Raw genomic sequence first — 57671 nt, 5'->3', positions numbered from 1 at the left:
GAGATGGTTGTCCGCGACGTTCACCGCCGACGAGGGACCGGTCGCCGTGGAGTACGCGAACCGCCCGTAGTGCGGGTCCGCCTCCGCCGCCGACTCACCCTCGTGCGGCCTGACGTGGTCGCTGCCGTGATTGTGCAGCCGGACGATGCCGTCCGCCCGGGTCGACTGCAGCAGCAGCCCCGGCGCCCGCACCGACAACACCCGGTCCGGGCCGTCGCTCGGCGCCTCCTCCTCCCGCGCCGTCCACAGCGGGTGGTCCGCCGGGGCGAGCAGCGAGACGAACGCCTTCGACGCCCAGTACGGCGACGCCGGACCCGAGTACCTCTGCAACGTCGCCTCGTGCGGGCCGTGCCACCCGAGGCTCAGCAGCCCGTCCTCGCCGGTCGCGCCCCGCTCCAGGAAGTACCGCAGCGAACCGCTGACCAGCCGCCGGGACGCGCCGGGGGAGAGCGGGGTGTGTCCGGAGACCGCGCCCATGCCGACCACCGCGCCCGCCGCGAACCGGTAAGCGAGGGAGCGCCCGAAGTGCAGGGGCGCGCCGTCCGCGCCGAACATCAGGGAGAAGCTCTCCAGGTGCTCGCGCAGCCGCCCGCCGTAGTGGGCGAGGAGCTCCCGGTCGCCCGAGAGGTGGGCGTCCAGCACCGGATAGAGGTGCAGCGCCCAGCCGTTGTAGTGGTCGAAGGCACGCCCGTCCCCGTCCGCGTACCAGCCGTCGCCCCGGTACCACCCCTCCAGCAGGTCGAGCGCGCGGGTCCGCGCCCGGGTGGTCTCCGCGTCGCCCCGGCCCACGGACTCCAGGAACCCGGCGACGGTGAAGGGGAAGAGGTACCAGTTGTTGGGTGCGGGGGTGTGCCGCAACGATCCGCGCAGCCACTCCTCGGCGCGGTCCTGGGTCCGGCCGTCGAGCCGGTCCCAGAGCCACGGGCGGGTGAGCCGCAGGCCGAGGGCGACCGACGCCGACTCCACCATCGGCTGGCCGAAGACGGTGTGGTCGCGGATGAGCGGCCAGGACTCGGCATCGTCGCGCCCCGGCGTCCGCGTACCGGCGGCGAGGCCGTCCGCGTACCGGTCCAGCCAGCCGTGCGGGTCCTTGCCCCCGGCGCCCGCGACCCGGAACGCGGCGGCGAGGAAGGTACGCGCGTACCCCTCCAGCCCGTCGGAACGGACCCCGGACCCCGAGGGGCGGCCGGGCAGGTCGAGGAGGGCGCGGCCGGGGGTCGCCCACTGCCAGGCCGCGTGCAGCAGACCGTCCGCGGCCGCCTCCCAGTGCGCCCGGGTGTAACCGGTGAGAGGGCTGAGCACGCGGTTGTCGGCGGGGAGCGGGAGAGGAAGGGGGATGGGGGAGAGGGGGGCGGTGGTCATGCGAGGAAGTCCAGCCTTTCCGGTCGGACGGGATGGGCGAAACCGACGCCCGCGGCCCAGCGCGCGACCTCACCGGTCGCCAGATCGGCCAGCCGCCGCCACTCATTGCCCTGGGACCCGGCGAGATGCGGGGTGATCAGCGCGTTCTCGCACTCCCACAGGGGATGGCCGACGGGCAGCGGGTCCGGGTCGGTGACGTCGACGACGGCTCTGATCCGCTGTCGCCGGAGTACGTCGGTGAGCGCGTCCTGGTCGACGACCGCGCCGCGCGAGGTGTTGATCAGCGTGGCGTCCGGCCGCATCGAGGTGAGCAGTTCGCGGCTGACGAGCCCGCGCGTACTGGGGAGCAGCGGGGTGTGGACGCTCACCACGTCGCTGCGGACGAAGAGTTCGGCGAGCGAGGTCCCTTCGACGCCGAGCGACGCCGCCTCCTCCGCCGACACGTACGGATCGTGCAGCAGCACCCGCAGATCGTAGGGGCGCAGCAGCTCGATCACCCGTCGGCCTATCATCGAGGCGGACAGGATGCCCACCGTACGGCGGTAGTTGCCGACTTCGTCGGGGACCCGCAGCCAGTCGCCACGGTCGCGTGCGAGGCGGAACTCCCGGGCGCGTTCCAGCACCCGCTTCCCGGAGAGCAGGACCATGGCGAGGGTGTACTCCGCCACCGGCAGCGCGTTGGCCGCCGCGGCGGAGGACACCGCGATCCCGCGCTCCCAGCAGGCGTCGGTGACATGGCCGCGCACCGAGCCGGCCGTGTGGACGACGGCCCGCAGCCGCGGGGCCGCGGCGAGCACCCGCTCGTCGATCGGCGGGCAGCCCCAGCCGGTGACGAGGATCTCCGCGTCGGCCAGGGCCGCGCGGGCCCGGTCGGTGGTGAAGTCGTCCAGGGCGGGCGGTGGCGCGAGGTCGCAGACCTCGCCGAGGGCGGTGAGCGCCTCCGGCGGAAGCACCGCCGCCGCGGCGTCCGGTTTCATGGCGAGCACGGTGCGCGGTCGGCGGGGCGTGCGGGGGGCAGCGGACGTGTGCATGTCTCTCCTGGTACGGGCGGTCGGCGCGGCCGTCCCCGGGGCGGTGGTCCTCGGGGACGGCCGCGCAGACCGCGCTACTTCACGGCGCCCGCGGTGAGCCCCGACCGCCAGAAGCGCTGGAGCAGGGCGAACGCGAGGATGAGCGGGACGATGGCGAGCAACGAGCCCATGATGACGACGGGGTAGTACTCGGGGGAGACCGACGCCGAGCTGTTCCAGGTGTACAGGCCGAGGCTGACCGGATACAGGTCCTGGTTCGAGAGCATCACCATGGGCAGGAAGAAGTTGTTCCAGATGGCGGTGAGCTGGAAGAGGAAGACGGTGACCAGCCCGGGCCCCAGCATCCGCATCGCCACCTTGAAGTAGGTGGCCAGCTCGCCCGCTCCGTCCACCCGGGCGGCCTCCAGCACCTCGTTCGGTACGTACCCCTGGCTGAAGATGCGGCCCAGGTACACGCCGAACGGGTTGAAGAGCACCGGGATGAAGACGGCCCAGAAGGTGTTCACGAGCCCCGCCTTGGACGCCATCAGGTAGAGCGGCAGCGCCAGGACGGTCTGCGGCACCATGACGGCCGCGAGCACCAGCCCGAACATCTTCTCCTTGTGGCGGAAGCGGTACTTGTCGAAGGCGTAGCCGCAGGCGACGCTGATCAGCGCGCCGACGGCCGCGCCCAGAACGGCGTAGAGCAGGCTGTTGGCGTACCAGCGCCCGTACAGGCCCGCGTCCATGGAGAACACGTCCTTCAGGTTCTGGACGAAGGAGAACCCCTTCAGCGAGAGGACGTTGCTCTTGAAGAGCGCGTCGCGGTCCTTGGCGGAGGCCAGCACCAGCCACAGGACCGGCAGCAGGGTGTACAGCACCGAGATGCCCACCACGAGGTTGACGACGGCCCGTCCGGTCAGCCCCGGCCGCCGGGCGGCGGAGGCGGAGCGGTGGGTGGTGCGGGGTAGGGCCGGTGCGCTCATCGGGCGTCCTCCTCGGCGGCGTTGGCGCGGTTCGTCCACCGGGTGACGCCGTAGGAGAGCGCGACCGTGAAGGCCAGCAGGATCACCGAAGCGGCAGCTGCCAGACCGTAGTTGTTGCGGGTGAACGCGGCGTCGTAGATGTACATGCTGGGGGAGAAACGGGAGTTGATCATCGGGGTGGACTGGCCGAGCAGCATGGGCTCGGTGAAGAGCTGGAGCGCGAAGATCAGCGTGAACATCGCCACCATCACGATGGACGAACGCACCAGCGGCGCCTTGACCTGGAGCGCGGTACGGACCGGCCCCGCCCCGTCGACGACGGACGCCTCGATCACCTCGCGCGGCACGGCCTGCAACGCGGCGTAGAAGACGACCATGTTGTAGCCGAGATTGCTCCACAGCGCGATGTTCACGATCGAGGGCACCACGGTGTGCACCCCGAGGAAGTCGACCGTGATGTCGGCCTTGCCGAGGAGGTCGATCACCGGGCTGAGCCCGGGGGTGTACAGATACAGCCAGATGATCGCGGCGATGATGCCCGGCACCGCGTGCGGCAGGAAGAGCGCGAGCTGCGCGGTGGCACGCAGCCGCACCACCCCCGAGTCCAGCAGCAGGGCCAGCGCGAGCGCACCGACCACGATCAGCGGAATGTAGATCAGGCAGTACAGCGCGACGATACCGAGTCCGCCCAGGAAGGTCGGGTCGGTGAGGACGGCCACGTAGCTGCGCACTCCGACGAAGACGGTCCTCTCCGGACCGAAGCCGAGGCCGGGTTGGTCGTCGCTGAAGAAGCTCAGCCAGACCGCTGTGCCGACCGGGATGAGGAAGACGGTCACCAGGAGGACGAAGAACGGCGTCATCAGGACGCCGGCGGCGCCGACTTCACGCCGGCGCGCGGTCACGCGGCCGGTTCTCGCCCGAGCGGTCGGGTGGGGACGCACGGTCCGTCCGGCACCGCTCACGGGGGCGACGGGCCGGGTGGTACTGGTCTCGGCCATGGGGGTCACCTGCCTCTCTGCTGCGAAGGGACACCGGTGCGGCGGCGCGTGGGGAAACCGGCACGGCAGCGGCATGGCGAGGGCACGCGGGGGCGGCTCACGTGGAGCGCTCGCTGGTGGCGAGGCCGAGCGCCCGCAGATCGGGCATGGTGCCCCTCTGGGCTGCCTCGATCGAGCTGAGCAGCGAGCCCTTGCCGCCGCTCGCCCGGGCGAACCCGTCCTGCATGACCTTGCCGGTGGCGGTCATCCGGGGACCCCAGATCCAGCCGTCCCGGATGATGCGCGCCTGCTCCTCGAAGACGCGGTAGATGTCCTGCCCCGCGTAGTAGGAGCGGTCGAACGCCTGGCTGCCCACGGAGACGAGGCCGGGCGCGGCCGGGTACTGGCTGCTCGCCCCGCTGGAGAGCCGGGCCCGCAGAGCGTCGGGGTGCGAGACCTGCCACTCGATGAATTCCATCGCCGCCTCCGGATGCGGGCAGTCCTTCGTCACCGCGAACGTGGACCCGCCGTGTGTCCCGTTGGACGGGTTCGCCGTGTCCCACTGCGGGAACGGCGCGATGGCCCACTGCCCCTTCTGGCCCGGACGGGCCTTCATCTGGGCCCCCGCGTCCCAGGCGCCGCTGAGGCGGACGAGGACCAGGCCGTTGCCGATCTGCGCGTCGCTCTGCCGGCTCTCCACGGCGTTCATGAACACCTGGTCCCGGTCGATGAGCCGTTGCCAGTACGCGGCGACGCGTCGGGTCGGGGCGTCGGCGAGCGAGACGTTCCAGGTGCCGCCGGTGGTGGAGAACCACTGGGCGCCCGCCTGCCAGGCGTACGCGGCCATCTGCGTGGCACCGTCGGTGGGGAAGAGGACGAGCCGCCGCTCACCGCCCTTGCGCCGCACGGTCACCGCCGCCTCCTCGAACTCGTCCCAGGTGCGCGGCACACGCAGGCCGTACTCCTCGAAGAGATCGGTGCGGTAATGCATCACCATCGGCTCGATGTCGAGCGGGACGGAGAAGATCCTGCCGTCGAACGTGGTGAGCCCCAGCGCCTGCGGCAGCAGCCGGGCGCGGAGCGTGTCACTGACCAGGCCGGTCAGGTCCCGGGCGACCCCGTCGATGGCGAAGCCGGGCACCTGCGGGTACTCCAGGGTGGCCACGTCCGGGGCATTGCCGGCCCGGGCGGCGTTGCTGAGTTTCGCGTAGCCGCCCTGCCCGCCCGAAGGGACCTGCTGGAAATCGACCTCGATGGTGCGATGACCGCGGTTGAAGGCGTCCACCACCTCCTGACTGCCCCGCAGGGCGGACCAGAAGGTGATGCGGACCTTGCCACCCCTACTGCTGGTGCTGGTATTGGTGATGTCTGTACTGCTGGTGCTGCGCCCCGACGTCCCGCCACCGGAGCAGGCGCTGAGCGCACCTGCCACCGGCAGCGAGGCGATCGTGGCCAGCACGGACCGACGACTCTGTCGATCAGGCATGCGCGCCTCCCGCGGCTCCTGTTCGGGACAACGGGAATCCTGATCGCCTGATCGGATGTGGTCAATAGATCGATCAGAAGGAATGTAAAGCGGTCAAACGATCGTTCCTTGCGGAGGGACGGCCACCACCCGCGCCGAACCGCGCACCGTCAGCTCCGGCAGCAACTCCATACGGCGCACCGCCCCTTGCGCCCCCGAGGAGCCACCCAGCCGGTACAGCATCAACTCGGCCGCGGCGCGCCCGATCTCGGCCTTCGGCGGAGACACCGCGGTCAGCGGGGTGGTGCCCAGCGCCGCCACGACGTCGTCGTACGCCACCACCGAACAGTCGTCGGGCACCCGCACCCCACTCTCGGCGAGTTGCTGGACCAGCATCAACGCATCGACATCGCCGTGCAGCACGGCCCCGGTGGCCCGTCGCTCCCGCAGCACCGCCGCCAGGTCCACCGCCGCAACGGCATCCCCCCGACCCCCGGCTCCCTCCTCGCTCCCCCCGCCGTGCCGGCCGTCCGAGGCGACCGCGTCCGGTGAACTGAGCACCACCCGCCAGTCCTCCACCTCCGGCCGCGCCGCGGCGATCTCCGCGAACGCCGCCCGGATGCTCCGGGCGGTCGGGCTGTCGTTCCGGGCGGCCAGCACGATGCGGCGGTGCCCCAGGGACACCAGGTGGTCGACGGCGAGGTGGACCCCGTACCAGTGGTCGGAACAGACCGAGTCCAGGGCGTGCAGCGCACTCCCCGGGCGCGGCCTGCGCTCCATCAGCACGGTGGGCACCCCCACCTCGGCGAGCCACTCGTAGTCGGACTCCTCCCACGCGGCGCTGCGCCAGCGCGGCGCGATCAGCAGCCCGCGAGCGCCACCCGCGAGCGCCTGCTCCACCAGGGGCCGCTCGGTCCCGGGTGCCTGTGGGGCGATGTGCAGCGAGACCCGGACACCGTGTTCGTCCAGCACCGAACGGGCGCCGTGCAGCGTCTCGTAGAGGTACGAATGCCGCTCCGGCACGACGAGCGCGACCGGGCCGCCCTCGGCCGCGGCGTCGACCCGCTCCGGCGCCGGAGCGGGGGCCGGGTCCTGTGCCAGGGAGGTGGACCGCGCGACACCGTGTCCGCGCTTCAGCCGTCCCGCGCGGGCCAGTTCCTCCACGTCCCTGCGCACGGTGACCACGGAGACGTCGAGTTCCTCGGCGAGCGCGGTCACCTTCACCGCCCCTCGCGACCGCACCACCGCGAGGATTCGCTGCCGCCTGAGTTCCACCGGCTCCCGCATGCTGTTGGCCCCTTACCCCGTACTGCCGCATGGTGGTCGTTTGAGCGGTTCTTCGATCGCTCGCGGGCGCAGCATAGGCAGATCGTCCCCGCCGGGCGCCAGGGGGTGGACGGGGAGGCCGTCGCCGAGGCGGCTGGCGGGGGTGCTTGGCGGGGCGGTCGCGGAAGGGTGCGTGGTGGGCGGTGCACCGCGTCGGCATTGATGTGTTTAGCATTCGAGCCGCCATGGATACCCTCACGCTTGCCCAGCTGGCCGTGCTCGCCGCGGCATCCGCCCTCGTCGGTTTCTCGAAGACCTCGATCAACGGCGCCAACACGATCAGTCTCGCGGTATTCGCGGCCGTGCTCCCGGCCCGCGAGTCCACCGGGGTGCTGCTCCCCCTCCTGATCGCCGGCGACGTCCTCGCCGTCTTCGTCTACCGACGGCACGCGCACTGGCCGACCCTGCTGCGGCTCTTCCCCGCGGTCGCGGTCGGTCTGGTCGCCGGAACGCTCTTCCTGGAGTACGCGGGCGACGGCGCGGTGCGGACATCGATCGGGGCCATCCTGCTGGTCATGGTCGGCGTCACGCTCTGGCGGCGACGCCGGACCGGGCCGGCGTCCGGCGGGGAACGGGCGGAAGCCGCGAGCGCCGGGGAGGCCGGGCAGAGCGGGGAGTCCGGAGCCGGCGCGGAGAACGCGGAGAACGCGGAGAACGGGGAACGGACGGCGCCGGCGTCCGGCGCGGTGCCGGGGCTTTCCGGCCGACGGGCTCGCAACGCCGCACGCGCTCGGGCGGGAACCTACGGGGTGCTCGGCGGCTTCACCACCATGGTGGCCAACGCGGCCGGCCCCGTCATGTCGCTCTACCTGCTCTCCTCCGGGATGCGCAAACTCGGCTTCCTCGGCACCTCCGCCTGGTTCTTCCTGATCGTCAACGTGACCAAGGTGCCGTTCAGCGTGGGGCTCGGCCTGATCGACGGGCCCTCGCTGCTGCTCGACGCGGTTCTGGTCCTCTTCGTCCTGCCCGGCGCCTGGCTGGGCCGCCGGTGCGTGGACCGGATCAACCAGCGGCTCTTCGAGCGGATCGTGCTCGTGGCGACGGTGGTGGGCGGGCTCCAACTGCTGCTGCTCTGAAAGCCCGTCCGTCACCGGTCGGACCTGCGGACGCCGCCGGGCGCGACGGCGGGGACGCTCGCTCCTCGCCGCTCAGGGCAGCAACAGCCAGTCCGTCCCCACGGCCGCCAGCAGGCCGACGCCGAGCAGCCAACTCGCGAGCCTGGTCCGCCCGTTGCGGCTGAGCTCCATCACGATGCCGCACAGGATCAGGGCGAGGCCGTAGACGCCGACGACCAGGACCGACGAACGGCTGGCGATGCGCATCCACAGGACCACCGCCATCACCGCCATGCCCAGCGAGGACAGCGCGATGCGCAGCCGTCGCGCTTGACGTGGCGTCAAGCGATTCCCGTCCGGGCCCGGTTCGCCCTCGGCCGCTTTGTGTCCGGCCGATGCGCCCCCGGCCGGACCGGCCGCCCCCGTCTCGTCCGCGCCCGTCTCGGCCGCACCCGTGACCCCTCCGGCTGTGGCGGTTCCGGCAGCCGGTGCTGCGGTACCCGGACCCTGTGCGGCCGTTTCGCCCGCGGCCCCTTCCGGGCTCGGCGGGTCCACGGACCGCCCGGCGGCGGGGATGGCGTCCGAACCCCGGCCGCCGGCCCCGGCCTCCGGGGCCTGTGCCCGGACCTGTTCCTGGTCAGCAGTGCTCATGGAGCCGGATCGTAACGGCTGACTGCCGCCGGGGGTACGGCGAGGCCGGGCGGACGCGGCCCGTACCTCCCCGGACACCACCTACGCGCGGCGCGGACGGAGCCGAGGTGCCTTGGCGGCGGCGTCCACGCCGGCGTCGGCCGCGCGCTCCCGGCCCGTCGGCCGAGCCGTGTCCCGGGCCGCGTTCGCCGCCTCCGGGAGCTCGACCCGCTCCGCCAGTTCCCGGGCCCAGTCGATCAGCTCGCCGACGCCGATTCCGTACGGTTCGCGGGTGCGATACGCGCCGAGAACGCTCGCTCCCCGGCGCAGCAACCGGCCCCCCCCGACCGCGTTGCCGCGTGCCGTATGCGTGAGGCCCACCGCCAACTGGGCCATGGCACGCCAGAGTTCGCGATCCTCCTCCGGGCCGGACTTCCAGGCGTCTTCGAAGACCTCGTGGGCGTGGAACGGCATGCCGGCGTCCAGCAGCCGCTGCGCCTCCCGCAGTGTCTCCCCGGGGGAGCGCACCACGCCTTCGGGCTGGCGCTCCACCCCCTCGGCCCCGTGGGGCAGCGGGCGCCCCAGCCCGTCCCGGGGGCGCGCGTTGCGCGCTCGGCCTTCGGCGTCGCGGTCCCTGTGCGTCTCGTCCACGGCTCGATTGTGCCCCGTGGGGCAAGCCGGCCCCACCCGGACGGGAGGCCCCACCTGCGGCGAACTGTTCCAACCGTGGCCCGCGCCGCCCCGCGCACGACTACGCTCGGTCTGTCCGTATCACCTTGGGGAAGGGTGGGCATGAAGCCGTCCCGGCCGTTGTACGAGCGCGATCCCGAACTCGCCGCAGCTGCAGACGCGGTGGCCGCGCTCTGCGGCGCGCAGGCCGTCGGTGGCCTGCTGGTCTGCAGCGGGGAGGCGGGACTCGGCAAGACCGCGCTGCTGGCGGAGGTCCAGGCCATGGCCGCCGACCGCTGCACCGTGTGGTCGGCCCGTGGCGGCGAGACCGTCACGTCGGTGCCCTTCCACGTCGTACGCCAACTGCTCCAGCCCGCCCTCGTCCAGATCGCGCCCGACCAGCTCCGTGAGCTGTTCGGCGACTGGTACGAGACGACCGCGCCCGCCCTCGGCCTCGCGCAGCCCAGCGGACCGCAGCCGGACCCCCAGGGTGTCCGGGACGGCCTCGATCACGTCGTCCGCCAACTCGCGATCCGCCACAGCCACCGGCCGCTGCTGCTCATCGTCGACGACGCGCACTGGGCGGACGGCGAATCCCTCGACTGGCTCTCCTCGTTCACCGAGAACCTCGGCGATCTGCCTTTACTCGCCGTCCCGGCCTACCGTCCGCGGGAAATGGCCGAGCGGGGCAGGGTGGGGGCCTTCGACCCGGCCGCGGCGAGCGACCCCGCCACACTCGTGCGCATCCCGCTGCGCGCGCTCACCCCGGACGCGACCGCCCATCTGGTCCGGGAGACCCTCGGGGAGCACGCGGACGACCCGTTCTGCCGCGAGGTCTGGGCGGTCACCGGAGGTAACCCGTACGAGGTGGTCGAACTGGTCGCCAAGGTGCAGGACGAGGAGATGCCGCCGGTGGAGGACTCCGCCGGCCAGCTGCGTGAACTCGGTGCCTCGGCCCGGGGCCGCGGGCTCGTCGCCCGTCTCGAGCGGCTGGGGACCAACGCCAACCGGTTCGCCTGGGCCGCCGCCGTGCTCGGCACGGAGATCTCGCGGGACATCGCGGCGAACCTGGCCGGGATGAGCGCGGCGGAGGCCGCCGACTGCACCGCCAAGCTCCGCGAAGCCCGCATCATCACCGGTTTCGACCCGTTGGAGTTCGTCCACCCGGTCATCGCCACGACCATCTACGACTCGATCCCGGGGGCCACCCGTACGGCCATGCACGGACGGGCGGCCTGGGCCCTCACCGATGCCGGTCACGGCGTCGCGGCGGCCTCGCGCCATCTGCTCGAAGTCCACCCGGACGACGACCAGGGAGTGGTGCAGCAGCTCCGCGAGGCGGCCAGGCACCATCTCGCGGTCGGTGCCCCGGAAGCCGCCCGGCGCTGTCTGGAACGCGCCGTCGAAGAGCCGCCCCGGCCCGAGGACCACGCGCTGATCCTCTACGAACTGGGGTGCGCGACGCTCCTCAGCTCGCCCGCCACCACGGTGCGCCATCTTCGGAACGCTCTCGACACACCGGGGCTGGACGAGCGTCAGCGGGTCGACGCGGTCTTCCGGCTCGCTGCCGCGCTCGCCCACAACAACGAGCTCAAGGAGGCGGCCGACACCCTGGCGGCGGAGTCGGCGCGTACCGCTCCGGGCGCCGGCCTGATGCGTCTGCAGGCCGCGCACTTCCAGTGGGAGGGGATGCAGCGGGAGGAGTACGACGGTGCCGCCCGCTCGCGCAGGCTCGCCGGCAACGCGGACCACCTGACGGGCCGGGACAACCCCGAGCGCGCTCTGCTCACCTTGCGCGCCTTCGACGCGATGATGCGGGGCGAGAACGCCGAACTCGTCGTCGAGCTCTGCGAACGCGCGCTCGTCGACGGCAGCCCGGCCCGGGGGCTCGGCTGGACCGACTCGGAATGGGGCTTCGAGTTCCCCACCATGGTCGGCATCACCTATGCCTTCACCGACCAGTACGAGCGGGCCCAGAGTCTCTTCGGCGAAGCGGTGCGCGCCTTCGAAATCTCTGGATGGAGCGGCGCGCACCTCGCCTTCGCCCACACCCTGCTCGGCCTGGTCGCCCGTCGTCGCGGACGGCTCGCGGAAGCCGAGGGCTTCCTGCGCGAGGGGCTCCGGCTCGCCAACCGCGTCGGCAGGGGCCTTCCCGTCCACTGGGACGCCGCGTGCCTCCTCATCGACACCCTGCTCGCACGAGGTCGTACGGCCGAGGCCCGCTCGGTCGCGGACCAGTACGAGTTCGGTGCCCCGTACCCCAGCGCCATGGTCCTTCCGGACGCTCCGTGCATCAGCGGCCGTCTGCTGCTCGCCGAGGGGCGGACCGAGGAAGCCGTCGCCGAGCTCGAAGCGGCGGGGCTCGCGCTGGAGGCGCGCGAGCGCCACAACGGTGTCTGGGCGCCCTGGGCGTTCGACCTGGCCCGCGCGGTGCGGAAAACCGACCCCGACAAGGGCGCCGAGATCGCGGCCCGGGCCAGGAAGCACGCGGAACGCTTCGGAACGGACACCGCGATCGGTGAGGCTCTGCGCTGCCTCGCCGTGTTCGCCCCCGCCGATGAGGCCGAGAAGCTGCTGGCCGACGCGGTACGCCATCTGGAGGCGTCCTCCTCCGAGTACGAGCACGCCCTCGCCCGGTACGAGTACGGCATCGCGACCCGCAGCACCCGGGAGCTCGCCCGCGCACAGAAGCTGGCCGTCGCCTGCGGTGCCGACGGACTCGCCAACCGCGCCCATCAGGCACGCGCGTCGATCCGGCCCTCGGAGTGAGGTAATGTTTTCCCTGCGCGGCCGACCGGGAAGACCGGGAGGAAACGCGGCGGGACGTGGCGCAGCTTGGTAGCGCACTTGACTGGGGGTCAAGGGGTCGCAGGTTCAAATCCTGTCGTCCCGACTCGAAAGAGTCGCAGATCAGGGCTGGTTTTGGAGAAATCCGAGACCGGCCCTCGATCATTTTCGGGGACCGATGCGCAGGTACCGCGAGGCGGTGGCCGGTGGACCGTGGTCGGGGAGCCTGCGGAGGACGTGTGCGTGGACCCCGGCGTCGGCGTACCGGGCCGGGCTCGCACCATGTCGCCGGAGCATGACCCGGACGCCGGGACGTGCAGATCTCCACGCCCGGCGCCCGCGTCCACTCAGTCGCGACCGTCTGGAGCGGTTCGCGGGGTGAGCTGTCCCGGGCCGGTCAGGATCGGTCACCGGTGCCGCCGCTGGTGGGCGCGGAGGTTTGCTGGTGTCCTCCGGGCCGCGGCGCTCGCTGGGTGTCGCGGATGCTGTCGCGGGCGGCTTCGGCGACTGCTTCGGGGGTGATGCCGAATTCCGTGTAGAGGCGCTGGTAGTCGGCGGAGGCACCGTAGTGCTCCAGACCGACGATCCGCCCCGCGTCCCCGACGAGATCCCGCCAGCCTTGTCCGACGGCGGCTTCGACGCTGACCCTCGCCCGAGTGACCGGAGGCAGGACCTGGTCCTGGTAGTCCTGGGGCTGGGCGGCGAACCACTCCCGGCACGGCATGGAGACGACCCGTGCCGCGATGCCGTCGGATGCCAGCAGCGCGCGGGCGTCCAGGGCGATCTGGACCTCGGAGCCGGTCCCGATCAGGATGACGTCCGGGGTCGCGTCGTCGGACGCTCCGGCCAGGACGTATCCGCCGCGGGCCGCCCCGCTCGCGGGGGCGTACTGTCCGCCGTCGCGGTCCAGGACCGGCAGGTTCTGCCGGGACAGGATGAGCCCGGCGGGGCGGTCGCCGTGCTCCAGGATGGTGCGCCAGCAGGCGGTGGTCTCGTTCGCGTCGGCCGGGCGGACCACGTCCAGGCCGGGGATGGCGCGCAGCGCCGCCAGGTGTTCGACCGGCTGGTGGGTCGGGCCGTCTTCGCCCAGGCCGATGGAGTCGTGCGTCCACACGTAGGTGGTGGGCAGCTTCATCAGCGCGGCCAGCCGGACCGCGGGGCGCATGTAGTCGGAGAACGTCAGGAACGTGCCGCCGTAGGGCCGGGTCAGGCTCTGCAGGGCGATGCCGTTGAGGATCGCGCCCATGGCGTGCTCGCGGATCCCGAAGTGCAGGGTCCGGCCGTACGGGCCGCCCTTCCAGTCCTTGGTCTGCCGGTCGGCCGGTACGAAGGAGGGCTCCCCGTCCATGGTGGTGTTGTTGCTGCCTGCCAGGTCCGCGGAGCCGCCCCACAGCTCCGGCAGCACCGGCGCCAGTGCGCTGAGGACGGCTCCCGATGCGGCACGGGTGGCCATGCCCTTCTCGCTGTCCGCCGGGAAGGAGGGCAGGACGTCGGTCCACCCGTCGGGCAGTTCCTGCCTCTGCAACCTGTCCAGTAGTGCGGACCGGTCCGGGTGCTCCTGCTGCCAGGCGGCGAACTTCTCGTTCCACCGTGTGTGTGCTTCGCGGCCGCGGTCGGCGGCTTCCCGGGTGCGGGCCAGTACCGCGTTCTCGACGGTGAAGTGCGCATCCGGATCGAAGCCCAGCAGCTGCTTGGTGGCGGCGACTTCGTCCTCGCCCAGCGCCGATCCGTGCGCCTTGCCCGAGTTCTGTTTGTTCGGCGCCGGCCAGCCGATCAGCGTGCGCAGCATGATCAGCGAGGGGCGGCGGGTCTCTTCCCGCGCCGCGCGGGTCGCCGCCAGAAGCGCGTCGACGTCCTCGACGTAGCCGCCGGTGCCGGTCCAGTCGACGGTCTGCACGTGCCAGCCGTACGCGGCGAAGCGTGCGGGGACGTCCTCGCTGAAGGAGACGTCGGTGTCGTCCTCGATGGAGATGTGGTTGGAGTCGTAGAACACCGTGAGGTCACCGAGTTCCTGGTGTCCGGCCAGGGAGGCCGCCTCGGCGGTGACGCCTTCCATCAGATCGCCGTCGGAGGCGATGACATAGACGTGGTGGTCGAAAGGGCTGGTGCCCGCTGCGGCGTCGGGGTCGAGGAGGCCGCGCTCACGGCGAGCGGCCATGGCCATGCCGACCGCGCCGGCCAGACCCTGCCCCAGGGGACCGGTGGTGATCTCCACTCCGCGGGTGTGGCGGTGCTCCGGATGCCCAGGGGTGGCCGAGCCCCAGGTCCGGTAAGCCTCCAGGTCCGACAGTTCCAGGCCGTAGCCGGCCAGGTAGAGCTGGATGTACAGGGTCAGACTGGAGTGGCCGCAGGACAGCACGAACCGGTCCCGGCCCAGCCACTGGTCATCGGACGGATCGTGCCGCATGACGTTCTGGAACAGCAGGTATGCCAACGGGGCCAGGCTCATCGCTGTTCCCGGGTGACCGTTTCCGACCTTCTGCACCGCGTCGGCTGCCAGCAGGCGCGCGGTGTCCACGGCTCGCACGTCCACCTCGTCCCAGCCCGCGCGCTCTGCCACCGGCTGCTTCACGGACCGGCGGCGCCGGGCTGCTCCGGAGTGCTCATTCGTCATGCGATTGCTCCTTCGTCGAACACTGCGGCTGCGGTTGCCACCGTGCGGTCCGGGATGGCTGCGGGAGGGACCCGGTCATGTGCCGTGGGCTTCGGGTGCGGCGGTTCACCGAGTGTCGGCGGCCCGTGAATCCAGCGTTCGGGCGGCCGTCGCCAAGCGCAACTCCTCCAGCGCGACGCTCTGCCGCTCGGCGCGTTCCAGCAGCGCGTCCAGCTTTCCCGCGGAGAGCCGCCCGTCGGATTCGGCCAGAGCGCGCAAGGTGCGCCAGCAAGCCGCCTTGCCCAGGACACCCAGCAGCATCGACTCCGCTTCCACCACGTCGCTCAGCGGGGAACGCGAGAGCAGATGCCCGTTGGGTTTGAGACGGCCCGCCTTCTCCGCGACCCAGCCCACGGCCGCCTTGGAACTGCTGATGGAGACGCCCAGGTCTTCCATGATCCCGGCCAGCGCGTCGCGGTCCTCGTCGATCTGCCGTGCCAGGTCGGCCAGCACCGCCGCTTCCCGCGCGTCCGGGCGTGCCTTCGCGGCACGCCGGAACAGCTCCAGGCCGCCCGTGGCACCGGTGTAGTGGTCGTTGAGGTAGATCCCCAGCAGGTCGGCATCCTTGGATCCATCAGTGGCAGACATGCGCGATCCTCCAGAATCGGTAGGGAGCGACTCGGCGGGACGACGGGCCGCCGAGGGTGCCGCCCGACCGGCGGGCGGAACCGTAGCTGTACCCGCCTCCCCGCTTTCGCCTCCCTCATGTCACCGCAGCGCCGTCGTCCCTCGGACGGCGGAGTAAGCCGGGCGGACGGGATCGGTCCCGCGCCCGCCGCCGGAGGGCTCCTCCGTGTACGCAGCACCCCCCTGGCGACGGGATCGGTCCCGCGCCCGCCGCCGGAGGGCTCCTCCGTGTACGCAGCACCCCCCTGGGCCCTACGCCGACTGTCACGCCGAAGGTGCTCGCGGTGGGGTTCGCCCGGTTCTTCCGGCTGACCTACCCGCACCCGGCCACCCACGCCGACATCGACGACGCCGTTTGCGGGGTCTGTCCGCCGGGGCCCTGAGCCGGCAGACCGCCCGACGGTCGTCGTCATCCCCGCGGCGCGGTGGGCGGCCGGCCCCATGGAGCCTCCAGCGCCGATCGCAGGGCGTCGGCCTGCGCACGGCCGATCCTGTCGGCGAGTTGATCTTCCAGCTGTTGGAGGATGAGCTCAGCCTGGCGGTGTGCGCGTTCCCCGCTCCCGGTGCGCCGGATGAGCCGCTGCCGGGCGGAGGCGGGGTCGGGGTTCTGTTCGAGAAGTCCGGCGGCGACCAGGCCGTGCACGGCCTGGTGCGCGGTCTGCCGGGTGACGCCCATGCGCCGGGCCAGCTCCGAGACGGTGGTGCCCTGATCGTCCAGGGCGGCGAAGAGCTGCACCTGTGTCGGGGACACGGGTTCGGCTCCGCCTGCTTCCAGAGCGGTCAACAGCCCTTCTTCGAACCAGCGACGGGCGTCGCCGAGCAGCTGGGGAAGGTTGCGGCGGGTGGATTGCATGTGTTCCTCACGGTGGCGGAAGCGGGACAAGACCGGGGCACCTGCACGGCTTGCGCGCCCAAACCTTTCATGTCAGGCTGCCTGACAATCGTGACGGGGGAGATCCGAGGAGAACGAGACATGACCTTCGAGTACGCCACCCGCTACCGGCGAGCCTCACGCATACCCGCAGAACCGGGCAAGCCCTACTTCATCGAGAAAGGCGAAGGGGACCGCGCCCACCTGTTCGGCGACCTGATCACCATCTACGCCGGCGGCGAGCAGACCGAGAACACCTTCAACTTCTTCACCGTCGAAGGTCCCAAGGGCGACATCATCCCGGCCCACCTGCACACCGACACCCACGAGGTCTTCTACATCACCGCCGGCGCCGTACGGCTGTTCGTCGAGGACACCGAAGGCAACCAACAGGAGAAGCTGCTCACCCCGGGCGACTTCGGCTTCGTGCCCAAGAACTGCCGGCACGCCTACCGCATGGAGCGCCACCACAGCCAGGTCGTCGGCGTCGCCGCCGGCCCCGGTGGCACCTTCGAGCGGTTCTTCGAGAATTTCGGTGCGCCCGCCGAGCAGCTCGGTCTGCCCACCGAGCCGGTCATCCCGGAACCTCGCAAGTTCGCCGAGGTTCCTCACCAGTACGACGTGCGCTTCCTTCCCGACCACCAGTGGCGGACCCGGTGACGGCGGCCGGACCCCCGGTTCGCGAACTGATCGCCGCGCCACACCCCGACCACGCTCCACTGCCGCCCGCCGATGAGAGGATGCCCGGCGTCCATCAGCTGCGCGGCGTGCCCTACCACGTACTTGAGGGCAGCCGCCCACTGGAGCTGGATCTGTGGTTGCCCAAGGCCGAGCAGGCAAGGCCCGTTCCGCTGGTGCTGTTCGTCCACGGCGGCTCCTGGCGCCGGGGGCGGCGCGATGACATGGGACTGCGAACCCGCACCTGGGATCCAGGGCCGTTTGCGCGTATCGCGGCTGCGGGCTGCGCCGTCGCCTGCGTCGACTACCGGCTCAGCGGCGAGGCCACCTTCCCCGCCCCGCTCGACGATCTGAGCGCCGCGCTGCGCTGGCTCACCCTGCGCTCCGCGGAACTCGGCATCGACACCCGGCGGACGGTGGTGTGGGGAGAATCCGCCGGTGGACACCTCGCTGCGCACCTCGCTCTGGCCCGCACCACCCCGCCTCTGGCCGGCGCCGTGATCTGGTACGCACCGAGCGACCTGACCACCGCACGGGGCTCCTACACCCCCGAAGATCCCACCACCCCCGAAGCGCTCATGCTCGGCGCGGCCCCGACAACCGTCCCCGGACGGGCGCAAGCAGCCAGCCCCCTCGCCCAAGCCCACTCCAGCGCCCCGCCGTTCCTCCTCGTCCACGGAAACGAGGACACCCTGGTGAACTGCTCACACAGCCAGTCCTTCGCCGCGGCACTGGAGAAAGCCGGGGTGCCGGTCGAACTGTGGACGGTGGTGGGCGCCGACCACGGCTGGCACCGGCTGTCCGACACCCAGGTCGACGAGATCTTCACCCGCTCCCTGGCCTTCGCGCTCCGCCTCATGGCATAACAGGAGGGCCGCGCGGAGCGGTTCGCGTTCCGACGGTTCGATGTCACCGTGCGCACAGCCGGTCCAATGCGGACTGGCTCTCGTCGTCTGCGGCGCGGCAGATCATCAACCGCTGGTCCGGATCGTGGAGTGGCATCAGCACTTCGAAGTGCACGGCGATCATACCGGCGTCGGGATGTCGAATCGCCTTGTGCCCGCGGCCGTTGGACGTGATGTCCCGCTCGGCCCACAACCGCGCGAATTCCGTACTGTGCGTGGTGCATTCGGTGATGAGGTCGATCAACGCCCGGTCCTCCGGGTGGGCGGCCCACGCTGCGCGCAGGTGGGCGATTCCCTCTCGTACGACGCGTTCGCGGTCGACATAGAATTCACTTATTTCCGGGTGTACCAGGCACAGCCACATCGCATTGCGCTGCGACGGCGGCAGGGTGCCGAAGTCCATCAACAGCCTGGCCATTTCGCTGTTCCAGGCCAGGATGTCGTAACGGTGGTTCATCAGCATGGCCGGCAGCGGCGACAGGTTGGTGACCAGCCGGGCCAGCGGCGGCGCTGCGGTGGTGGCGGGCTTGTCTGCGTTGCGGGGCCGCTGCCGGGTCAGGTCGAAGAGGTAGGCGCGTTCGTCGGGGGCCAGGCGCAGTGCCCGTGCCAGCGCCTCCACGACATTCGCCGAGGGCCGCAGTCCCCGGGCCTGTTCCAGCCGCACGACGTAGTCGATGCTGACCCCGGCCAGTTCGGCGACCTCTTCACGGCGCAATCCCGGGGTCCGCCTGGCCCGCCGGCGCGACGGCAGATCGAAATCGCGCGGATCCAGGCGTTCGCGCCGACTCCGCAGGAACGCAGCCAGCTCCTGTGTCGTGTCCACGGTGCGAGGCGTCATGTGCGATCCAACAGCCAGGGTAGGACTGGTGTTCCCAGGAACGTCCTTCCCTTATCCCCGGTTCGCGGCGGTCGCACCCTTGTTCTCGACAACGGATCACAAGCGCAGGAGGACACGATGTCGCTCACCCTCGACACCTACCGGCTGTTGGGCCGCTCCGGGCTGCGGGTCTCACCCCTGGCGCTGGGCGCGGCGACCTTCGGCACCGAGTGGGGCTGGGGCGCCGAACAGGACGAGGCGCGGAGGCTGTTCGACCTTTACGTCGAGCGCGGCGGCAACTTCATCGACACCGCCAACACCTACACCAATGGCAGCTCCGAGCGCCTGCTGGGCGAATTCACCCGCGACAACCGCGAAAGCCTGGTGCTGGCAACGAAATACACCACGCTGCGCCGGCCCGGCGACCCGAATTCCGGCGGCCCGCACCGCAAGAGCCTGTTCGCGTCGGTGGAAGCCAGTCTGCGCCGACTGAATACGGACTACATCGATGTGCTCTACCTGCACGTGTGGGATTTCACGACACCGGTCGAGGAGATCCTGCGCGGCATGGACGATCTGGTCCGGCAGGGCAAGGTCCTGTACGTGGCGATCTCCAACGCCCCGGCCTGGCAGGTGTCGCGCATGCAGGCGATCGCCGACGTGCGCGGCTGGTCGCCGCTGATTGCCCTGCAGATCGAATACAACCTGACCGAGCGTAGCGGGGAACGTGATCTGATCCCCATGGCACGCGAGATGGGGCTGGGCGTGGTGCCGTACTCGCCGCTGGCCGGCGGGGTCCTCACCGGTAAGTACAGTCGCGACGACCTGACCGCGACGAACGCCGCGGCCGATGACGGCTCCCGTAAGGTTTTCAACATCGCCAACGGCGGTCTCACCGAACGCAATCTGGACATCGCTGAGGTCGTGGGGGAGATCGCCACGGAGCTGGGCCGCACCACCGCTCAGGTCGGACTGGCCTGGACCCTGCAGAACCCGGCTGTGACGACAACGCTCATCGGTGCCCGTACTCGCGCGCAGCTGGAGGACAATCTGGGCGCCCTGGAGGTCGACTTCACGGCCTCTCAACTGGCCCGCCTCGACGAGGTCGGCGCGATCGACCTCGGCTTCCCGCACGACATGCTCGCCAGTGACAGGATGCGCGCGGTGACCCACGGCGATCTGAAGGTCGAAACCCGGCGCTGATACCAGAACCACCGCGGGCGCCCCCACCGCCCAGCAGCAGCGAGTACGCGAGATGTTCCCCGACGCCCCGACGGGGGACAGGCGGTGACCGGGCGTCGGCAGACGGCCGCGCCCTCTCGGCCGGCGTCGGCGTGCCTCAGCACGACAGTCATGATCAGAGGCGGTTCCGGAGGCATACGGAGCCGCCTCTGACCGAATGCGGACGCCCCCGGCGTGCGAACCGGCCTGGAGCATCAGGGTATGAGGCTCGCGGTTGCCTCGCGCAGCGTCAACGCATGCGTCACGGCGGTGAGCAGGACCTGTTTGACCGACTCGCGCCGACGTGCGTCGCACATGGCCACGGGAACACCGGCGTCGAGGTCCAACGCACTCCGGATCGACTGTGGTTGGTAGGTGCGGGCCCCGTCGAAGGTGTTGACCGCGACCATGAACGGGATCGCATACCGTTCGAAGTAGTCGATGGCGGCGAACGAGGTCTCCAGCCGGCGAGTGTCGGCCAGGACCACCGCGCACAGCGCTCCGGACGCCAGTTCGTCCCACATGAACCAGAAGCGGTCCTGCCCGGGAGTTCCGAACAGAAATATGCTGAGCTTGTCGTGCAGGGTGATACGGCCGAAGTCCATTGCCACCGTCGTGGAGGTCTTCGAGCGAACCGCCGAAATGTCGTCGATGCCGACGCTCGATCGTGTCAGCTGTTCTTCCGTATGGAAGGGGGCTATCTCGCTGATGGTGGAGACGAGAGTCGTCTTCCCCGTACCGAATCCGCCGGCAACGAGTATTTTCACGCCTTGGGGGAGTTCGTCTTCCGTTGTGGACGCCATGGTGCGGATTGACTTGTCCCTCATCATCTCGGTCCGTTTTCCTCGGGTCTGTCTCACGTTGTACGTCGATGGTGATCGCGTGTCCTCGCGGATCACGGGATCACATAGTGGATCACAGGGCTTGGAGGCCCATGAGTACTTCTCTGATGAGACTCGGGCTGGGGCGTCCGTCATCCTCGTACGGCTTGCTCACCTGGATGGTCCTCAGGTCCAGCAGGTCGCCCAGGAGGACCCGTACGACCCCCAGGGGAAGCCGTGTGTGCGAGATGATCTCGCTGACGGAAATGGGGCTGCGGCACAGCCTCAGCAGCGTTTCGTGCTCCGGCTCCGTTCCGTGCCACTCCTGTACGGAGGTGGTGATGCTCTTGACGAACGTGACCAGGTCGAAGACGTGGTGGTGGACATGGGTGCGGCCGCGCACCATGGTGTACGGCCGCACCAGTGCGACGCTCCCGTCGCCCGCCCAGATGCTCTCCGTCATACGCTCTGGCGCTCACCAGGACGCCCCGGGGCGTCCCGGTACTCGACGGAAAGGTGCTGCCCCACCCGCGTCACCAGTCGGGCCATCTCGTACGCCACGATGCCGATGTCGGCACTCTCCGGCGCCAGTACCGCCAGGCACGCGTTGTCTCCGGCGGCGCAGACGAAAAGGAATCCCTTCTCCATTTCCACCACCGTCTGCCGCACCGAGCCGCCGCCGAAGTGCTGCCCGGTTCCTTTGGCGAGGCTGTGGAATCCACTTGCGACGGCTGAAAGGCGCTGGGCTTCCTCCTGGGGGAGGCTCCCGGAATTGGCCAGCAGGAGGCCGTCCGAGGAGAGCGTGATGGCATGGCCCGCGTCCGGTACTCGCTGCACGAGGTCATCGAGTAGCCAACGGAGCTGAGTCGTTGTTTCCCTGGAGACTGGCAGTGTCATCGGCCCGTACTCATTTCTTGTAATCGCTTTGCGGCGGAACAGCTCTTTAGATGTGCTCGCCGTACCCGGGTCCGAGGTGCCCTGAGTCCTGCCGGGCGAGACGTCCTCGGGCGCTTCCGGCCTGGAGTGCGGACATGAGGGTGCGGACCTGCGCGGGGCGTGCCGAGCCCGGTTCGGGGGAGCCGAAGGTGGCTCCGGGCTCCGGGGCGGGAGCGCCCGGGACGCCCGGAGGGGTCATGAGGGCGTCACCCGGCGGGGCGTGCTGCGCGCGCGGGGAGGCGGTCCAGTCGAAGAGTCCGGCCGAGGGCGGAGCCGTGGAGTGCTGCAACTGGGGGGCGAGGCTGGCTTGCCGGACGCGTTGGGGAAGCCCGTCGATGTATTCGGTGGGGTGCGGACGACCGTGCTCCTCCACCGGCGTCGCGCTCTCCGGCGCCGAAGCGAAGTCGGAGGCTCGGCCCACGGACCAACTGTCGTACGAGGAAGCCGGCGTGGAGCTCTGTCCCCCGAGCCGCCGATGTCCGTCGGACTCCGTGGGGGAGTCGGACAGGCGAGGTACGGGGCCCACCGGGAAGTGGTGGGCGTGCTCGCTCGGGCCGGCTGCATGCGATACGGCCGCGTCCATGGGCCGCTCGCTTGGACCGTACGGGACCGGCGCGCCCCCCTGCCCGGGGGAGGAGGGCGCGGGCGCACCGGTGAGGGCCGGGGCCGCCCCGGAGTGGCCGACGGCGTCGCCGATCTCCGCGCCGGAGTGGTCCAGCAGCGTATGGGGGATGAGCACCACGGCGGTGACGCCCCCGTAGGGCGACTGGCGGAGTGACACCGCGATGCCGTGCCGCTGGGCCAGGCGTCCGACGGTGATGAGACCGAGACGGGCGCTGTCGAGGTCGCTGACGTCGACCTGCTCCCTGATGCGCGTGTTCGCCGCTTCGAGGTCTTCCATCTTCATGCCGAGACCGCGGTCGTCGATCTCCACGACGAGGCCGTTGGTGCTCCGGCTGACGCCTACCCGTACCTGAGTGTCGGCAGGGGAGAAGTGCTGGGCGTTCTCGATGAGTTCGGCCAGCAGATGCACGACGTCGGTGACGGCGCGTCCGGCGACGTGGAGTGGAGGTACCGGCAGGACCGACACGCGTGCGTAGCCCTCGGTCTCGGCCGTGGCGCCACGGAGCACGTCGATGATGGGGACGGGGCGCCCCCAGGGACGGCCGGTGGAGGCGCCTGCGACGATGATCAGGCTCTCGGCGTGCCGGCGGAGGTGCATGGCCATCTGGTCGAGGGCGTACAGCTCCGCCAGCCTCTGCGGGTCCTCCTCCCGGTGTTCCATGGACTCGAGAAGACCGAGCTGGCGGTGGACCAGGGCCTGACTGCGCCGGGCCAGGTTGACGAACACCTCACTGAAGCGTTGGTGCAGTCGTACGTCTTCGTCGGCCAGGTCGACGGCCGTCGTCTGCAGGGCGAAGAAGGCGTCACCGAGAGCGGCCAGCTCCCGGTGTACGAAGCGCGGCCTGGCCATGTCGGTTCTGACATCGACCTTCTCGCCCCGGCGAAGCCGGCCGACGACATCACGGAGACTGTCTTCCGTGAGGTTGCGGGCCGAGTCGCGAAGGCGTGAGACGTCGCCGACCAGGGAGCGCCCGATGCGTACGGAGAGGACCAGCGACACGATCAGAGCGACCAATCCCAGTGCGCCGGCCAGTCCGAGCGCCCACAGGGCGCGGTGCGCCGGCGGTCCGGTCAACTCGAAGACGTCGTCGATGTCGTCGAGGGCCAACTCGTTGGTCACGGCCCACTGGGCGTCGTACGCCTTGCGCCACTCCGACACGGCGAACGGCAGCCGGTCGGTCGTGGGCCCGGCCTGGACGAGCTGCTCCTCCATCACCATGACCTTCTCCATGGGGCCGCCCGGCCGGGCGGTCTCCTCGAAGGGCCGGCGCTGTGCCTCCGGCAGTCCCCGCAGGGCGAGTTGGGTCAGGTGGCGCGAGGCGCCGACGTCCTGCACGATCAGCCCGTAGGCATCGGGCGTCAGCCGTTCCGCCGCTCCGGCGGCCGAGATCAGCGCATCCTCCTGCGCCAGGAAATCACTGCCGAGGGCGTTGGTGTACTGACTGTGCCCGAAGCGCTGCGCCTTCTGGTCGGGCAGCACCGTCATGGCTTCGAAGGCGTCCGAGATGGTGCTGTTGATCTGCGTGTACGCGTCCAGGGCCTGCATGGTGCCGAGGCGCCGGTCGTCGACGTGCCGGCGCAGGGCGAGCAGGCTGTCCAGAGACTTCCGCGCGGAGCCGACCTTGTGGTTCACCTCGGTACTCGCGGCGTCGTGCACGTCGTCCGTGTCGGCGTGCATCAGGAAGTCCGCCACGTCGTCGTCGGTCTTCGCACGTGCGCGCGAGAGCGCGGTCTGCTCGCCTGTGGGCCGGGAGCCTTGCTCCCCCGTGCTCTTCGGGTTGCGCGGGGAGGCGAGCGCCACCAGGCTCGTACGCCGTTCCGTCTGGACGTCGATGAACACCTGGGCCAGCGGCCGGGCCAAGTGGTCCCCGATGGTGTCGACATGAACCAGCGTGAGCGCGTTGTTCAGTGACAGATAGGCGGCGTAGCTCCACAGGGCGGTGAGGGAAAGGAGCGGCAGGAGCAGCAGCGCGGTGATCTTGCTGCGAAGGGACCAGCCAGAAGGTTTCATGCGTGACTGCATCTCCGCTGAATAGTGACTCCGGCGCGGGCCGCGAGAAGGCGATCGACGTGCGGACAGGGCGTTGCCGGTCTGCCGTCGAGGGGGAACGACGCACTCGTGAGGGAGACGCGGGGTCCGCCGGCTCCGGGCTCGCTCGGAGGGCTCACTGTCAAGGTTGCTGGAATGGGTGCGTCGGGCGGTGGCTTTATCCGTGCGGGACGGCCCTTAAGTGCAGTGCTCCATCGCGCCTGCCCGACATGGTGATCCTTTCGAGCAGGTGTGTACTCGCGGACAGGGTAAACCGCCTGCCGACGCCATTGTCTGGAAAAGAGGTTCGATTTCCGGGTCCTCGGAGTGCGCGGTAGCCCTGAGGGTAATCGCGCATCGAGGCTCGGACGATCGGGAGTCGAGGGTTGCCCCCGGGCTGCTTCGAGAACTCCCGACTCGGATAGTCATTGAGGTGCCGGGAAGAGCGCAAGCCGATCACGGGGCATGCGTCCTTCGGGACTGCGACCGTGCCCCTAAGGACGGTACGAGCGAGGACCGTGCCGCTCCCGCGAGGCGCCGGTGGTGCTCCTCGACGTGGCGGACCCTGGCAGTGCGTCCGGCGGTACGGCGCGCTCGCGGTCGGCCGAGGAACCCCGGCCGAACCCGCCGTCCGCCCCACCTCGTCGCGCCGCCCGTGCCCGCGCGAGGGGCGCGTGATCCGAAGCGTGGGGCGACCGTCAGCCCTGGGGTACCCGAGACTCCGCGTGCACCCTCACCGTTCGCCGGCCACTCATGTCCCTCCGGTCGGACCGGGCGTGGGCCGATCGGACGAGTGCCGTCTCAAGAAGTGCGCGCTCCTCGGAAGAGAGTGCATTCCTGACTTTCTCATTCTTGTACCAGCCGTTGAGGAGTGCGTGCGAACTCCCGAGCCTGAGGGAGTAGGACCACATGCTCTCACCCGTGTGCGTACCGGCCCATCCCGCAGCCCATCGAAGCAGGTGGGCGATCTTCTGCTGGTGATCGTATCGAGGAGGGTACATATCGTTGATCCCTGGCTCCATTGTCGCGTTCCCGTCGACGGGAAACTCCAGCCACTGAAAGTGGTCGAACATGCGCACACGCCGGCGGCACGTTGGTCGCATGGCGTCGGAATTCGATGTCGGCGTACCCCGGACCGTGCTTCGGGAAATCGAATGCGCAGTGGTCGCCGAATTCTTGCTCGGAGGGGGCCGGTGCCACCTGTCCGCACTTCATTTCCCCACCGTTTCCGCGCACTTCACGTTATCGACGCGGGAAAGGCGCTGACAGGCGGAGGCGGTCGCGCTCACCCCGACGGACAGACGCGCCGCCCCCAGGGGCATCGCGTTCGGTGAGAGGCCCGTGTCACGGACTGCGCCGCGCCCGGACAGTCGCTTCCGGAGCGGGAGCGGGAGTGGGAGCGGGAGTGGGAGCCGGAGCCGGATGACGTAGATCCGCCCTCGGACGACATTCAGTCGAGTGATCAGTCAAACCCGGCGAGGACGACCTTGACCCGCCCACGACGGTCCCCGAAGCATGGACGTCCGAGCTCAAGGGCTGTCCCGCAATTCCTGGCGGGTGCGCGACGACAGCTACGGCACCCCGCCGCGTTGTCGGAACGTCCGCACACATCCCGTGTGCGGACGCTCCTCCGCCTTGTGATGCGCCGCATCCGACGCCGCGCACCGATCCACCACGCATCGCGGGACGGCCCTTGGGCGGCCATCGATGAGAGGGACCCATGAGGCACATCAGGCGGCCGTCGAGGCCGCGCGACGTCCCGAAGCGCACGATCGCCCTGGTGGCGCTCCCGGTGGTGACCGTGCTCTGCTGCCCCGGTCCCGTCCTCGCGGACACCGTCTCCCCGACCGGGGCCGCCCCCGCGCTGCCGGTAGTCGTGTCCACCCTGGACCAGGGCGCACCGTGCCGCCCGGCTTCGGACGTCCAGGCCCGCACACCGCCCTGGACGCAGGACATGCTCGGCCTGTCCAGTGCGTGGCAGCTGACCCGCGGGGCCGGGGTGCTGGTAGCGGTCGTGGACACCGGAGTGGGCAAGGACGTCCCCGGCCTGGCCGGCCGGGTCTCCGCAGCGGGCGACGCAGGGGTGGACTGCGTCGGGCACGGCAGTTTCGTCGCGGGCCTCGTCGCAGCCGCGCCCCAGCCCGACACCGGCTTCACCGGCGTTGCGCCGCAGGCCCGCGTCCTGGCCGTCCGGGGAACCGACGAGCGGGGCGTCGCCACCCCCGACAGCGTGGCCCGGGGCATCCGGGCGGCCGCGGACGGCGGCGCCTCGGTGATCACCGTCTCGTCGGCTCTCACCACGAACTCCGATGCGCTGTCCGCGGCCGTCCGCCACGCCCGGGGGCGGGATGCGCTGGTGCTGGCCGCGGCCGCTCCGGACCGGACGCCGGACGGTGCCGGGTCCTCCGGGCCCGCGGCCTACTGGCCCGCCGCGGAGCCGGGTGTCCTGTCGGTGGCCGCCTTCGGCTCGGGCGGCGCCGAAGGGCCGGTCCCGGTGCCGCAGGCCGACCTCGGTGCCCCCGGTGTGGGGGTGGTCAGCGTGGGGCCGAGCGGAAGCGGGGCCTTCACCGGGAGCGGATGTTCGTTCGCGGCGGGCGTCGTGGCGGGCACGGCGGCCCTGGTGCGCTCCTACCGGCCGGGACTGACGGCCGACCAGGTCTCGGCGCGGCTGCTGGGGACTGCGTACGCGGCACGAGTGCCCCGGGTGGACCCGTACGCCGCCGTGTCCGGTGCGGTTCCGGACACCGTGTCCCGGACGAGGGAAGCCGCCGACCCCGCCGTGATCCGGGCGACGCGCCCGGACGGTGCTGTCGCCACCCGCGGCCGGTGGATCGCCGTGGGCAGCGCGCTGGTCGTCCTGGCCCTCATGATGGGTGCGTGGGTCGTCCCGCAGGGCCGGGCCAGGGGCTGGCGGGCCGGCTGACGGTGGGCGGATCGGCCGACGGTCGCGGTCGGCCGACTGTCGCGGTCGGCACCGGCGCGCCCACCCACCGCTCACCGCCCACGGTCAGTCGGCGGCCACGTCTTCCACCAGGGCGGTCTGGATGAGCGTCGCCTTGCGGCGTGCGACCCGGACGGCCCGGCCGGGCGGCAGCAGCTTCGGCTTGACGTTGCCGATGAACGTGCCCTCCGACGGCGGGCAGGACATCATCAGCGCGGTGCTGTTGACCTCCAGGATGCGGCGCACCAACGGCTCCGCCGTACCGCGCATGGCGTTGGACGACGCACGGGCCACCACGAAGTGCATTCCGACCTCATAGCCGAGAGGCATGTGCGGCAGTAGCGGATCGAACGGGTTCTCGTGGCCCCCGGAGACCATCTCGTGGTCGTCGACGAGGATGAACAGCCGGGGCCCCGACCACCAGTCGGCCAGCCGCATCCGGGACGGAGGCATGTCCTCGCCCGGCACCCGCTCGGCGAACGCGTGCGCCGCACCGGCCACCAGCTCCCGCAACGGGTTGACCGAGACGGCGTGCCCCAGCCGGTACTCCTCCGGTACCGCCTCGATCAGGGTCCGCCGGTAGTCCACCACCAGGATGCGGGCCTCGTCGGGGGTGAAGCGCTCGACGATGGACCGGGCGATGAGCCGCAGCAGGTTGGTCTTGCCGCTCTCGGTGTCGCCGAAGACGACGAGATGCGGACTCTCCATGAAGTCGTGCCAGGCCGGCTGGAGTTCGTTCTCCTCCAGGCCCAGCGCCAGCCGGGTACCGGCAGGTGCGGGCAGCGTGGACGCGGGCAGCCGGGTGGGCAGCATCCGTACCGCGGGAGCCCCCGGGCGGCCGCCCCAGCCCTCCGTGACGGCCGCGACCATGCCTTCGACGCCGGCGGCCAGGTCGTCCGCCGACTCCACGCCGTCGATCCGCGGGAGCGCCGCCAGGTAGTGCAGCTTGGTCTGGGCGGTGAGCCCGCGCCCAGGGGTGTCCCTGGGCACCGAATGAGCCTTGCGGATGTCGATGTCGGAGTCGGAGGGATCGCCCATCCGCAGCTCCAGCCGCGTTCCGGCCTGGTCCCGGATGGCCGCCGACAGCTCCATCCAGCGGGCAGTGGTGGTGATCAGGTGGATCCCGAAGTTCAGCCCTCGCTGGGCGAGCTTGTTGAACTCGTCGATCAGGTGGTCGAAGTCCTGCCGCACGGTGGCCCAGCCGTCGACGACGAGGAAGACGTCACCGTACGGCTCGTCCGGGAAGTCACCGGCGGCACGCCGCCGCCGGTAGGTGGCCATGGTGTCGATGCCCTGCTCCATGAAGAAGCGCTCCCGCCGGGTGAGCAGCGAGGTCACCTCGTTCATGGTGCGGCCCACCCGTTCCTCGTCCAGCCGGCCGGTGACCCCGCCCACGTGGGGGAGTCCGGCGATGCTGGAAAGCGTTCCGCCACCGAAGTCCAGGCAGTAGAACTGCACTTCACGAGGGGTGTGGGTGAGCGCCAGGGAGGTGATGAGGGTTCGGATCAGGGTGCTCTTCCCGCTCTGCGGGCCACCGGCCACCGCGACGTGGCCGCCCGCGCCGGAGAGGTCCACCCACAGCAGGTCCCGCAACTGTTCGAAGGGCCGGTCGACGATGCCCACCGGTACGGTCAGCCGGCCGGTCTCCGCCCCGGCCACGAGGCCGCGTTGCGGATGCGGCTCCAAGGGGGGCAGCAACTGGTCGAGGCTGGGTGGCACATCGAGCGGCGGAAGCCACACCTGGTGCGCCGGTGCCCCCGACTCCCGCAGCTTCTCCACCGCCAGGGCCAGCAGGGTCTCGTCGGACTCCTCCTCGACCTGCTGGTGCTCCGTGGCCTGCCGCGGTACGACCCATCCGGTTCCCCACGGCATGATCTGGCTCGCGGTCTGCGCCGCCGAGGACGCCCGGCCGCGGTGGCGGTACGTTCCCGACACGTACGCCGCCCGGAACCGGGTCAGCTCCTCGACACCGCTCTTGAGATAGCCATTGCCGGGCTCGGGCGGCAGCTGGTACGCGTCCGGCACCCCGAGAACTCCGCGGCTCTCCATCGCGGAGAAGGTCCGCAGACCGACGCGGTACGACAGATGGCTCTCCAACTGGTGGACCCGCCCCTCGTCGAGCCTCTGCGAAGCGAGCAGCAGATGGACCCCCAGGCTTCGGCCGAGGCGCCCGATCATGACGAACAGGTCCATGAAGTCGCGGTGCGTGGCCAGCAGTTCACTGAACTCGTCGACCACGACCACGAGGCTCGGCAGCGGGTCCAGCGGTGCGCCCGCAGCGCGGGCCCGTTCGTACTCCAGCGCCGAGACGAAGTTGCCGGCCTGCCGCAGCAGCTCCTGACGCCTCATCAACTCACCGTGCAGGGCGTCCTGCATCCGGTCGACCAGGGAAGCCTGGTCGGCCAGGTTGGTGATCACGGCCGAGACGTGCGGAAGGAGATCGAGTCCCAGGAAGGTCGCACCGCCCTTGAAGTCGACCAGCACGAAGTTCAGCCGGTCCGAGGGGTGCGTCAGCGCCAGCGACAGCACCAGCGTCCGCAGCAACTCGCTCTTGCCGGAGCCGGTGGCGCCGATCAGCATGCCGTGCGGCCCCATACCCCCCTGCGCCGACTCCTTCAGGTCCAGCTCCACCGGCGCCCCGCTCGCGGTCAGACCGATCGGCACTCTCAGATGCTGGTGGGCGCCCCGTCGCTGCCACAGGGCGGCGGGTTGGTACCGGTACAGGTCGTTGATCCCCAGCAGGCCGGTGAGCTGGATGTCGGTGGCCAGCGGCTCGGCCGAATCGCCCCCGACCGTACTGCGGAACGGAGAGAGCACCCGCGCCAGGGCCGCGGCCCCCGCAGGACCGAGCCGGTCCGCACGGCCGAGCGGGGTCGACTGCTCCCGCCGGTTCCGGTCGGTGCGGACCAACTCCACATCGCCGTTCTCCACCTGGAGCCGCAGCGTGGTACGCCCGGGACGCCAGCGCAACGCCCCGGACAAGTCGATGACCAGGGCGTTGCGGTAACCGGTGCCTTCGAAACGATGGCCGGAGGGCACCGTGCCGCCGTCCACGAGCACGACGACCAGCGGCTCCTCCCGGCCCGGCGCGGCCGTCGGGTCGAAGGCCGGCCGCTCGGTGAACTCCGCCCCGATGATGTCCTCCAGCTCGCCCAGCGCACCGGCGACCATCCTGGCCGGCCCGGCGCCGTCGTTGGACTGCGGATGGAGAGAGTGCGGCAGCCACTTGGCCCAGTCCCACTCGTGCTGCGCCTCCTCGGACACGCAGAGCGCGATCCACAGGTCGTCCGGACTGTGCAGGGTGGTGAGCTGACCCACCACGGCCCGTGCCAGGTCCCGCACCTGCGCCCGGTCGCCGCGGACCAGGACCCGCGACCAGGCCCGCAGATAGACGGCGATGGGCTGGTCCGGGACGGTGGTGTAGGCCCGGATGAAACTGCGCAGGGCGTGCGCCGACAAGGGTTCGAGGTCCTCCACCGGGCGAGTGGACACCGGTGCCAGACGCAGGCCCAGATTCTGCTCCCCGACGGCGATCCGCACCTCGCCGAAGTCCTCGTCGGTGGTGCGCCGCTCCCACAACCGGCTGGTACGCACCAGCGAGGACAGCGCGGCCGGGTGCGGGTGGCGCCACGTCAGCGCCTCACGCTGGGCCTCCACCGCCCGTCGGATACGCCGCCGTACCTGCGAGAGGTACCGCAGGTAGTCGCGCCGCTGTCCGTTCATCTGGGTCTTGCGGTCACCACGGCGCTGCATCACCTGTCCGACGAGCATCATCACCGCGGAACCGCCCATGGTCGCCATGGCGACGTAGGAGAGCACCCCGCTGCCCGGCCTCATGAGCGTCAGCATCATCGACATCGACATCATGGCCATCGGCATGAAGGTCCAGATGGCAGCCGAGTTGGGAGTCGCTTCCGCCATCGCGGGCGGTTCCTGGAGGCTGATCTCGCCCTCGGGCATGTCCGGACCTCGCCGACGGGCAGGACGGCGGAAGAGCACGACACTCAACGGACGGTCTCCTTGCAGTGGGACTGGGGCCTGTACGGGGTCGGCTCGCGGCGCCGCGGGGCCGGGCACGCACGCTCGCGGTGTCGCCGGAACGCCCTGGTAGCTCCGCTACGAGGCTGCCCCGCCGCCTTGCGGTCAACGGCGGTGCGGGGGAGGCGGCCAGGAGAGCACTGCCCCGGGCGGAGTCGGGCGGGTGCGCCGCGACTCACCAGCATGGGTGCGCACGTGTCGTACCGGCCGGATTCCCCGCGGAATTACGTCATTTCTACGAAAGGGCCCACCGGCCTCGGCAACTAGGGTGAAGCCCATCCCCACTTCCCCTTCCCCCCTGTCCCGTTCCCCTTCCGAGAGGCCCATCCCCCGATGACCGAGGGTGCATTGGCGGGACTGTGCCGCCTGACCGTCAGACTCCAGGACCGCGTCGTGGATCTGGCCGTCCCGGTGGACATACCCGTGGCGGACCTGCTGCCCGCAGTGCTCCAGTTCGCCGGCACCGAGGTCGAGGAGACCGGCATCGAGCACGGAGGGTGGGTCCTGCAGCAGCTCGGCCGTCCACCGCTCGACGAGGAAGCCACCCTGGGAGCCATCGAGCTCCGCGACGGCGAGACCCTCCATCTGCGGCCCCGCGCAGAGGCCATGCCGGAAGCACACTTCGACGACCTGATCGACGGAATCGCCACCGCCATGGAACGGCACAGCGGTCACTGGACGGATCAGACCACCCGGCGCCTCCTCCGCGGCCTGACCGGTTGCCTGCTCGGCGTCGTCCTCGTCGCGCTCATACTGCCCGGCTGGGCGGCCTCCGAACGCACCCTCGCCGCCGTGACCTGCGCCGTACTGCTGTACTCCGTCGCCGCCGCGGCGAGCCGGGCGCTGGGCGACTCCGCCTCCGCCGCGCTGCTGGGCTGTTCGGCCGTACCGTTCCTGGCGCTCGCCGGCTGGGCGGTACCGGGTGGCCCGACCAGCGGACCGCTCGCCCTGGAGGCGAACGGGTTCCGGCTCCTGTCGGCCGGCGCCGCCGCCACCGGCGCCGCCGTACTGGCGCTGGTCGTGGTCGGCGCCTTCCCCCAGCTCTTCGCCGCCACGGCGGTCTGCTGCGCCTTCGCCACGACGGCCGGTGCGCTGACTGCCGGTTACGAGCTCCCGATGGCACACGTCGCCGCGGCGATCGCACTGCTCGCCGTCACCGTGGGCGCCTTCGTCCCGGTCATCGCCTTCCGGGTGTCGGGCATGCAGATGAGACCACTGCCCACCAGCCCGCAGCAGTTGCAGGAGGGCATCGAACCGTACGCGAGCGAGGAGGTCACCGCCCGGTCGGTGGTCGCCGCCACCTGGATGACGGCCCTCTACACCGCGGTCGGCGCGGTCTGCACCGTCAGCCTCGCCCTGCTGGCGCGGGAGGCGGAGCTCGCCGAGACGCTCACCGGCGCGGTGCTCTCGCTGCTGCTCCTCCTCCACGGCAGGAACCTGGGCAGCACCCGGCAACGCCTCGCCGTACTGCTGCCGGGCTTCTGCGGGGCGGTCCTGCTGGCGCTCGGCCGAGCCTCCGCCGAGCCGACGGACCGGCTCACCGTCTTCGTCGCACTGGTCCTGGCGACCGGTGCGCTCACCCTCGCCATCTGGCTGATCCCCGGCCGACGGATGGTGCCCTACTGGGGCCGTGCCGCGGAACTGTTGCACTCGCTGACCGCGATAGCGCTGCTGCCGCTGGTGCTGTGGACGCTGGAGGTCTACTCCCGTCTGCGGAACATGACCGGCTGACCACATCCCCGCAACCCGACGACCGAGGATCGGAACGAACCGTGCAGTCCAAGCGCGACCAGGTCCAGGCCCATCTGTTCCTGATGAACCGACTGAGCTCCGGTCTGCTCCTGGCCGATCCCGACAACCCGGAGAGCCCCGGCGGGCGCACCCACCGGGGACTCTTCTTCGGACTGCTGGGCGCCCTGGTGGGCTGCCTGGTGGCAGCCCTCTGGGGCGCGGTCTCACCCGGGACGAAGACCTCCTGGCAGGAGGAGGGGACCATCGTCATGGAGAAGGACACCGGAAGCCGCTACCTCTACGTCGACGGCCGGCTGAGGCCGGTGCAGAACTACGCTTCGGCCCGGCTGCTGCTCGGTGCCGACCCGAAGACGGCCTCGGTGACCAGCAAGTCGACCCAGGGCACCCCGCACGGGAGGCCGGTGGGAATCCCCGGTGCCCCGGACGACCTGCCGGGCGCGGACCAGCTCACCGGCGACCCCTGGCAGATCTGCTCCGACCTGCGGGTGCAGGTCTCCGGGCAGACGTCGGTACGCACCCGCCTCGCGGTCGGGGCGGCCATGGCGGGGAAGCCCCTGCGCGACTCGGAGGCGGTGCTCGTCGAGGCACCGGACCACACCCGCCATCTGGTGTGGCACGGCACCCGGCTCCGACTGGACCAGGACAGCGGAGCCGCGGAGTCCCTCGGGTACGGATCGGTCCGGGCCAGACCGGTGTCCGAGGCGTTCCTCGACGCACTTCCGGCCGGCCCCGACCTGGCGCCCCCCACCGTGACCGGCCGCGGTGAGCCTGGTCCGGAGCTGGCGGGCCGGCCCACCCGCGTCGGGCAGCTGTTCACCCTCCGGCCGCCGGGCTCCGCCCTCGAGTACCACCTGCTGCTCAGGGAGGGGCTGGTCCGGCTGGGTGCCACCGGAACGGCCCTGGTGCTGGGCGACCCGCGGACGCGGACCGACGCGTACGGGGGCAAGGCCCCGGAACCACGCCCGCTGACCGGGGACGAAGCCCGGGGCCATCTCGCCACCGCAGCGGCCCCGTCCGGCCTGCCGGACACCCCACCGCGCGCCCTCGACGTGCCGGACGGGTCGGATGCCTGCGTCCAGATGAAACCGGGCGACGGCGAGAGCCGGGCGCCGAGCGTGGCCGTGGTGGCGGGGGACCTGCCCCCGGAGGACGTGGCGCTGCCCCCCACGGACCATGTCGCAGAGGCATGCCTGCCCGCGGACGTCATCGCGGTACGCCCCGGTGAGGGCGCGCTCATCCGCGCGCTGAGCAGTGCCGGGACGCAGATGGGCGACACCACCTACCTGGTGACGGACACCGGGGTCAAGTACCCCCTGGCCTCGGAGGAGGTCCTGGAGGACCTCGGATACACCGTCGCTGAGGAGCGAGGACTCCCCTCGGCGGTTCTCGCCATGCTGCCGACGGGCCCCGTACTCGACCCGGAGGCGGCGGCCGGCGCGGCGGCGGCCACCGTCCCGGACCTCTGCGGGAACGGCGGTAGTACAGGAACGTCTTGAAGAACCGTCACCTGACGTATGGATTGGCGCGTTGAAAAACAGAATCGTTGACGGCAGCAAGCGTGCGTGTGGCCGACAAGGGAGAGAGACATGGCAGGCAAACTGAGGGGCGATTTCCTCCAGGACGCCAGGGTCCAGCAGGGCATGCTGGATGCGGCGACCGAGATCAAGCGCATCGAATCCCAGGGTGCGCAGACCGCTGAGCACCTGGCCGCCTCCTACAAGGGCGCCGACGGCGCGGCCTACCACAACCTCGTCCAGGGGTGGCTGGGCTACATCAACCAGATCGTCACCGGCATGAACACGATGGCGGAGACCTCGAAGTCGGCCTCCAAGACGACCGCCACCCTGCAGCAAGGCGCGGTCGACGCGATCCGCTCCGCGGGCGCCTCGCGTGCCTACGGCGCGCTCTCCGGCAACAACTGAGCCGTCCCCGCCGCGGCCGTGAGGTCACGCCCTCCGTCTCAGCATCACCTTCGCAACCAAGGAGTACACCATGGCCGACGACGGCATCGTCTTTGTCGACTACGCCGGTACCAGTGACGTCGCTGACACCCTGATCGCCTACAGCAAAGCGATCAACGGGGTGTTGGAGCAGCTGGAGAACAACGTCAAGAACTGGCTGCCCTCGTCCGAGGGTGACGCGGTGGCTGCTTTCACCAACAAGGTGAACGAGTGGCAGCGGCACGTCGTCGAGGCGGTCGACTCCGTCACCCATGACGCCAAGCTGCTCGCCGAGATCACTTCGGGTTGGAACACCACGGACAGCAAGCTCAGCGACCAGTGGCAGAGCACCAGCCCGATCGGCTGACTCTGGTTTCCCAGGAGGCGACATGGCGACCGACGCCCAACTCACCACACTCGATTCGGCGGCGCTCCAGAAGTTCATCGCGGGACCGCTGACCGAGTTCATCAACGACCTGGTCAAGGTGAGGAGCGACGACGGCAACACGCTCGCCGTGCGCTCGGTCGCCAATGGCTACACGCAACCGGACACCTTCTACCTGACCAAGCCCCTGGCTCTCGGGTACATGGGTGCCGACGACACGGTGCACGGCAGCGCCTTCAACAGCAAGACGCTCTCCTTCGCCCAGGCGCTGGACGGCATTCTGCAGGCGCAGAGCGACAGCGTCCTCCCGCACGTCAAGGAGGGGCTGCAGAAGGTGATCACGGAGTTCATGAAGCAGCAGGGCGCGAACCTCGAATCCATCAAGGCCAGCGACTTCCTGGAGTACGTGAAGGTCGACAGCGCAACCACCCTCGACCCGACCAAGATCCCCGCGACCACCTGACGCCACCGGCCGGGGGGGGGGGGGGGCCCCCCCCCCCCCCCCCCCCCCCCCCCGGCCCCCCCCCACCCCCCCCCCCCCCCCCCCCCCCCCCCCCCCCCCCACCCCCCCCCCCCCCCCCCCCCCCCCCCGGGCGGCGCGCCCCGCGCACCCGCCCCGGGCCCCCCCCGCCCGCGTGGCCGACCGGCAACACCCGACGCAGCACGTCACGAAGCATGGAGCCGAAGCGCGATGGCCGACGACGACTGGGGCCGCACCGTACGGCTCCTGACGGGATACGAGGTGCCCGACCGGGCCACCCTCTTCGACGAGCTGAAGGGCAGCGACGGCAAGACGCCCCTTCTCAACGTCAAGATCGAGAACGTCGGCCTGAACGTCTCGCTCCACGATCTCGGGGGGCAGGTCGGCGCCAACGCCGACGGCCACGCCTATGTGCTTCCGTACTACACGCCCCAGGGCAGCGGGCTCAACCTGCACAAGATCTCGATCGACTTCCTGTGGAACCCCGGCGAACGGCCGTCCCAGGGTCCGGGCATGCCTCTGGACAACTTCATCTTCGGCTCGCAGGTGATGCTGGAAGCGCTCGCCGGACCGCCCTTTTCGACGGAGAAGCTGGGATTCGGCGGCCTGTCCGTACCGGACAACGGAGCCGTCGCCCTCAAGACCTTCTCGGACGTCGCCGGCGCGTTCGACCGGACCGCGGAGTTCTTCACGCAGCACGAAGCCGCCCTCAAGGAGTGGCTCGACAGCTTCGGCAAGGACGACGCGAGCTGGAAGGGGAACGCGGCCGGCGCCTTCCACGACGTTCTCGCCACGCTGCACCGGAACTACGGCGATTACAAAGAGCAGTTGGTCCCGCCCGGGTTCTCGCCCACGAATTTCGCGCTCTACCCGGTGCAGGGCAAGGGCGCCTCCAGCACCAAGCAGGGCGACACGCTCGTCGGAGCGGCCAACGAGATCCACCAGGCGTCCTGGGAACTGTCCCAGGCATGGCACCAGTGGGCCGCCGATCCGGACTCCAACGCCATGGGCATAGCGGCGCGGCTGATCAACGAGGTCGCCCAGTGGGTCCAGGACACCAACCTGTCCAAGACGGGGCTGCACAACCAGCCGTCGGGCGGCATGTGGAGCGGACCCAGCGTGCCCCCCACCACGGTGGTGGCCATGCCCGGCTTCACAGCGGGCCACCCGGTCTGGGGCGACCTCTCCAACCTCGATGCCTGGGCCAACATCGGTACCCACTCCGTCTGGCAGTGGAACCAGAAGGTCCAGGGGCTGCTCGGCGATCCGGCGCGCACCCAGGTCAGCAACGTCAACAACGCCCTCATCCAGGCGTCCGAGGTGGTCGGCCAGGGGTTCAAGACCCTGAACACCACGTCGATCAGCACCTACCAGGGCAGCGGGGGCGGGAACGGGGGCCTGGACGACATCACCAAGGACCTGAACGACAGTCTGGGCAACTTCTCCAACAACCTGAACGACAGTCTGGGCAACGTTTCGGACAACCTGGGTAGCGGGCTGGGGAGTTTCTCGGACAACCTCAATGACAGTCTGGGGAACGCTTCCGACAACCTGGGTAGCGGGCTGGGGAGTTTCTCGGACAACCTGAACGACAGTCTCGGGAACGTCTCCGACAACCTGGGCAGCGCGACGGACAACCTGGGCAGTGTCACGGACAACCTGGGGAGTGCGACGGACAACCTCGGTGCCGGGCTGGGGAGTTTCACGGACAACCTGGACGACAGCCTCGGGAACGTCACGGACAACCTCGGCAGTGCGACGGACAACCTCGGTGCCGGGCTGGGGAGTTTCACGGACAACCTCGACGACAGCCTCGGGAACGTCACCGACAATCTGGGCAACGTCACCGACAACCTCGGCCAGGGCCTCGGTTCCCTCACCGACAACCTCGGCAACGACCTGGGGAGCCTGGACGGCCTTACGGCGAACCCGCAGGACCCCACGGGCACCGGTGGCCTCGGCTCTCCCCTCGTACCGACGCTGCCGAACTACTCGTCCGGCACCGGACTCGGCGCGGGCACCACCACCGTGAGGAATCCGGACGGCAGCACCACGACCACCTACCCGGACGGCCTGGTCACCACCACCGCCCCGGACGGAACCGTGACGGTGCGTACCCCCGACGGGGCGACGATCGCCCTCAACCCCGACGGGACCCCGACACACCTGCCCGACGGGACCACCGTCAGCCTGGGGTCCGACGGATCGCTGGTGACGCAGAACCCCGACGGTACGACGGTCACCCACAGGCCCGACGGATCGCTCATCACCCAGAACGCCGACGGTTCGGTGGTCACCACCAACCCCGACGGCTCACAGTCTTTCGCCTCGCCCAACGGGTCCGTCACCACCTTCGGACCCGACGGCTCGGAGACCGTCGTCTCGCCCGACGGCACCGTCTCGTACACCAGCCCGGACGGGATCACCACGATCACCGCGCCGGACGGCGCCATCACGACCTTCGGACCCGACGGTTCCGCCACCACCGTCCATCCCAACGGCATCACCACCACGGTCGGCAGCGACGGCCTCACGACCGCCACCGGGCCGAACGGCGAGACGATCACCGGCAACACGGTCCCCCTCATCAGCCAGGGTGACACCGGCGGTTCGGTGCTCGACACCATGAACTCCCTCGGGTCCCTCGGGACGAATCCGGTCGCCGACACCGCACAGGCCCTCCAGCCGCCCGCCTACGAGGAGGCCGGCTACGACACCTCCACCGACTTCCCCTCGTACGGGTCCGACACCGGGCTGGGCCTCGACGGTGGTTACGGCGGTTCCTACGGGACCGACCCGTCCGCCGCCGCGGCCGCCGCCCACATGGCGGGCATGGGCGGACTCGGTGGACTGGGCGGGCTCGGCGGCCTGGGCGGAATCAACGGAGCCCTCGGCGCGGACCGCATGCGGGAGGCCATGGGAGACGCGGGCGGGACCACCACCGCCAGGCCCGCCCAAGCGGCGACCGGCCAGAGCAGCAGCACCCCGCCCTACATGCCGCCGGCCTCCGGCCAGGGCGGCCAGAACACCGAGAGCAAGGACCGCGAGCGGGCCAACTGGATGGCCGAGGAAGAGGACGTCTGGGGCACCGAGGACACCGGCAACCCCGCCGTCATCGGCCGGCAGGAGCAGGTGGAGAGCAGCCAGCGCAACCAGTTCATGAGTGGAGATCAGAGATGACATCGATGGAGGACCGGGTCGCCCAGGCATGGGCGGACCTGGAGAAGGCCCAGGCAGTGACCTCGGACGTGCAGGAGAAGCTGGCCAAGTCGTCGGCCACCGCCACCTCGCGGGATCGTGCCGTGGAGGTCACCGTCGGCGCGCAGGGGCAGCTGAGTGGAGTGCGCTTCCTGGAGAACCGCTTCCAGTCCATGGCGGGGCCCCAGCTGGAGGCATCCATCCTCGAGGCCTCCGAAAAGGCGCGGGCGGACATGGCGTCCCGCGTGATGGACGCCTTCCTGCCGCTGACCGAGTTGTCGTCGGGGTACTCCGACATCCCCGGGGCGGCCACCGACTGGGAGGCGATCTTCGGCCAGGTGCTGGGCGACGTCACCGGCAAGAACCGGCCCACGACCGCCGACGACCAGCGCCTGCGCGACGAGATAGACGAGGACGACGAGCGAGCCGCCGACTGACCCACCTGGCCTCCAGCACCCGGGTACCGGTCGGCGTGCAGGGGTTCGGGCTCGCCCTGGTCGGGACCTTGGTCCATCAGGGCTACCGCACGTCGGGACGGGCGACGCACCGGCGGGGCGGGAAGTCCTCGCCCCGGACCTGCGGCTGACCGGGTAGGACGGCAGCCGGGCCCGGGACGACGTAGGGGCATGGTCCAGTCAACTGACGTATGGACCGGTCGCATGACGGACTGAATGCTTGACCCACGGTGCCCGGGCTCCAGATCGCCACTGACCTGCGCCGACGGTCATTCGTGTCACCACCTCGTCCGGAGACGGCTCGGCGGACAGGCCGACGGGCGCGGCGCCGGCCGACTCCCGGGCGGGCAGAAAGGACGGTTCACATGGCAAGCGGCAAGTTCTCCTCGGCTCCCGGCAACCTCGACAGCGCGAGCGAAGTGATGGACACCATCACGAGCATGTGGACGCAGGCGAGCCACCAGCTCACCAGCGCACTGGCCAGTTACGAAGCCTGGCCCGGCGATGCCGGGGACTCCCTGGCCGATCAGATCCGCCCCGACTGGACCAAGACCACCGCCGGTGTCAGTCAGGTCAGCAAGCAGTTGGGCGAGGCGCTGACGTCCGTCGCAGACGGCATCAACGGGACGAGCAGCGCGATCAAGAAGCAGCAGGGCATCACCGTGGACGAGATCAACCGCGCGGGCTCCGGCCGCCATTAGGCCGTGTCCGACCATTCTCGCCGGGCGGGCGGCGCCCGGCACGGAACCTCGCGGCGTTGCCGGATTGCCCGAGTACATCCCGTACACGGGCGATCCCCGCCTTGCGATGCACCGCGCCGGACACCGGATTGCGGGACAGCCCTTGAGGAAGTACGGAGTTAAGAATCGATGCCTGAGCACGGTGTGGGTGGTTCGCAGGGCGGGGGTGGTGAGGGTGGGGGTCTCCACGTCAGCAAGGCGGTTTCCGACCTGATGTTTCTCCTGACCGGTGAGCGGTTCCCCACCGGTCGGGAGCTTCACGCGTTGGCTGCGTCGCGGGCGTTGGTGCAGGTTGCTGAGGGTGTCGATGAGTTGGTGGCGTTCATCGATCAGTCGGTGAAGCGGACGGCCCCGAATTTTCCGGAGCAGGTGCGGGACCAGTTCGTCCGGTCGATGTCGGTGTTCACGGGGACGGGTGGTGGTGCGCAGCGGTACCTGGTGGATTTCAGTGGTCAGTTGCGGCAGGTGTCGGGGGGTGTGCAGAAGACCGCTTCGGACATTCTGGAGACGAAGTGGGAGTTGATCGCTGAGCTGGTTCGGTTGTTGATCGAGCTGGCTGTGCTGGCCGCGTTGGAGTTCTTTTTCCCGGGGACCGCGACGGCGGCGAAGGCTGCGTTGATGGCGCAGGCGCGGTTGCGGATGCTGGCGCGGTTGTTGGAGTTGTTGCATCGGGGCCGGGCGTTGTCGTTGTTGATGGCGGCGTTCCACGAGGGTGTGGATGAGGCGTTCCAGTCGCTGGCGGTGCGGTTGGCGATGATGAAGTTCGCGCCGGCGGGATTGCGTCCGGGAAGCGTCGACTGGAAGAAGATCGGCGAGTCGGCGCTGGTGGGCGGTCTGATGGGGGGCTTTTTCAAGCCGATCCACAGTGTGCTGGACCGGGGCAAGCAGTTCCTGCCGGGCGGTGCGGGAGGTTCGTCGACGGGGGCGATCAAGGGACTGGACAAGGATCGGTCCGGGTTGCCGGGCTACCACGCCCCAACCGGTGGGACCACCACGACCAGCGGGCCGGGCGGGGTGGGTACGCCGGGGGCGACGGGTACGCCGGGGACGTCGGGTGGGTTGTCGGCCGCGGGTGGGCCGTCGGGGTCGGGGCGTGCCGCGCGTCATACCTACGACTTCTTCAACGACGCCACGTCGGAGGGTCTGGCGGAGTCGTTTGCGGAGTCGGCCGCCGGTGTGCTGATGGGCCGGGGGTTCAGCTTCAGTGTGGGGACGGCGCTGGGTGCCGGTCTGAGCTCGATGTCGGAGCAGGTGCTCTTCGGCGGGGTGGCGATCGCGGCGGGCGCGTATCAGAAATGGCGGGGCGCACAGGCACTCACTTCCTCGCCCGGTGGCTCACCCGCCCCCGTCAACTCGCTGTCAACGGCTGCCGACACGAGCGGCACCAGCGGCACGACACAGGGCAGCGGGAGCGGCAGCAGCACCGGGGTGGCCGGCGGGTTGTTGGGAGGTCCGGGTTCCGCGTTCTCGACGGTGTCGGAGGCCGAGGGTGTCGGCTCCTGGCCCGTCGCGTCCGCGACAGGAACGCCGACGGCTGTTCCCGGAACAGGTGACGGCCGTAACACGACGGCGACCGACCCTGCTCCGTATACCGGTACGGGGGCCTCCGGGGTGGGAAACACCGGCGGAGCCAGGTCGGCATCGGACCGGACGCAGACGGTGGACCAGCCGGAGACGGCGGACCGGACGGAGAGTGCGAACGAGCCGCGGACCGCGAATCCGTCGGCCGTGGATCAGCCCGGGACGGTGGGCCGGCCGGAGGCAGGGGACCAGCCGAGCACTGTGGCCCGGCCGACGACCGAGGGAGCGGCGTCGCCGGTCACCGGCGCGGGGCCGGGGGCCGCCGCGACGTCCGGTGGTGGTGCGGGCGACGGCCGGGTGCGGGAGTCCGGGGATCCGCAGCCGGAGAGCGCTGCCGAGCAGGCCGTCGTCGAGGACGGGACAGAAGCGGCGCCGCAGATCAAGGGGTCCCCAGTGCCGTCAGGAGCGGATGTACCCGCCGCTGCCGTGGCAGGGCCCGCGTCGTCCACCGCGACCCCGGCCGCGGCGCGTACGGCGGACTGGGTCCGGCAGGTGCTGGGCTCGGAGCGGGCGGAGACCGGCGGCGGTCCCGCCGTTCCCGATTCCTCGCAGACGTCCGCCGTGGAGGCCGACGCGACCGAAGCCGTCCCGGGAGGGGCAGCCCCGGGAGGCGCCGTCCCGGAGAGCGGTACGCCGCTCGCTCCGGTGCTGGCTGTCCTGGGGGTGCAGCCCGGACAGGTGGCCGTGGCCGGCGACGGTCTGCTCGGCGCGCTCGTCGGCACGGGTGGGGGCGGTCACGTCACGGCCGGGGGAGCCGCGTCGGCTCCCGTGCAGACACGGGTGTCGGTCCAGGCGGGGGAGCGGCTGGCGGACGCGTTGACCGCCGAGCTGAACCGGCCGGCGACCGAGGGGCGTCCCCTCTGGGACGCCCTGGACGGGCGCGCCCAGGCCGCCTGGACCCAGGGTCTGGTCGGAGGCGGCTCCGCCCAGGCACCGGGCGCGTGGGGGGACGACCAGCGTCGCGCCCTGGTCGGCGCCCTGCGCGACCCTCAGGCAGCGCCTCAGGTGGCCGGGACCGGAACCCCGGCGGCCGAGGCGAACGTCCGGCAGCCGGCGCGGCCCGTGCCCACCGACGCCGTGGGCCCGGCCACCGAGTCGGGTACGTCCTGGCAGGAGGGTGCGGAGTCGGCCACGGACGGTACGGCCGCTTCGGAGAGCGGCGGGACCGGCTTCGACGACGACGCGTCCTCCGTCTCCAGCCACGTGAGTGACGACCTGTGGGACACCGGGAGCATCGCCACCGAGACCTCCGCGACGACCGCGGCCGGCGAACCCGGCATGCCCGGAGCCGTCAGCTTCCTGAGCCCGGCCGCCGAGCAGACGCCGACGTTCTGGAACGACCTCAAGGCGGAGACCGACAGCACCCTGCGCGACCTCGGCATCGACCGGACCGTCGACGTCGAGGAAGTGCGTGAGCTGTACACCTCCCTGTCGGCCGACGACCGGGCGCTCGCCCGCAACATGAGTGATCTCGCCTTCCGCATCGCCGCGCGGATCGCGGTCCCCGGGGGCCGTCTCGGACTGCCGGGTGGCGCGACGCTCGACGAAGACTGGATGCGGGACTCCGCCGACGTACAGGTCGCGGCGGCGTCCGAGATCCTGCGTCGGGAGGCTTCCGGCAAGGGCAAGAAGCGGGACCGGACCAGGGAGGAGCTGGAGGCAGCACTCGAGCGGTTCAGGGAGACCGAGTCCGATCTCGCGCAGGCCGTGACCGAGTACGCCCGCTGGAGCGACTACGCACCCGGCACGGGGGCGGCGGAGTCGCGCACCAGCCGTGAGCAGCACGAGGAAGCCACGGCGGCTTTCTACGAGGTCCAGCGGCGTCACGAACGCGCCGACGCCGAGTTGCAGACCGTGCTGGAGAGGGCGCAGAGGGACGCGGCGACCGGCGAGCAGCCGGACGCGTCCGCGCTGCCGACCGGGTCCGGTGAAGCCGCGAGCGAGTCGATGGCCACCACGTCCTCCGCCACCCCTGAGACCTCCCCGGTCTCCTCCGCCCCCGGGGCCACCACCGCCCCCACCACCCCTGTGACCACCACCGCTCCCGCCACGGAGACGGCCTCCTCCGCCGCCGACCCTGCGCCAGGGGAAGAAGCCGAGTCGGAGCCCATGCCTGCGTCCACGCCGACGCCCGCGCCGGCGTCGGCCCCGGAGCCCGTACCCACGGCGGAGCCCTCGGAGACCGTCGAGACGCCGGGGACCTCGGAGACCGTCGAGACGACGGAGGCCGCCGGCACCACCGCGCCCGAGTGGCGTGAGGTCGCTTCAGCGGGCCCCGGCGGTCGCCCCTACCGGGTCGAGGTGCCGGGCGGTCTGATCGAGGCGACGCCCGACGGCACCCGACTGGCCCCGAACGGCTGGGTGGCCTACGGAAGCGATCTCCTGCACCTGGAGAGCGCCATGGTGATGGACGGTTCGGACGGCCGGCTGGTCCCGGTCCCGCCGGAGTTCCTGGAGTACCTGGCGGAGTTCTCCGGGGCCCCCAAACTGACCCTGGGCCTCGACGGGCAGGGGCTGCTGTTCACGGGCGAGGACGGCGGCGCGAACGGGGAGAAGGGCTTCTCCCCGGTCCGGGTCGCGGTCATTTCCCCGCCGTCCGACGGGCCCGGCCCGGAGACCGTCGTACCCGCCCGCGACGACGAGGAGGGGGCCGTCGCAACCGGCCTCCCGGAGCTGCGCCCGGACGTCACGGAGGACCGGATCAGTGGCTGGGCCCGGAGCTGGGGCGTCCCGGAGCGGCGGGTCCACCTCGCGCTGCGGCATCCCTGGTTCCAGCCGAGCGAGCTGGACGGGCTCGCGAACACACTCGCCCTGTCCACAGAGGACCGCGCCCGGCTGTTGGACCTGTCCGAGGAGATCGGGCGCGTCCCGGTGGACATGCCTGCCCTGGCGGCCCAGTCGGGCATGCGCGCCCCCGCGGACTTCCACCGGATCGCCCTGGATCTGCGGATCGATCCCCGCCATCTGACGAACCTGTTCGGCGACCGGCTGCGGGAGCTCGGCCGCGGCATGGCCGAGGACGCCGGCCTCTTGGTCGCCTCGGTCCGCAACGACCTGCTGAAGACATACCCCGGGGCCACGCACCCGCGCGAGCACTCCTGGCTGCTGCGCGTGGCGGCCCATCACGACATCCCCTGGCGCGCCTTCACCGCCGGCGGAGTCCTCGGGTACCTGCACGACCACCGGCGGGAGGTCGGGCCGGCCTCGGTGCCGTACGACTCGCGGCCGGTGGCGGATCTGCTGGAACGCGCCCGCTGGGAACTCCCCCCGGTGTCCGCCGAGTCCCTCGGACACACGCCCCGTCAGCTCGCCGAACTGGCGCCTCGGATCGGCACCTCCAAGCACAAGCTCGCCGAGGCCGCCGGGTACTGGTGGTTCCGGCCCGGGGAGGCGCTCGGACTGCGACGCTCACTGGGCGTCTCCAGCGGCGACCGGTTGCTGGAGCTGGTCAAGGCGACCCACCGGGTCCCCACGGACATCGAGGACCTGGCGCGGCAGCTGGAGATCCCGCGTCCCAAGGACCTCTACCAGGTCGCCCGTGACCTGCGGGCCGACCCGCGCGACCTGGTGGCGCTGCTCGGCGACCGCCTCCGCGGGCTCGGCCGTCCGTCGGAGAGCGGGCCGACCGAGACCCCGGCGCGACTCGCGACGGAGATCCGCGGTCTGCTGCGGGCCACGTACCCCGACACCGGCAAGAACACGCAGGCGACGGCCTGGCTGCTGAAGGTCGCCACGCACCACGGTGTGTCGTGGGCCGACTTCGCTCACCACGGCGTCCTGGCGCATCTGCACGAGCACCGTGAGATCGCCGTACCCGGTACGACACCGTACGACTCCGAGATCGTCGGCGAGCTGGTGCGGAATGCCCCCCGGCGACTGGGGCCGGGGCGCCCGTACACGGCCGTGGAGCTCGACGGCTGGGCCGCGCTGCTCGGCTCCCCCGAGGTGTGGGTACGCCACATGGTCAGACAGCCCTGGTTCGCTCCCGGCCCGGCGGCGCGACTGCGCGGCCTGCTGGGCGTGCGCGACGGCCGCCGACTCCTCCGGCTGGCCGACGCCATCGGCCGCGTCCCGATGGACATCCCGCGTCTCGCGCGGCAGTCGGGGACGGCCCATGCCAAGGACCTCTACCGGGTGGCCCATCTGCTCGGTGCCGACCCCCGTGACCTGGCCAAGCTGTTCCCCGACCGGCTGGCAGCGCTCGGCCGTACGCCGGAGGACCGGGCGGACACCTTGGCGGCGCAGATCGCCCAGGCGCTGACGGACGGGTACCCCGAGGCAGGTCAGCAGCCCGGCGGGCACGCCTGGCTGCTGAGGGTTGCGGCCCACCACGACATTCCCTGGACGGTCTTCACCAGCGGCATCCTCCCCTCCCTCCGCGAGAACCGCGACACCGTCGGCCCCGGCCGCGCCCAGCCCGACTCGGCGCAGGTGGGAATGGTGGTCCTGCCGCCCGCCTACCGCAGGCCGCCGGCCTACTCCGACGTAGCCGGACCTGGCTCGGCAGGGTCCGGGCTCCCTGCCGAGGGCGCGCAACCCTCCACCGGCGAGACCGTACAGCTGCCGCTCGAGACCGCGGAGCTGCCGACCGGGTCCGACGGAGCCGGGCCGGTGGCCGAGGCCGCCGAATCGGCACCGGTCGCGGTGGCGCCGCCCGCCTACGCCGAGCCCGTCCGGCTCACGGAGCAGGAGGCCCTCGCCTGGGCCAGGCGATGGCGTGTGCCCGTGAACGTGGTCACACACCTCGGGCAGTACAGCTGGTTCCGGCCCGAGACGGTGGAGGAGCTGACCACGACCCTGGGCATGACGGACACCCGGCCGGTGCTGACTCTCGCCGGTGTGATCGGCCGCATTCCGACCGACATCCCGGCGCTGGCCCGTGAGGCCGGCCTGCCCGACGCCCAGAACCTCCTCCGTGGGGCCGCCGAGGTCGGGGTGGACCCGCAGGACCTGATGAAGCTCTTCCCTAACATGCTCGTCGTTCCGGATGGCAGCGGGCGCAACAGGTGGAGCGAACACTCCGCCGAACTGCTGGCGAAGCTGAAGGACGTTTTCGGCCGCCGGTCGGCCGATGAGAGGGAGCCCGCTTGGCTGTTCGCCGTCGCGGCCGCCTACGACGTGTCCGGAGTCGACCTCCTCGACGGCCGTTTCGTCGACTTCATGCGCCGACGCGGAGAGCCGCAGATCCTGACGCCGGTCGACGCCGCCGGGGTCGTCGAGGCCGTGGACGACTGGTGGCAGTCCGGTGCGCGGTACGGCAGAACCCACGCCGAGCCGGTCGCCGCCTGGGAGGCGGGGAAACCGCCCGCCCCGGGCCCCACGGCGCTGGCCGCCACTCCCGCCGGGCCGGCCGATGCGCCCGTACTCCCGACGGCCCCCTCGGTCGCCACCGCCACCGACACATACACCGCCACAGACCCCGACACCGCCACCGCCACCGCCACCGACGAGGGTCGGGCGGCCGACCCCGAGCGCCCGGTGCAGGCGCCGGAGGAGTTGGTGGGGTGGCTGAGGGTGCACTTCGGCAACGGGCGGCGGCAGGACGGCCGGCCTCTCCTCCCGCCCCAGGCCGACGCCGCGGAGACCGGGCCGAGCACCGACGCCGTCCGGATGCTCCGGGTGCTGCAGAAAGAGCTCGTCGTCGGATGGGGCGGGCTCATCCAGAGGGCGAGCGGACTGCTGCGGCCCTTCCTCGGCCGCCGGACCATGACGGACGGGGAGCGGAGCCAGCAGGCCGGAAGCGTGCGGCGTGAGGCGCTGATACGGATCGCTTCGGCCCTCCACGAGGCACCGGACCGGACGACACGGCTGCTGATCGAGGCGGCAGCCGGCCGCGACGTGGACATGGTGCTGCCTCCCGGCGGCGCCCCGCCGCAGAGCGGGCCGAGCGCCCGGCGGTTCGGCCGCGCCCAGGCCCTCGAACTCGCCCGCACCGCGGTGGTGGCCGACATGTCCGCCGCGGCTGCGGCGGGCCAGTTCGTCCGCAACGCCACGGCCGAGAACATGGCGGCCAACGACCTGGCCACCTGGTTCATGGAGCTGGTGTCGCGTACCCGGGTCCCGAGCTCGTTCGAGCCGTCCGCCGCACTGGTCAGGATGTACGCCGCCATCCCCCAGGACCGGCGCGGGAACGTCCAGCCGGACGTGCTGCCGTACCTGTACGAGCAGCCCGACCTGGTGGCCGCGGTCGGCGGTAACCCGCGGGTGAGGGTGGGAATGGTCACCCGGCCCGGGCTGGCGCGACTGCTGGGTGCACACCCGAACCTCACCAGGGAACTGGTGTCCGTCCAGAACAACGCCCGGCTCGCCGACGACGCAGCCGCCCTGGTGAAGTATCCGGAGACCGCCGCCGCGCTGGAGAACGACGCGGTACTGCGGCGGCAGATCGTCGGAAGCCTCCGTCTGGTCGACGTCCTCGGCGGAGACCTCACGCTCCTGCGCGCGACCGTGGACAGCCCATGGCTGGAGCGTGCCCTGACGGAGCTGCCACAGCTGACCGAGGTGGTGCGGACGGCCGACGCCCCCCTGAAGGTCATCAGGACGCTGAACAGCCACATCAACCTCCTGCTGGCGATCCGTGCGACCCGGCTCCACCCCGGCGCGAGCGTGGACGTCGACCGGCTCCGCGGGATGCTGGCAGACGCCGGACTGATGCGGGCGATGAACCGCTACCCCCAGCAGCTCTCCACCGTCTTCCGGGTGCCGGGCCTGCTCGCGGCCACCCAGGAGGACCCCGGTCTGCTGGCGGTGCTGGACAGCGACCCGGACCTGTCGGACGTACTGACGGAGACTCCGGAACTGGCGACCCGACTCGCCGGGGTGCCGGAGTTGCTGCGGGTGGCCTTCGGCAACAGCGACCTCGCCGAGGCACTGTCGTACGACCCCCGCCGGTTCGACGCCGCCCTCCCCGACGCCGAACTCCGGGAACTGCTGCGCTCCGCGGCTCCGCGGCGGCAACCCGCACGCCGCGAGCCCGGACCGCAGGCGCGGCCCGTGCAGCGGCTGCTCGCCGATCCGGTGGTGCAGGCGGCGCTCCAGGGGCACAACGAGCTCACCACGGAGTTGATGAAGGCCCCCGCCCTCGTGGAGGTCCTGCTGGCACACCCGAATCTGCTGCGGGCGCCCCACGAGTACCGCAGGCTGCTGGCACCCTCGAACGCCGAGCTGCGAGCCCGGCTCACGCCGGGCTCCCCCCTGCTGGAGGAAGGCGTCCTGCGGTCCGTGCTGCGGGCCCCCGCGCTTCCCCAGTCGATCGCCGAGGCGTTCCGTAGTCCCACCGCTGCCGTGAGCCCCGCCGACCCTCGGAACCAGTACGGCAGGGCACTGGCCGACCGTCCCGGGATGCGGCCCCTGGTGCACGCCGACTCCGGCTTCCGCGAGTTCCTGGTCGCCTTCCAGACCCTGCTCGACCGGATCGACGGGATCACCGGCTTCGGCGAGGCCCTGCGCGTCGAGGGGCGCCTCTCGGCGTTGTTCAGCCGGGACCCGTTCGTCCTGCAGTTCCTCGACCAGAACCCGGCTGCGCTGCCCGCTCTGCTGGCGAACGAGTCGGCGCTGCTGGAGCTGGTTCTGGCCGCCCGCCACGTGACGGGTGCGCTGCGCCAGTTCCCCGAACAGCTCGCCGGCGTGATGGAGCGTCCGGGACTGCTGCGTGCCCTGGCCGCCCACCCGAACGACGTGACCCTGTCGCCGCACTGGACGAAGCTGTTCGAGGACCCGGCGCTACTGGAGGTCCTGGACAGCGATGCCGGGCTGACCCTGGTCGGTGCGCTCGCGGCCGATCCCGACCTGCTGACGGACGCGCTGGGCCGGGAGGCGTTCGTCGAGGAGCTGAAGCGGCCGGGTGGGACCGAGCGGTACGCGGCACTCAGCAGGACCCCCGGAGTGCTGGCCGAGGCGGTGCGGAGCGAGGAGCCCAGCATCACCAGGAGCGGCATCCCGGTTCCGGCCGGGCTGGCCGGCCTCGCCCTGGCGGTCACCGCCCTGCCGGAAGGCGAAGCCGCAGCGCGGATCGACGAAGCGGTCGCCCGCGGTGGTCTCGCCGCTCACCGCGGTGCCGCCATGGGCGCCCTCGGGGCGCTCAGAGAGCGCCCGGAGCTGAGGGAGGCCATCGACCGCGAGTTCGGTGTCATCCTGGCGATGCTGTCGAACCCCGAGCTGACGCCGACGCTGCTGAAGCGGCCCGAGCTCATCCGCTACCTGGCCGATCACACCACCGGCGCACTCAAGGCGGTGCACGACCGCCCCGAGTTCACCCGCGGGCTGCGGGAGAACGGCAGGCTCTACCTCCGGTTCATCAGCGAAACCTTCTTCGTCCACACCCTGGCGAGCCCCACCAGCGACTCCTTCGCCGAAGCACTCGGACGGAACAGGGAGTTCATCCGTGTCCACGAACTCGGCCGTCCCCTGCCGGGGGCGCTGGGCGGCGCGGGCGTCTTCTTGGTCATGGCCAGCGAGGCCGTCTCCGCCGCTGTGGCGGACGGCAAGGACGTGGCCGCCGGACTCGCCCAGAGCCCCGGACTGGTCCAGAAGCTGTCGGCCCTGTTCGTCGACGACCACGACGGGGTCGTCACCGGTCCGCCGTGGGAGACGGCGGAGGCGGTGGCACGGCTGGTCGTGTCCAGCCCGACCCTGCTGCGGGCGGTCGTGGAGGACCCGGAGCGGTTGGACGGACTGGTCGACTGGCCCGAGTCCACCCGCGTCCTGACGGAGAACTCCCGGGTACTGAAGACTCCGGCGGCAGCGGGCGCACTGCTGGACAATCAGCGGCTCCTCGCACGCTTCCACCAGTACCCGGAGCAGGCGGCGACGGTGCTGCGGGCCCCCGGTCTGCTGCTCGTGGCCGACCAGGCGCCGCGGCTGGTCAGCGCCATGGCGCATGCGGAGCCCCTGGCCGGTCTGCTGGGGCGCGACCAGAGCGCGCGGACGCTGCTGTGGAAGCAGCCCGAGATCGTCGACGATCTTTTGCGGAGTCCCGGGCTGGCCCAGGCCCTCAGCGGTCTGCCGGGCCTCGTGGAGGCCCTGGGGAACCGTCCCGCCGTCGCCGGGCTGCTGCGGCGGGCCCCGGGCCTGCTGGAGGTGCTGCGGGCGCGCCGCACGCTGGTCGCCGATCTGGCCCAGGACTCCGCGCTGTGGCGCGCGCTGACGCAGTCGCCCGCCCTGGTGGAGGTGGTGTCGCAGTCGGCGCGGGTGCTGCGGCATCTGCGCAGTCGTCCGGCGCTGGTCGGGGTGCTGGCGTCGGGTACGGACCAGGTCGCCCTCTCAGGTGCTCAGTTGCGGGCGGTGCTGTCGGACGACGAGCTGACGGCGGTACTGGACAGTCAGCCGGGACTCGCGGCGCTGGTACTCCGGTCGCCGGAGCTGGCGGACCGGGCCGTGCGGGAGACCGCGTTCGCCGACCGGGTGCGGGGTCTGGCCCGCGACCCGGGCAGGTTCGAGAGGCTGCTGCGGGCGCCGGGCGTGCTCCTGGCCGAGCTGGACCGGCCGCAGACGGCGTCCAAGCCGACCGGGCAGGCCGGGCGGCAGGCATCCGGACCGGGTGCCCGCGCCGAGCGGTCCGGTACGTCGGCCGTCCCCTGCGGGCAGGGGACCGCGACGACCGTCCGCCCCGAGCGGAGCGGCACGGTGCCCGCTGCGCTCAGGCCGTTGGAGCGCGACCACCGGGAGGTGCTGGTGGCGCTGAGCCGGGACGAGGAAGTCCTGGGTCTGCTGGAGAAGACCGGTCTGCTGGGTCGTGTGGTGGCGTCTCCGGAGTTGGCGGCGCTGGTGGCGGCCTTCCCGGACCTGGCGGAGGAGTGGCAGTCGGCGCCGGGGCGGATGGAGGAGTTCCGGTTTGGTACGTTCCTGGGCCGGGGTGGGGCGAGCTGGGACTTGGAGCGGGACTTCGCGGCGTACGCGGATCAGCTGGGCGCGTTGGACGTGTCGTTGCACGGGGAGTCGCGCGGGTGGGTGCGGGGTGCGGTGGAGCCTGCCTGGCGTGCGGCGGAGTCGGCGCACCGCGCGACGGTGGCGGCCGAGCAGCAGGAGCGTGAGGAGCGGCTGGGACGGTTCCAGGCGCATCTGCCGGAGACATGGGAGTACAGCGGGCACGTCCAGTACGGCAACCGCCTGGGGGAGGGGTCGTTCACCGCCGTGCAGCGCCGGACGCTGACGGCACTGGCGCAGGGGGCGAGCCGTCCGCGGGAGTCCGCTGTGCGGGTCAACCAGGCGCTCCACGCGCACCTGGACAGTGGCAGCGGTGGAGTGTCGTTCGCGTACGTGCTCGGTGCGGACGGCCGGGTGGGCACGCTGGTCTACGGGCTGAGTACGTCCCGGCAGGGCAACGACTACCGGTGGGACGGCCACGGCAGCACCTACGTCTCCGGACCGCTGCGTCTGGAGGCGGCCGAGGACGCCCCGCAGCTGCTCGCCTCCCAGCAGCTGGTCCAGTGGATGGCGAGCGGCACGACGGAGAGCCCGGCCGTCAAGAGCAAGCGCGCGAAGAAGGCGAAGGGGAAGGGAAAGGCGGCCGGCTCGGCCGGGGACACAGGCCGGCAGAGCGCACCGGCGCCTCAGGCCGGTACCGGACCGGTGCAGCAGGCGGACGAACTGGTCCGGTGGCTGGAGACCGCGTTCCGTACCGGGGTGGAGACGGCCGACGCGGACCTCGACGCGGACGGCCTCACCCCGGAGGCCGCGCGGATGCTCGCGGCGCTGAAGCGCGGTCTTCCCTCTGGCTGGGACGCGCTGGTCGGTGAGGCGAGCGGCCTGCTGCGGCCGTTCGTCAGTGGCCGGGCGGTGACCATCGGTCAGGACCCGGAGAGCCGACGCATCCGGGCAGCCCAGTACGAGGCACAGGTGAGAATCGCCTCCGCCCTGCACGCCGACCCACGACGGACGAGAGACCTGCTGCTGGAGGCCGGACGCGCCACGGGCGACGGCGCCGCACTCCCCGGTGGCGCCCGTCCCCGGGCGCAGGCGACCGCGACCGCCGTCTCGCTGGGCGCCGCGGAGGCCCGTCGGCTCGCCCGTGCCGCGGTGGACGCCGAGGCGGCCGAGTTGGTCGCTTCGGGGCTGTACGCGCGGAACGCGGGTATCGAAGCCCATTCCGTCGGACAAGTGGCCTCCATGCTGACCGAGACGGTGCGGCAGGTCCGGGCCACACGCCCGTTCGAGCCCACCGCCGAGATGGCACGACTCTTCATCGGTGTCGACGAGACTTTGCGCGAGTCGGTCCGGCCCGACGCGCTGGTGTACCTGTCCGAGCAGCCGGACCTGCTGACGCTGGTGAGCGAGTCCCCCCGTCTGAGACCGGCCGTCCTCACCCAGGCCGGATTCGCGCAGTTCCTGCGTGCCTACCCGAACCTGACGCAGGAACTGGCGTCCACCGACACCGACGAGCCGCTGCACGAGCACGCGACGCACCTCATGCGGCACCGGGACGTCGCGGCGGCACTGGAATCCGACAGCAACCTGCGCCGGCGAGCCGTCAAGCGGATCACCATGATCAGCGCTCTCGGCGGCAAGCTCCCCCTGATACGGGGCGTCGGAAGCGTCTGGCAGCTGACCGCCACCGTCACCGAAGTGCCGCAGCTGGCCGAGGCGCTGCGGACGTCCGGTGCTCCCATGGCAGCGGTCAAGGTACTGATGGAGAACCCCAACCTCACCCTGGCCATGCGCAGGAACCCGGACGCCGTTCCGAACGCGAGGCGCTACCTGGACCTGCTGGGCAGTGCCGACCTGGTCCGGGCGTTGTACCAGCACCCCCAGCAGGTGGTGACCGTTTTCCGGGTTCCGGAGCTGCTGGCCGCGGCGCAACTGGATCCCCGGGTGCTGGGGGTGCTGGACAGTGATCCGGAGTTGTCGGACGTGCTGGTGGAGAGCCCTGCCCTGGCGCGTCGGCTGGCGGGGTCGCCGCAGTTGCTGCGGGTGGCTTACGCCAATCCGGGTCTGGCGGAGGTGTTGTCCTACCAACCACGGCGTTTCGATGCCGAGTCGGGCGACGAGGACAGGTTGGCGGAGCTGCTGCGGAGCGCGGTGGCGCAGGTGCCCGAGCGGCAGAACCCGGGGCCCGGTGCACGGCCGGTGCAGCGGTTGCTCGCCGATCCGAAGGTGCGCGCGGCGGTCACGGGGGAGAGCGAACTCAGCCGGGCGCTGTTCGACGCCGACCTCGTGGCGGTCCTGCTGGACCACCCGGACCTGCTGCGCGCACCCCACGAGTACCGCAGGCTCCTGGCACCCGAGAACGCGGAACTGCGCGCCCAACTCGTCCCGGGGTCGCTGCTGCTGACCGAGAACCTCCTGCGTACCCTGCTGCGCACCCCAAACTCGCACGCGTCCGTCACCGAGTGGTTCTCGCAGATCGGCACCGCCGCGGCGAGCGCGGACGACAAGCGGCGGATCTTCGCCGAGGCGCTGGCCCGGAACCCCCGGACGCGGGAAGCGGCCTACGCTGACGCCGGCTTCCGGGAGCAGCTCGTCCTGCTGCTCTCTTTCATCGACGAACTCGAAGACGTGCAAGGGCTGCCGGAGGCCCTGCGCACGGAAGGGCGTCTGCTGTCGCTCTTCGAAAGGAACTCCTTCTTCATCCGGCTGCTCAGGCCGCCCGCCACGGCTCTCTCCGCCCTGCTGGCGAACGAGTCCGCACTGCTGCAGCTCGCCCTGGCGAGCGAGAACGCCTCCGGGAGCCTGCTGGAGAAGCCGGAGCTCATCGACGACGTGGCCGGGCGTCCCCACCTGCTGCGGGCGCTGGCCGCCTACGAGAACAAGGTGACTCCCTCCCCGCACTGGGCGAGGCTCTTCGCCGACCCGGACGTGCTCACCGCACTGGAGAGCCAGGACGGCCTGGCCCTGGTCAAGGCGCTGGCGTCCAGCCCCGACCTGCTGACGGACGCGCTCGCGCGGGACGCGTTCCTCGCGGACCTGAAGGACGCCGACCGGCTGCGCGAGTACCTGGCACTCAGCCGATCGTCGGCGAAGGAGTTCGCCAAGGCGGTACGGGCCGCCGGTGAGATCAGCATCACAAGGAACGGGATTCCCGTGGCGGCCGGACCGGCCCACCTCGCCCGGCTGGTCCTCGACTCACCGGACGCGATCCCGGACTTCCTGGACCGCATACCGCCCGAGAACCGTGACCGCTACCGTGAGGCCGCACGGCAGTCGGTGCGTGCGCTGAACGAGCTTCCGCAGCTGCGAGGCGCCGTCCGCCGCGAGTTCGGCATCATCCTGGAGATGATGGAGAACAGCGAGCTGCCCTCCACGCTGCTGAAGCGGCCCGCCCTGATCGACCGGCTGGCCGACCCCACCTGGGGCTCCCTGCAGGCGATCCACGGCCGACCCGCCCTGACCGCCGCCCTGCGGGAGAACGGCACGCTGTACCTCCGCTTCTCCAACGACCGGTACCTGACGAACGCCCTGTCCAGCCCGGCGTACGACGACCTCGCCGACGTCCTGGCGACGAACCGCGAATACATCCGGTCCTACGAACTCATCTTCCCGGGCGCCCTCGCCGATCCTCTGGGCCGCAAAGTCATCGAGGCCAGCGAGGCCGTCGGCGCCGCCGTGGTGGACGACCCGGACGTGGTGACGTCGCTCAGCGACAGCCCCGCGCTGATGGAGAAGCTGTTCGACCTGTTCTACGTCGGTGAGAAGGGTCTCCTGGTCGAGGGGCAGGCGTGGGACGCGGCCGAGTCCACCGCGCGGGCCGTGGTCTCCCACCCCGCCGTGCTGCGGGCCCTGGTCGAACGTCCCGAGCTGCTGGACACGCTGGCCGCCACGCCCGCACTCTCCCGTGCACTGGCGGAGAGCCCCCGCGGGCCGGTGAACCCCCGCACGGTGATCGAACTGCTGGAGAACCGGACCCTGCTGGACGCTCTGCGGGCGTCGGAGGAACAGGCCGCAGTGCTGGTCACCAACGCCGGCCTGCTGGCGGTGGCGATGCGGACACCGGCCCTGGTCGGAGCGATGGCCGGGTCGGGACAGCTCTCGGATCTGCTCGGACGCGAGGACGTGCGGGCGCTGCTGGGGCAGCAGCACGAGCTGGCGCAGGACCTCGTGCGGACGCCTGGTCTGATACCGGTCCTGGGCGGCCTGCCGGGCCTGGTCCAGGCGATGCAGGACGACGCCGCCCTTGCCGGGCGGCTGCGGGCCCGTCCGGGTCTGCTCGCGGTGCTGCGGGCCCGTCGTACGCTGGTCGACGACATCGTCCGGAACACCGCGCTGTGGCGGGCGCTCACGGTGTCGCCCGCACTGGTGGAGGCGTTGTCGCAGTCCGCCCGGGTGCTGCGGCATCTGCGGAGGCGTCCGGCGCTGATCGAGGTGCTGGCGTCGGGGCCGGACTCGGTCGCCGTGTCCGGTGCGCAGTTGCTCGCGGTGCTGTCGGACGACGCGTTGACGGCGGTGCTGGACGGTCAGCCGCGGCTGGCCGGGCTGGTGCTGGGCTCGCCGGAGCTGGCGGACCGGGCGGTGGAGGACGCCGGGTTCGCCGAGAACGTGCGGGTCCTCTCCCGTGACGGCGGCTTCCGGGCACTGCTGGACCAGCCCGAGCTGTTGACGGCCGAGTTGGACCGGATGCGTGCGGCGTCGCGGGTGACCGGGCCGGCCGGGCGCGCCCCGGCGGGTACGCGCCGTGCGGAGCGGCCCGTCGCGGGAACCGGCTCGCGGACGCGGGTTGCCGCTGCCGGTGCTTCCCGGACCTCGGAGCCGGAGCCGCAGTCGATGGTCCGCCGCGTACCCACCCTCCGGCCGTTGGAGCGCGACCACCGGGAGGTGCTGGCGGCGCTCACCCGGGACGGCGAGATCGTGAACCTGCTCGACGAGGCGGATCTGCTGCCCCGGGTGGTGGCGTCTCCGGAGTTGGCGGCGCTGGTGGCGGCCTTCCCGGATTTGGCGGAGGAGTGGCGGTCGGCGCCGGGGCGGATGGAGGAGTTCCGGTTTGGTACGTTCCTGGGCCGGGGTGGGGCGAGCTGGGATCTGGAGCGGGACTTCGCGGCGTACGCGGATCAGCTGGGCGCGTTGGACGTGTCGTTGCACGGGGAGTCGCGCGGGTGGGTGCGGGGTGCGGTGGAGCCGGCCTGGCGTGCGGCGGAGTCGGCGCACCGCGCGAGGGTGGCGGCCGAGCGGGAGGAGCGTGAGGAGCGGCTGTCCGTCTTCCGTCCTCACCTTCCCGGCACCTGGCAGTACAGCGGCCGGGTGGAGTACGGCAACCGTCTGGGTGAGGGGTCGTTCTCGGCCGCGCAGCACCGGACGCTGACGGCACTGGCGCAGGGGGCGAGCCGTCCGCGGGAGTCTGCTGTGCGGGTCAACCAGGCGCTCCACGCGCACCTGGACAGTGGCAGCGGTGGAGTGTCGTTCGCGTACGTTCTCGGTGCGGACGGCCGGGTGGATCTGCTGGCCTACGGGCTGAGTACGTCCCGTCAGGGCAACGATTACCGGTGGGACGGCAACGGCAGCGCCTACGTCTCCGGCCCGCTCCCGCTGGAAGCAGCCGAGGACACTGCCGCGCTGACCGCCTCCCAGGAACGCGTCACACGGATCGAGACCCGTCGGGCCGAGAACCCGGGCTCCGGAAGGCGCAGGAAGACCGATTCCGGTGCCGTGCGTGGCGTGCCGGGGGGGAAGACCAGCCGGGCCGGGGCGGCGTCGGTGGTTTCCACCGCGGGTGTGGTGGTGCCGGTGGCGGTGGAGCCGCGGGGGTCGGGTGCGTTGGTGGAGCGGTTGCTCGGGTTGTCCGGG

The 57671-nt window shown here is 71.3% G+C and carries 32 protein-coding genes and 1 tRNA gene (1 of these 33 running past the window's edge); 16 read left to right on the top strand and 17 right to left on the bottom strand.

Translation table 11 applies throughout. The features are described 5' to 3' along the window. The 6 genes from ACFYPN_RS24565 to ACFYPN_RS24540 all read right to left on the bottom strand — a co-directional run. Window positions 1-1362 carry the 5' portion of a DUF2264 domain-containing protein gene (locus tag ACFYPN_RS24565; RefSeq protein ID WP_389301042.1) on the bottom strand. Its footprint begins 612 nt before the window's first position, so only the first 1362 of its 1974 coding nucleotides appear in the window; its start codon is at window positions 1360-1362; the stop codon falls past the left edge of the window. Then, complete coding sequence (locus tag ACFYPN_RS24560; protein WP_389301040.1) at window positions 1359-2393, bottom strand: hydroxyacid dehydrogenase; 1035 nt, start codon at window positions 2391-2393, stop codon at window positions 1359-1361. Before ACFYPN_RS24560 ends, ACFYPN_RS24565 begins: the two co-directional genes overlap by 4 nt. A gap of 74 nt (window positions 2394-2467) precedes the next feature. Beyond that, entirely contained in the window at window positions 2468-3358 is an 891-nt protein-coding gene (locus ACFYPN_RS24555; RefSeq protein WP_358762625.1) for a carbohydrate ABC transporter permease, read from the bottom strand. Continuing rightward, entirely contained in the window at window positions 3355-4356 is a 1002-nt protein-coding gene (locus ACFYPN_RS24550; protein ID WP_389301037.1) for a carbohydrate ABC transporter permease, read from the bottom strand. Before ACFYPN_RS24550 ends, ACFYPN_RS24555 begins: the two co-directional genes overlap by 4 nt. 97 nt (window positions 4357-4453) lie before the next feature. Continuing rightward, window positions 4454-5821 (bottom strand): ABC transporter substrate-binding protein, encoded by a 1368-nt coding sequence (locus ACFYPN_RS24545; protein ID WP_389301034.1) that lies wholly within the window; start codon window positions 5819-5821, stop codon window positions 4454-4456. 93 nt (window positions 5822-5914) lie between these two features. After that, complete coding sequence (locus tag ACFYPN_RS24540) at window positions 5915-7087, bottom strand: substrate-binding domain-containing protein (protein ID WP_389301031.1); 1173 nt, start codon at window positions 7085-7087, stop codon at window positions 5915-5917. A gap of 224 nt (window positions 7088-7311) precedes the next feature. Here ACFYPN_RS24540 and ACFYPN_RS24535 point away from each other — a divergent pair, with 224 nt between their 5' ends. Beyond that, on the top strand, window positions 7312-8202 hold the full coding sequence (locus ACFYPN_RS24535) for a sulfite exporter TauE/SafE family protein (RefSeq protein WP_389301028.1): 891 nt from the start codon (window positions 7312-7314) through the stop codon (window positions 8200-8202). Window positions 8203-8274: 72 nt separating this feature from the next. Here the strand turns inward: ACFYPN_RS24535 and ACFYPN_RS24530 are convergent, their stop codons facing one another. Together ACFYPN_RS24530 and ACFYPN_RS24525 are read right to left on the bottom strand one after the other, a co-directional pair. Beyond that, window positions 8275-8832 (bottom strand): hypothetical protein, encoded by a 558-nt coding sequence (locus tag ACFYPN_RS24530; RefSeq protein WP_389301026.1) that lies wholly within the window; start codon window positions 8830-8832, stop codon window positions 8275-8277. Between the two features lie 81 nt (window positions 8833-8913). Continuing rightward, window positions 8914-9462 (bottom strand): DUF309 domain-containing protein, encoded by a 549-nt coding sequence (locus ACFYPN_RS24525; RefSeq protein ID WP_389301023.1) that lies wholly within the window; start codon window positions 9460-9462, stop codon window positions 8914-8916. A 141-nt stretch (window positions 9463-9603) separates the two neighbouring features. On the opposite strand from ACFYPN_RS24525, the gene ACFYPN_RS24520 reads away from it, so the two are divergent. Then, window positions 9604-12249, top strand: coding sequence for an ATP-binding protein (locus tag ACFYPN_RS24520; RefSeq protein WP_389301020.1), 2646 nt, complete (start codon window positions 9604-9606; stop codon window positions 12247-12249). Between the two features lie 50 nt (window positions 12250-12299). Continuing rightward, a tRNA-Pro gene (locus ACFYPN_RS24515) sits at window positions 12300-12373 on the top strand. A gap of 291 nt (window positions 12374-12664) precedes the next feature. Here the strand turns inward: ACFYPN_RS24515 and tkt are convergent. The 3 genes from tkt to ACFYPN_RS24500 all read right to left on the bottom strand — a co-directional run bounded on the left by tkt (window position 12665) and on the right by ACFYPN_RS24500 (window position 16400). Then, on the bottom strand, window positions 12665-14881 hold the full coding sequence (gene tkt / locus ACFYPN_RS24510) for a transketolase (protein ID WP_389301017.1): 2217 nt from the start codon (window positions 14879-14881) through the stop codon (window positions 12665-12667). Between the two features lie 105 nt (window positions 14882-14986). After that, window positions 14987-15508, bottom strand: a complete 522-nt coding sequence (locus tag ACFYPN_RS24505) for a hypothetical protein (protein WP_358763776.1) — start codon at window positions 15506-15508, stop codon at window positions 14987-14989. 448 nt (window positions 15509-15956) lie between these two features. Next, on the bottom strand, window positions 15957-16400 hold the full coding sequence (locus ACFYPN_RS24500) for a MarR family transcriptional regulator (RefSeq protein ID WP_358763774.1): 444 nt from the start codon (window positions 16398-16400) through the stop codon (window positions 15957-15959). A gap of 120 nt (window positions 16401-16520) precedes the next feature. Here ACFYPN_RS24500 and ACFYPN_RS24495 point away from each other — a divergent pair, with 120 nt between their 5' ends. Further along, entirely contained in the window at window positions 16521-17078 is a 558-nt protein-coding gene (locus tag ACFYPN_RS24495) for a quercetin 2,3-dioxygenase (protein ID WP_358763772.1), read from the top strand. Window positions 17079-17158: 80 nt separating this feature from the next. Beyond that, on the top strand, window positions 17159-17962 hold the full coding sequence (locus ACFYPN_RS24490; protein ID WP_389301013.1) for an alpha/beta hydrolase fold domain-containing protein: 804 nt from the start codon (window positions 17159-17161) through the stop codon (window positions 17960-17962). Window positions 17963-18005: 43 nt separating this feature from the next. Here ACFYPN_RS24490 and ACFYPN_RS24485 read toward each other — a convergent pair whose 3' ends face one another. Next, window positions 18006-18824, bottom strand: coding sequence for a helix-turn-helix transcriptional regulator (locus ACFYPN_RS24485; protein ID WP_389301010.1), 819 nt, complete (start codon window positions 18822-18824; stop codon window positions 18006-18008). A 132-nt stretch (window positions 18825-18956) separates the two neighbouring features. Between ACFYPN_RS24485 and ACFYPN_RS24480 the strand changes: the two genes are divergently transcribed. Beyond that, a complete protein-coding gene (locus ACFYPN_RS24480) occupies window positions 18957-20021 on the top strand; it encodes an aldo/keto reductase (RefSeq protein ID WP_358763764.1) in 1065 nt (354 codons plus the stop codon). 233 nt (window positions 20022-20254) lie between these two features. Here ACFYPN_RS24480 and ACFYPN_RS24475 read toward each other — a convergent pair whose 3' ends face one another. The 4 genes from ACFYPN_RS24475 to ACFYPN_RS24460 form a co-directional block, all read right to left on the bottom strand. Next, entirely contained in the window at window positions 20255-20842 is a 588-nt protein-coding gene (locus ACFYPN_RS24475) for an ATP/GTP-binding protein (RefSeq protein WP_358763762.1), read from the bottom strand. A 112-nt stretch (window positions 20843-20954) separates the two neighbouring features. Continuing rightward, the gene (locus ACFYPN_RS24470) at window positions 20955-21323 is read right to left on the bottom strand and encodes a DUF742 domain-containing protein (RefSeq protein ID WP_358763760.1); all 369 of its coding nucleotides are present in this window, start codon (window positions 21321-21323) and stop codon (window positions 20955-20957) included. Then, complete coding sequence (locus ACFYPN_RS24465; RefSeq protein WP_358763758.1) at window positions 21320-21757, bottom strand: roadblock/LC7 domain-containing protein; 438 nt, start codon at window positions 21755-21757, stop codon at window positions 21320-21322. The genes ACFYPN_RS24470 and ACFYPN_RS24465 overlap by 4 nt, the downstream gene beginning before the upstream one ends. 46 nt (window positions 21758-21803) lie before the next feature. After that, entirely contained in the window at window positions 21804-24431 is a 2628-nt protein-coding gene (locus tag ACFYPN_RS24460) for a nitrate- and nitrite sensing domain-containing protein (RefSeq protein ID WP_358763756.1), read from the bottom strand. A gap of 1738 nt (window positions 24432-26169) precedes the next feature. On the opposite strand from ACFYPN_RS24460, the gene ACFYPN_RS24455 reads away from it, so the two are divergent. Further along, window positions 26170-27372 (top strand): S8 family serine peptidase, encoded by a 1203-nt coding sequence (locus tag ACFYPN_RS24455; RefSeq protein ID WP_358763754.1) that lies wholly within the window; start codon window positions 26170-26172, stop codon window positions 27370-27372. 84 nt (window positions 27373-27456) lie between these two features. On the opposite strand, the gene eccCa is transcribed toward ACFYPN_RS24455, so the two are convergent. After that, window positions 27457-31398 (bottom strand): type VII secretion protein EccCa, encoded by a 3942-nt coding sequence (gene eccCa, locus ACFYPN_RS24450; RefSeq protein ID WP_389301006.1) that lies wholly within the window; start codon window positions 31396-31398, stop codon window positions 27457-27459. Between the two features lie 363 nt (window positions 31399-31761). Here eccCa and eccD point away from each other — a divergent pair, with 363 nt between their 5' ends. The 9 genes from eccD to ACFYPN_RS24405 all read left to right on the top strand — a co-directional run. Beyond that, the gene (eccD, locus tag ACFYPN_RS24445) at window positions 31762-33159 is read left to right on the top strand and encodes a type VII secretion integral membrane protein EccD (RefSeq protein ID WP_389301003.1); all 1398 of its coding nucleotides are present in this window, start codon (window positions 31762-31764) and stop codon (window positions 33157-33159) included. 41 nt (window positions 33160-33200) lie between these two features. Beyond that, window positions 33201-34676: a type VII secretion protein EccB gene (gene eccB / locus ACFYPN_RS24440; RefSeq protein WP_389301000.1), complete on the top strand. Its 1476-nt coding sequence runs from the start codon at window positions 33201-33203 to the stop codon at window positions 34674-34676. A gap of 90 nt (window positions 34677-34766) precedes the next feature. Next, window positions 34767-35102: a hypothetical protein gene (locus tag ACFYPN_RS24435; RefSeq protein ID WP_358763746.1), complete on the top strand. Its 336-nt coding sequence runs from the start codon at window positions 34767-34769 to the stop codon at window positions 35100-35102. 70 nt (window positions 35103-35172) lie between these two features. Further along, the gene (locus ACFYPN_RS24430) at window positions 35173-35487 is read left to right on the top strand and encodes a hypothetical protein (protein WP_358763744.1); all 315 of its coding nucleotides are present in this window, start codon (window positions 35173-35175) and stop codon (window positions 35485-35487) included. A gap of 22 nt (window positions 35488-35509) precedes the next feature. Then, the gene (locus ACFYPN_RS24425) at window positions 35510-35968 is read left to right on the top strand and encodes a type VII secretion system-associated protein (RefSeq protein WP_358763742.1); all 459 of its coding nucleotides are present in this window, start codon (window positions 35510-35512) and stop codon (window positions 35966-35968) included. A gap of 228 nt (window positions 35969-36196) precedes the next feature. After that, a complete protein-coding gene (locus tag ACFYPN_RS24420; protein WP_389300996.1) occupies window positions 36197-39166 on the top strand; it encodes an AAWKG family protein in 2970 nt (989 codons plus the stop codon). After that, complete coding sequence (locus ACFYPN_RS24415; RefSeq protein ID WP_358763738.1) at window positions 39163-39621, top strand: YbaB/EbfC family nucleoid-associated protein; 459 nt, start codon at window positions 39163-39165, stop codon at window positions 39619-39621. Before ACFYPN_RS24420 ends, ACFYPN_RS24415 begins: the two co-directional genes overlap by 4 nt. A gap of 383 nt (window positions 39622-40004) precedes the next feature. Beyond that, window positions 40005-40340, top strand: a complete 336-nt coding sequence (locus ACFYPN_RS24410) for a hypothetical protein (protein WP_358763736.1) — start codon at window positions 40005-40007, stop codon at window positions 40338-40340. Window positions 40341-40694: 354 nt separating this feature from the next. Then, the coding region (locus tag ACFYPN_RS24405) for a hypothetical protein (protein WP_389300991.1) at window positions 40695-57671 on the top strand (16977 nt) is incomplete at its 3' end.

It is taken from the genome of Streptomyces sp. NPDC005576 (assembly GCF_042871745.1).
GTDB lineage: Bacteria > Actinomycetota > Actinomycetes > Streptomycetales > Streptomycetaceae > Streptomyces.
The sequence above is the reverse complement of the archived record's forward strand: the minus strand, read 5'-3'. Positions and strand labels throughout refer to the sequence as shown.

Excerpts from the sequence above, each read along its gene's own strand:
- ACFYPN_RS24560 (WP_389301040.1), bottom strand. The coding sequence starts at position 2,393 with ATGCACACGTCCGCTGCCCCCCGCACGCCCCGCCGACCGCGCACCGTG.
- ACFYPN_RS24555 (WP_358762625.1), bottom strand. The coding sequence starts at position 3,358 with ATGAGCGCACCGGCCCTACCCCGCACCACCCACCGCTCCGCCTCCGCC.
- ACFYPN_RS24550 (WP_389301037.1), bottom strand. The coding sequence starts at position 4,356 with ATGGCCGAGACCAGTACCACCCGGCCCGTCGCCCCCGTGAGCGGTGCC.
- ACFYPN_RS24545 (WP_389301034.1), bottom strand. The coding sequence starts at position 5,821 with ATGCCTGATCGACAGAGTCGTCGGTCCGTGCTGGCCACGATCGCCTCG.
- ACFYPN_RS24540 (WP_389301031.1), bottom strand. The coding sequence starts at position 7,087 with ATGCGGGAGCCGGTGGAACTCAGGCGGCAGCGAATCCTCGCGGTGGTG.
- ACFYPN_RS24535 (WP_389301028.1), top strand. The coding sequence starts at position 7,312 with ATGGATACCCTCACGCTTGCCCAGCTGGCCGTGCTCGCCGCGGCATCC.
- ACFYPN_RS24530 (WP_389301026.1), bottom strand. The coding sequence starts at position 8,832 with ATGAGCACTGCTGACCAGGAACAGGTCCGGGCACAGGCCCCGGAGGCC.
- ACFYPN_RS24520 (WP_389301020.1), top strand. The coding sequence starts at position 9,604 with ATGAAGCCGTCCCGGCCGTTGTACGAGCGCGATCCCGAACTCGCCGCA.
- tkt (WP_389301017.1), bottom strand. The coding sequence starts at position 14,881 with ATGACGAATGAGCACTCCGGAGCAGCCCGGCGCCGCCGGTCCGTGAAG.
- ACFYPN_RS24505 (WP_358763776.1), bottom strand. The coding sequence starts at position 15,508 with ATGTCTGCCACTGATGGATCCAAGGATGCCGACCTGCTGGGGATCTAC.
- ACFYPN_RS24500 (WP_358763774.1), bottom strand. The coding sequence starts at position 16,400 with ATGCAATCCACCCGCCGCAACCTTCCCCAGCTGCTCGGCGACGCCCGT.
- ACFYPN_RS24495 (WP_358763772.1), top strand. The coding sequence starts at position 16,521 with ATGACCTTCGAGTACGCCACCCGCTACCGGCGAGCCTCACGCATACCC.
- ACFYPN_RS24490 (WP_389301013.1), top strand. The coding sequence starts at position 17,159 with ATGCCCGGCGTCCATCAGCTGCGCGGCGTGCCCTACCACGTACTTGAG.
- ACFYPN_RS24480 (WP_358763764.1), top strand. The coding sequence starts at position 18,957 with ATGTCGCTCACCCTCGACACCTACCGGCTGTTGGGCCGCTCCGGGCTG.
- ACFYPN_RS24475 (WP_358763762.1), bottom strand. The coding sequence starts at position 20,842 with ATGGCGTCCACAACGGAAGACGAACTCCCCCAAGGCGTGAAAATACTC.
- ACFYPN_RS24470 (WP_358763760.1), bottom strand. The coding sequence starts at position 21,323 with ATGACGGAGAGCATCTGGGCGGGCGACGGGAGCGTCGCACTGGTGCGG.
- ACFYPN_RS24465 (WP_358763758.1), bottom strand. The coding sequence starts at position 21,757 with ATGACACTGCCAGTCTCCAGGGAAACAACGACTCAGCTCCGTTGGCTA.
- ACFYPN_RS24460 (WP_358763756.1), bottom strand. The coding sequence starts at position 24,431 with ATGAAACCTTCTGGCTGGTCCCTTCGCAGCAAGATCACCGCGCTGCTG.
- ACFYPN_RS24455 (WP_358763754.1), top strand. The coding sequence starts at position 26,170 with ATGAGGCACATCAGGCGGCCGTCGAGGCCGCGCGACGTCCCGAAGCGC.
- eccD (WP_389301003.1), top strand. The coding sequence starts at position 31,762 with ATGACCGAGGGTGCATTGGCGGGACTGTGCCGCCTGACCGTCAGACTC.
- ACFYPN_RS24435 (WP_358763746.1), top strand. The coding sequence starts at position 34,767 with ATGGCAGGCAAACTGAGGGGCGATTTCCTCCAGGACGCCAGGGTCCAG.
- ACFYPN_RS24430 (WP_358763744.1), top strand. The coding sequence starts at position 35,173 with ATGGCCGACGACGGCATCGTCTTTGTCGACTACGCCGGTACCAGTGAC.
- ACFYPN_RS24425 (WP_358763742.1), top strand. The coding sequence starts at position 35,510 with ATGGCGACCGACGCCCAACTCACCACACTCGATTCGGCGGCGCTCCAG.
- ACFYPN_RS24420 (WP_389300996.1), top strand. The coding sequence starts at position 36,197 with ATGGCCGACGACGACTGGGGCCGCACCGTACGGCTCCTGACGGGATAC.
- ACFYPN_RS24415 (WP_358763738.1), top strand. The coding sequence starts at position 39,163 with ATGACATCGATGGAGGACCGGGTCGCCCAGGCATGGGCGGACCTGGAG.
- ACFYPN_RS24410 (WP_358763736.1), top strand. The coding sequence starts at position 40,005 with ATGGCAAGCGGCAAGTTCTCCTCGGCTCCCGGCAACCTCGACAGCGCG.